Source organism: Bacillus sp. NTK071 (genome assembly GCF_017303315.1).
In the GTDB taxonomy this organism is placed as follows: domain Bacteria; phylum Bacillota; class Bacilli; order Bacillales; family Guptibacillaceae; genus Guptibacillus.
Genome location: NZ_JAFKOI010000014.1, coordinates 1 through 57,671, shown reverse-complemented (window position 1 = coordinate 57,671; position 57,671 = coordinate 1). Strand labels below are relative to the sequence as shown.

The following is a 57,671-nucleotide window of genomic DNA, read 5'->3' as shown; positions in this document are numbered from 1 at the left end:
ATCTCTTTCTGTTAACTCGCGTACACGATCGAGCGACTCCATTTTACTATTAGAAAAATTATCAACTACGACAATATCAGATCCGTGATTCAGAAGCTGCACACACGTATGACTTCCGATGTATCCTGCTCCACCTGTTACCAAAATAGCCATATCCATTCCCCCATTCACTAATCGAACAACAAAAAATCTCTTCTCATCATACCATAAATATCCTTATTTTGATTACAACAATTAAACAAAACCGCCCTACACGAGGACGGTTTACAATCGAACTAAATACCAATCAGAAAGAAGCAACTACTCTAAAAAAGGATCCAGGACTTTTTACGTTTCTCTTTCTCTTCGCCGCTAGCTGATTCAGCAGCAGCGAGTCCTTCTTGTTTCTTAATACCCTCTTCTTTAAAACGGCGTTTCTCTTCTTTCGACCATGATTTGTACTCTTTAATGAATGCCTCATATTGCGGCATAACTTCTTTCATTGGACCATATTCACGAATCGTTCCATGCTCAAGCCACAATGCCTTATTACAGAATTTCTTCATCTGTCCGTTCGAATGACTGACGAAGAAGATGGTTTTGCCTCGCTTTTTAAACTCATCCATTTTCACAAGGCACTTATCAGCGAATGTTTTATCGCCAACCGATAGTGCCTCATCCACGATAAGTACATCCGGATCTACACTAATGGATATAGAGAATCCAAGACGAGATTTCATTCCGCTTGAATACTTCTTTACCGGCATATCGATAAATTTACCAATATCCGCAAATTCAATAATGTCAGGCTTCATCTCTTCAATCTTATTTTTCTTATAACCCATCATAAGAAGCTTTAGCTCAATGTTCTCACGGCCCGTAAGTTCTTTGTTCAAACCGGCAGATACCGCAATGAGTGAGACATCGCCTTTCACATCAATTTCACCACTTGTTGGAGGTGTAATGTTTGCGACAAGATTGGAGAACGTTGATTTACCTGATCCGTTTACGCCGATAATGCCAACAACGTCACCTTCACCAGCTTCAAAAGTTAAATCACGAATCGCATAGAAATCTTCCCCATAGCCTCCAGGTAAAATAATATCCTTTAGCTTATCGGAATTCTGTCTGTGCATTTTATATTTTTTGGTAATACCGTTTAGTTTTACTGAATAACTCATAAACGACAGTCCTTATTAGATATAGTCTACGAAATGACTTTTGAACTTCATATGAAGGTATGAACCAACCATCAATAATAACAGGACAACCACCCAATAATAGAGGGTGTATTGAAGCGTTTGATGAACCCAACCCATCCCTAGAAGTGCATCTCTGTAGCCTTCCACTATATAATATAGCGGATTTAGTTTCATTCCTACCTGAATAAAATCTGGCAGGGAATCAATTGTCCATAGAATTGGAGTTAAATAAAGAAACATACGAATAAACGACTGCAACATTTTATGCACATCTCGTACAATCGTCGATAGCGTCGACGTAATGAGCGAGATAGCAAAGATTAAGATAATTAGTGCAAACATATAATAGGGCAACTGAATGAGGTGCCAGGACAAGCCCTGACCCGTTACCAATATCGCCGCAAAATAAATACCGAGTAAAATCAAATGCTGATAAAAGACCGACATGATCACAAAGCTTGGAATGGTGCTCATTGGGAAATTCATCTTCGAAACCATCGACAGTCTCGTGTAAATGGATTTAGATCCTTGAATAACAGCTGGATTAAAAAAGAACCACACGACAAGTCCTGCCGACATCCACAAAACAAAAGGAATTCCATCTACAGGGTTCCCGTTTCGAATTCCAAATCCAAAGACAAACCAGTAAATACTCATTTGAAACAATGGATTAAGAATTTCCCAAACCATGCCTAGATAGTTATTATTATTTGTACTTTTTACCTGATAAACCGATAGACGATTAATCAGGTAAAAATTGCTAACCTGCTCTTTTAAAACTGCCATCATCGAATTCATGCTTATTTTGCCTCACTAACAAAAATTTGGTCAACAACCTTTTTGGTAGCAGACCCTCCTTCGAGGTAACAATACGTATCATAGAAATCATTGTACTTCTCCTCGAATGCGCCAAACCCTTCGTTCTCAAACGTTTGGATGGCTTTCAAAACTTCTGCAGAGGTTGTAACCACTGGTCCCGGCGCTTCCATTTCAAGATCAAAATAGAATCCACGTAATTTGTCTCGATAAGATGCCAAATCATAAGCGAAGAAAATGATTGGCCGTCTTAGATTCGCAAAATCGAAGAATACAGATGAATAATCCGTAATGAGTACATCTGACATTAAATACAGATCATTTACATCAACGCCGACAGAGAAATCATACGCAAATCCTTCATAACGCGAGAGATCAAATTGTTCTGCGATTAAATAATGCATCCGTAAGACAACAACATACTCATCGCCTATTTCGCGTTTTAGCATGTCTAGATCAAGCTTCAGCTCATGCTTATACTTCCCTGCTTGATAGAATTCATCATCTCGCCATGTTGGCGCGTATAACACAACCTTTTTCTTAACAGGTATGCCATAGATCTGTTTTAGTGAATCAATTTTGTCCTGCGCGTTATCCAAATGAAGGCGATCATTACGTGGATAACCTGACTCAATCATGTTTTTCTTAAAGCCAAACGCGCGCTCAAAAATGTCACTTGAATATCGATTCGGTGAAATAAGGTAGTCCCACTTGGCAGCTTCCTTATAGAAGTTATCTTTATAAGAAAGCGTATTGGTTCCAGGCATATAGACTTCATCCATATCTCCCGCAAGCTTTTTAAGCGGTGTACCATGCCACGTTTGAACGTATACAGTATGAGCTGGCTTTGGAATCCAAAGCGACATTCGACTGTTCGTCACCCAGTACTTAGCACGTGCCATGAGATAGAACCATCTAAGTGAAAAGCGCCTTACTGTTGGTATACCCCTTTTACGAAAGAATTCAGCATGGCCTTCCTCAACACTCCAGATCATTTCATAATCATAATCATGTTCAACAAGGTATTCGTAGATTGCCCTTGGATTACAGCTGAACTGTTTACCCGAAAAGCTCTCAAAAATAACGAGACGCTTATTTGCTGGGAAACGCCCAAGTGCCACAAACAGCAGTCGACTGAACGTTTTCATCAAAGGGTAGATTTTCAACATTTTTAATAGCTTTTTCATGAACTTGACACCTTACTCTCAACAAATAGTTGATGCTCAAATTGCTGTCTTGAAAAACAGGATAATGCCATATCGCCTTAACCAGCGGCAGTATCCTGTTCTAGCGTTATCCAACTTTACAATTAAGCCTTTTCTGGTTCAAACACTCTATTAATGACTTTCTTAGCTGCATGTCCATCATCAAGATGACAATACTTATCATAAAAAGCATTGAATTTGCTTTCATAGTCATTCTCAATTTGTCCGATGTTCTCAACCGCATCGAGCACAGCATCAGACGTTTTCAGTAATGGACCTGGGGCTTCATTCTCGAAGTCCATATAGAATCCGCGTAGTGAATCACGATACTTAGCAATATCATAGGTGAAAAATAGGATCGGACGACGCAAGTTTGCGAAATCAAAGAACACAGATGAATAGTCGGTAATTAACACATCAGATAGTAAATAAAGCTCTGCAATATCTCCATAATCAGATAAGTTATAAACGAAATCGTCCAGTCCAGTTGTATCAATATGATCTGCAACTAAATAATGCATCCGTAAACCAATAACATACTCATCACCAAGTCGCTCCTGCATTTTCATGAGATCAAGCTTAATTTCAAACTTGTACTTCCCTTTACCATGAAACTCGTCATCACGCCAAGTTGGCGCATATAAAATGACTTTTTTATCTAACGGTATCCCTATGCTAGCCTTAATTTCCTGTTGGCGACGTGCTTTTTCCACATCATCAAGATAAAGAATATCATTTCTTGGGTATCCTACATCAAGCATTTCATTACCAAACTTGAAAGCTCTTCTGAAAATGTTCGTCGAATAATCATTCGGCGAAACAAGATAATCCCATTTCTGCGATTCTTTATAGAAATTCCGCTTATATTTCTCCGTTGTTGTACCAGGCATGCGCACTTCTTTCATGTCAGCTGCAAGCTTCTTTAATGGTGTACCATGCCACGTTTGTAAATAAACCATTTCCGGCCGCTTAATTGCAAAGTTTGGCATTCTTGCATTTGATACCCAGTATTTCGCTGTAGCTAAATGATAGTAATAAGCCGGACTTAAGCGACGCACTTGTTTCGGGTTACCCGGTATGTCTTTCTTCTTTTTATCATATACCCACAAGTAATCATATTTCTGATCACTCTTTACTAACTCCTCGTAGATATAGCGAGGACTATCTGAATAGCCTTTACCACCGAAACTTTCAAAAAGAACCTTTCGCTGTTTTATTGGCATTTTAATAAGAAAAGATCGATAGACCTGACGCATAAGGAGATGCTTCTTCCTAAATGCTCTGCGCCATTCTCGTAATCTTCTTCGGAATTCCATCGATTTTAGAACAGCTTCCTTATTCCCTTTTTGGATCAAACGATGCTCTCTTCGCTCAATGATATTCCTTCGCTTTATTCTTCCTGGCGCAACAAGCGCGAGACTATTTTTCAATGAAGTGAAATGGTCGAATAAAACGTTTGGTTCCCTTGCTGCTTTATTCGTAATACTTTTAGAATAGTAATTTAATAAAAGGAGATCGAGATAGCGACTGATGCTTTTCGTTTCCCCATAAGACAACTTCATTTTGTGATACATATAGAATAAATCCGGTAGCTTCTCTTCTACGGCATGAAGCATTAGGGTAGGATGATCGATCGGATCATAGCACTCCCCTTTTAGATAAGTTGGAAGTCCAGTTATCATTGGAATCATCTCGGTATTCATAATCGCAGGTATAGAAAAAGAAAGATCAGTGTAGAACGTTGCTTGCTCATCAAATTGAAGACTATGTTCCTCTACATAGTCTTTACGAATAAGCAAATTAACTGAACTTCTTCTGCGAAGTGCTTTTACCTTCCTACCACCACGTAGCTCACGTAGATTATAGGAATCTTCTCCGATGTCGAGTGGAAGTTCCACCTTCCCACCTTTAAAAATCGAGCCACCAATCAAAGGATATTCTCCAATGTGCTGATTCAAGATCTCTAGGGTATATGGGGCAAGATAATCGTCACCGTCCACAAAATAGATATATTCTCCCGTGGCATGTCCAATCCCAATATTGCGAGCTTTCGCTACGCCAACATTTGAATCGAGATAGTGAATCTTTAACCTCGGGTCATTGTATCGCTGAATGATTTCTCCGCTTTCATCAGTTGACGCGTCATCAATCAGGATGATTTCAAGATTCCTGTACGTCTGGTTTAGCAAAGAAGCTAGACACTTTTCAATATAATCTTCTTTATTATAAACGGTTAAAATTACGCTAATTTGTCCCATAACAATTCCTAGCACCCCAAATAATTATTATCTACTGCCAGACCATTTAGCCGTTGGATACAAGCAGTTCTTTTTTAATCTTAGTAGTTGAAATTCCTGCAGTACGTGGTAGATAAATAACTTCACAATGGTCCTTTAGGAAGTCAAATTTCCCTTCCCAGTCATCACCCATTACGAAGATATCTACATCATGATTCTTCACATCGTCTACTTTTTGTTCCCAATGCTCTTCAGGTATTACTTCATCAACATATCGAATCGCTTCTAGAATCACTTTGCGATTCTCATAGCTATGGTACGCTTTTTTATTCTTGAGTTCATTAAATTCATCTGTTGAAATAGCTACAACTAAATAGTCGCCAAGATCCTTAGCTCTCTTTAATAAATTAATATGTCCCCAATGCAATAAATCAAACGTACCGTAAGTCAAAACCTTCTTCATTTCGACCCCTCCAGTTATTTTGTTTAAATATTTCTTCACGAGACACGAATTAACAGTAAATTTACAATTTTAAATAACACTTAACATCACATTGAATGCTTTTGATTTATAATGGAACTGTACAGAAGTACTAGTTTCGATCAAATGAACGTGATGTAATGAAAACGCGTAGACCTGTCTTAACAACAAGCATCGCTAAGAAAAACATCACATAATAAAGCAATACATCATTTCCGGTTGTTTGCTCAATAATGGCAATAATGACAATGGCAACGAAGAAACCCGGTAAACCAAGAAGAACAGCGACAACATCGAAGAAGAACGAGCCATCTCGAATCGAATTAACTGGATCCTGAGTGGTTGATTGCGACATTGTTAAGTTCGTTAACTGATAAGCAATAGGCACAAGCAGTGCCATAATAATTGCCACAAAGGTCACGTAAACAAGTGTCATTTCAAGTATAGTAACATCAAGCAGACCACTTTCCCTTAATACTGTTAAAACCATTGATAGGAATACGGGTAGAGCTGCAGCTTGAATAATAATATCGATATAGTAGCCTTTTGATGATGTTTGTTTCGTTATTCTTGCTAGTTCTCCATCAACACAGTCGAATAAATAGCCTATATTATAGAACAACGCCGCGAACACAATCGACATTGGTGTAGCCATAACGAGTGACAAGCCAGATAGTAAAATAAAGATGACACTCATCCAACTTACTGTATTTGGCTTTAAACGTAGCTTACAAAATAGTAGTGTAATATAAATTGAGATTCTGCGTAACACATACCATGACCATAGATCTTCTTTATAGCTTAATGATTGAGACTGCTTTCGATAAGAAAGAATCGTCTCATTATCAAGAAACGTGGTCGGTAGTAATTCTTGCCCATTTTTCATGCCCGGTTTTCACCTTCCAGTATTGTTTGCTAAAGTATCCGCCCACAAGTCCAAGACCTCTAGTAAAGTGAAGCAGGAAGAACTGCATCACGGTCGGAACATACGCACGGAAACCATGTTTTTCGATGACGCCAAGCGCCGAAACACCAATCATCATCAGATATACAGCTGAAAGGGTAAGCAAACTGATTAGGAAAGCATCGTTAAACAATGCTCCAACTCCAAGAGCAGTTCCAGTCATGAATGCCATCAACGGTGCGAGTTGTCGGAACCTCATCACACCTCGAGTACCACTTGACGCAATAATACCCCATTTTCCATCAGCATATGATTTTTGCACAAATGCTTTCAGGCTGTCTCTCGCAAAGTAAGTGGAAGCAATGTCACTTGATAAGTAAAATTGTCCACCTTGATTTCTAACCCTCGCATGAAACTCTATATCTTCACTTCTTCTTAAGTTTTCGTTAAACAAGCCGACTTTTTGGAACACTTCACGTTTATACGCACCATAAGGCACCGTATCAACTTGTCCCTCCCATTTACTCGAGCTTGACGTAATGCGGAACATTGAATTCCCCACGCCCATTGGATGTGAATACACATATGCATTAATGGTACCCCAGAAACCTTTCCCTTCCGTTCGTATGACACCACCAACACAATCCATATTAGGCTTGCGTTGAATCAAATCATAATAACTTTGTAGAAAGTTGGTTGGGATCATCGTATGGCCATCAACTCTTAGAATATAATGACCTTTTGCATTTTGTATAGCTAAATTCCATCCTGTTGGCAGAGTTTCTTTTGGATTATCAAATAATCGTATTTTTCCCGGGTTCTTTTGGCTGACATCTTCTACAATATCCTTCGTTCGATCAGAAGACATTCCATCAACTACTAGAATTTCATATGAATCTTGAGGAAACTCCTGCTGCAAGACACCGTCAAGCAACTTACGAATATACCTCTCTTCATTCTTCACGACGAGAAGCACGGAAAAGAACAATTCTTTCATTTCTTTTCATCCCTTCACAACTTCGCCTTATCTCACTATTTATCTATGAGACTATTTTTAGATAAACCTTTTCAATCTAATATTTAAGTATACAGGAAATCCACTTATTAATCATTGTAAAATTTAGGGAAAAACGAGCTTTTCACTGTCAAATCTGTGAACATTTTCTCTTTCTCCAATTCCTTTTGCGGTTCACCTATCGAGTTGAAGATAAGACGAATTAATTGACAACTAAGCTAATCATTGAACTACGACACTCTTCGTATTCAATCTCTTTTTATGGCCTTAAAGTGAAACTAATTGAAAATCTTCCTTTAAGAGCACACTAGTGTTAAACGTCGTACTTCTAACATTACCTTTACCCTATTTGCATAACTAAAAACACAAAACGTCAGCTGCTCACCTATTTGTTAGAATAATCAGAAAAATAATCGCGTGAATTCACAACCGCTTCAATGATTTGCTAGTGTAACGTTTGTGGTACCGAATTTAATTATCTTTAATGATAACATTGTAAGATATAGAAGGAAACCGCCACTCCCTGTCGAAAAATTTCTTATTGGGACTTTTCCAGCAAAAATTAGACCTTTATTTCATAAGCGAATAGGCCCTATGCTTCTTGTGTCCATTATGAAAAAGCAGGAAAAAAGCCTTGAAATATGTTAATATTAGTAAGCACTTATTACGATACAAATTATTTAGTTACTGGGAGGATTCAACATGAGAGTTAGGAAGGCGATCATACCTGCTGCTGGTCTGGGAACTAGGTTCTTACCAGCAACTAAAGCACAACCTAAAGAGATGCTACCAATCGTGGACAAGCCAACGATTCAATATATTGTAGAAGAAGCTGTTGCAGCTGGAATCGAAGACATTATCATTGTAAGCGGACGTGGTAAGCGTGCCATCGAAGATCACTTTGATAAATCATACGAGCTTGAAGAAACGCTAATTAAGAAGCAAAAGAATGACATGTTAAAAGAAGTACAACAAATCTCTAACCTTGCGAACATTCACTACATTCGCCAGAAAGAGCCAAAAGGACTTGGACATGCCATCAACTGTGCAAGCCGTTTTATTGGTAATGAACCTTTCGCTGTTCTTCTCGGAGATGATATCGTCAAATCAGAACAGCCTTGTATCGGCCAACTAATGGATAGCTACAATCGCTATCGCACTTCAATCGTAGGTGTTCAGCAAGTCGCAGATGAAGCTGTTTCAAAATACGGCATTATCTCTCCAAAAGGTGAGCAAATCGATAATGGCATCATTCCGATTAAATCACTTGTTGAGAAACCTTCCCTAGAAGAAGCACCTTCTAACTATGCCATTCTAGGACGTTATATTTTAACGCCAGAAATCTTCTCTATTCTTGAGGATCTCCCTAAAGGAGCTGGTGGTGAAGTTCAACTAACTGACGCGATTAAAGTGCTAAATGAGCAGCAAGCTGTTTTCGCACATGAATTCGAAGGAGAACGTTATGATGTTGGCGATAAATTCGGCTTTATTAAAGCAACAGTTGACTTCGCTCTTAACCGTCCAGATCTACAAAAAGAAGTAATGGATTACCTTAAACAAGTTGTTGACCATGAGTTAACAAAACAATAAATGAAAACCGCATTCCTCCTTAATAGGTGGCCATGCGGTTTTTCTTTTACTTTATTTTCTCGAGCTGCTTCTCCGAAAACTCGCCAACCAAAGGTAGCTTATACTGATGACCCTGATACGCTTTTACCATCAATACGATCCATATAATCATACTTAACGGTGGCAAGAGGAGAGATGATGCAATGGTTCCAATGACAGGAATGACACTTAGTACAAGGCTAACAACGAATAGCGAACCGAACACGACGATCGATTGCATAGCATGAAAGCGCACAAACCTGTTTTCCTTTTCAATAAGAAGGAAAAGAATACCAGTAATGAATCCAAGAGTGTAGGTCAACAGTCCTGCAATGTTCTCTTCCATCCCGCTGGACGTTTTGCGAGGTGTTTGACTCTGTTTCCCTGCTTCCACTATTCCCCCTCCTTTATTCTGTTAATTCTGAATAGTTATTAATTTATTCTATCAAAAGCAGGAATACCATGGTAGTATACGAAAGTATAGTACTTATACGTTTATTTGTAATATTATGCATCGGAGAGTGATAGATATATGCTTCCAGAACCTTCAATAAACGACGGATCTACCAAGTCTTTTCCATTCAACCTGACGAGAGAAAAAGAGCTAGCTATTTTCTCCGAACTACTTGATCGTAATGGAAGTGGTATTCTATCAATATTCGGTCAACCTGGCACAGGAAAAAGTGAATTGATTATACATTATCATCGAGAAGCGACTAGAAAAGAAGTGGTTTTTTACCTAGTAAATGCACAGTATTCAAGAGCGGAACCAGCTGCATTTCTGCAAGCATTACTTGCACAGATGGGTGCTTCAAATCCATACGTCTCAACACTTGAAGCCATTACGATGCACATTCAACACCTTGAGCAACAGGGGAAAAAGTTTGTCATTGCCATTGACTCTTATGAGCGTTTCGAAACGCTTGATGAGTGGTTTAGACAGTCGTTTCTCCCTTCGTTACCATCGACAACCATCCTCATTTTTTGTGGACGAAAGCCGTTGAATGATTCCTGGCGAGCGTCTATCTGGTACCCTTTTATCCTCTCTATCGAGTTAAATGGATTTAGTATTGGGCAGTTTGATTCTGCCTTTCAAACACTAACACCAGATTTGATCAAAAAAGCCTGGCAGTTCTCAACAGGAAATCCGTATGCCCTCTCCCTTTGCGTTCAAAAGCTTCAAGAAACAAGCGAATGGAACTCGAATGACGAACAGTCTATTTATCGTACGGTGGTCAAGGAGTGGCTAAGTGAATTAGAAGATGACCGACTCCTACCATATATTGAAGCTGCCTCAATTGGTCGATACATCCAACAAGAAAAAATTGAAGTGATGCTCGATTATCCAATGTCTCGTCATGATTTCGAAGCGCTCGTTTCGCTTTCCTTTTTCGAAGAGACAGAATCTGGTTGGAAACTTAATGCTCTTTTTCAAAGAGCTATGAGAGATGATCTTCAACGTAGAAAACCAGCTTATTATCATCAGCTCTGGAAGCGAGCACTTATGTATTGTCGTACATTCTTCGATCATGACAGACTAATGGATTCATCAGAAATTAGCGAGTTTTTCTATTTGCTTGGTGAACCAATGATGCAAGCCGCTCCGTTTGATCCTGAATCCCTTTCGACTTACAGTTTGTCCTCTGCAAGTGAGAAAGATTGGCCACATATAGAACCTTATTTAGCAGAACGCTCTCTCACGAAGGACAATCAAGAGTACGCCTTTTTGACGAAAGAAATGATCGAAGCAATTGGTATACAACACGTTAAATTGCTCCGTAACCGTGAAGGAGATGTAACCGGAATGGCTTTTCTCATTCCGATTCAATCGACAACACTTCCAAATTTAAAAAGAAGTCCTGTCACACGAAGTTATTTCAAAAGACTACCTCCTGTTGAAGAAAAACGGATTATGGCTGTAACCAAACCATCTGGTTGGGTTATTCGTTATCTTGGTGTAACAGATAGCGAACGAAGCGAGGATCGAAAAGCGCTTCTTTATCACCTTCTCCCACTAGTTCTAACTGAAGGTATTCTTGTAGCGTCAACACCACTCACATTCTATCAAAAGTTATTAGAGCAATTTCGCTTCAAGGAAGTTCCCGAGGCAAAGCATTTTGACTATGGACCATCACGACCATCAAAAACTTACGAACTGGATTTAAGAAATTCGCGCCTGCCCCTTTATCTCGAATCCTTCGCTAAAGCGATCGGCGTTAATTTAACAGAAACGCCACTAGATCATTACGGCTTCACACCAAGGGAAAAAGAAGTCGTAACACTCGTTATCCAAGGCTATTCAAACGCAAAACTCGCTGATGAACTCTCTCTCAGCGAAGTGACCATCAAAAAGCACCTGAGCCGAATTTATGAGAAAACAGGCGTTAAGAACCGAACTCAGCTGACGAGGGTGATCATTGGGGGTCAGGTGCGTACCTGACCCCCACTACATTAATGAGGTGAAGCATTTTAATGAAGGAAACCGTTATTTATTTAGTTCGCCATGCTCATTCGACGTATACACCGGATGAATATGGAAGAGAACTTTCACAGAAAGGGCGTGAAGACCAAAAGCGACTGACAAACGTAATGAAAAACGTAAAAATAGACGCCGTGCTCTCAAGTCCGTATATGCGAGCTATCCAAACTGTGGAGGGTCTTGCCGAGAACAATGGGCTAGAAATACAGCTCATTGAAGAATTTAAAGAGAGAGTCCTATCACAAGAGCCAGTGGACAATTTTGATAATGCAATTGAAGCTGTTTGGCGTGATGAAGCATTTCATTTACCTGGTGGCGAATCGAATGAAAGAGCTCGTCTAAGAGGCGTTCAGGCTTGTAAAGAAGTGTTACATACGCATAGAGGAAAAAGCGTTGCAATCGGCACTCATGGTAACCTTATGGTATTGATTATGAGCTATTTTAACAATCAGTATGATGTTACTTTCTGGAGAGAGCTTGATATGCCTGACGTTTACCGGTTAACGTTTGAGGGCGAGGAATTACTGGAGGTTAATCGTGTTTGGAGACGAACGAACCAAAAGGAAGGCGACTGAGCATCTTAGCTCATCGCCTTCCTTTTTCTATGTTAAACAAACGTTTGATTAACGATTGATGAGTATGAAAAGACTCTATCATTCAAACAGTCCTTCTTCTCTCAACTTCTCTTCTACGTTTGCAGAAACATTTCGATTGCCTGCATTCTCAGGCCCTCTTCCATAGAACTGTTCACTACAATGCGACTGAGTTAAATAGTAAGCACTATATAAGAGACGCTGTTCCTTAACGGTAATACCGCTGTTAGGAAATAGATACGTACAGTTTTGTTCAATTTGGGTTCGCTTATCTTTTTGATCCACGTAATAAAACTCATCTGTCACTGCCCCATATTCCATGTCTTCCGTAGAAGTTAAATACATACCATCCTCATGATAGGGGATGACAGTATACCCCTTCTCCTTTTTTAATTTAGGAGCTCCATCAACGTTATAAATGACAATTAACTGACCTTCATATCCCTCAGGGACGAGATGAATCGTATCCGTCTTTTCATGTTGAACAGTAGGCTCTGACGCACACGAAGCAGTACCAACAACTACTAGAATCCACACAAGCAGCAGCCTCACCCATTTCATATACTTCTCCCCCAGTATTGTCGATGTCCCTTTCCTTTTCGACGGTCATATCCCCTCTTCCTTCTTTGCGCGACTTACGTGGGTCGCGTGTTCGCGGGATTCGCGGGTGCCTGTCACCGCCCGTTTTTTGGAGAATGCTGTCGAAGTGTAAATAGTCTTATGTAAGCTCCATCTTAGGACTGAGTTGAAAACCAATCCTGTGGCTGGTTTATTTTGGTTAAGTTCCGCGTACACTGAAAGTAACAACAGAAAGGAAAGGAGGTCACAACCATGGAGAATCTTTATGTGTTAGAACAAGAAATTATCAACCGCCGCTAATCAAATCACCATGAATAGAAGGAGATTACGCAATGACTCTAGCCAAACCCAAACAATACTATCACGACTAAACCCCTGGATATCGATTACGATAATCAGGGGTTTTCTTTACTACATCAGAAATAGAAAGCGAACCAAAAAAAGCCTGCTTCTTTAGCGAAACAGGCTCAGTCAATTACTTAAACAGCTATATCTTTTTCAACAGCATGTGAATCGTTAAATTTATCATGATTCAACTTCCCAAGAATCCGCGAGGTAAGTGTACCTGATGTCATCGCACCGTTCACATTGAGCGCCGTACGTCCCATATCGATAAGTGGCTCAACTGAAATGAGAAGTCCTGCTAAGTAGACCGGTAAGTTCATAGACGAGAGAACGATAAGTGCTGCGAATGTTGCACCCCCGCCAACTCCTGCCACACCGAATGAACTAATACCAACAATAAGAACAAGCTGAATTAAGAATCCAGGACTAAGCGGATCAATGCCTACTGTTGGGGCAATCATGACAGCAAGCATTGCAGGATAGATTCCCGCACACCCATTTTGACCAATGGTGGCTCCAAAGGAAGCAGACATGTTCGCTGTCCCTTCGTCAACGCCAAGACTATTTTTCTGGGCAGAAATGTTTAACGGAATTGTACCTGCACTAGATCGCGACGTGAAGGCAAATGTAAGAACAGGCAGAACTTTTTTCAAATAAGTTAAGGGATTTAAACCACCTGTTGCAATCAAGATCAAATGAATAATAAACATAACAAGTAACGCTAAATAAGAAGCTAGAACAAACTTCCCTAACTCAAGAATACCGCCAACATTGGTCTGAGCGACAGTCGTTGCCATCAAGCCCATGATGCCAAACGGAGTGAGACGAAGCACAAGCGTGACAATACGCATCACGATCGCATAGACAGCATTCACACCTTTTGTGAAAACAGCAGCTTGCTCAGGATTCTTTCTTCGCACACCAAGCGCAGCAATTCCCACAATTGCTGAGAAAATCACAACCGCGATCGTTGAAGTTGGACGAGCACCCGTCATATCTTCGAATGGATTAGCAGGGATAAAAGCTAGAATCTTATCAGGCGTACTCATATCCTGAACACTACCAAGCGTTTCTTCAAGATAACTTCCGCGATCTTGCTCCGCCTGACCTGCTTCAATTTGCTCAGCATTTAAATCGAAAACGAGCGAGCTTCCAACACCAACCATCGCTGCGACCATCGCTGTCGAAACAAGAATTCCAATTATCCAACCCGACATCTTTCCAAGCTCTGATGTCTTCTCAAGGTTCGTAATGGATTGAATGATTGAAACCATGACAAGTGGGATGACAATCATCATGAGCAAACGAACATATCCGCTTCCAACAATGCTATACCAATCCGATGTTTGGCTTACAATCTCTGAACTAGCTCCGAATACGACTTGCAAGTAAACACCTAGCGCCACACCGAACCCTAATCCGGCAAAAACACGCTTACTAAAAGATACATGCTTTTTCTGCATCTTAATTAATACACCAATAAGAATAAGTAAAATGGCAATATTCACAATCACTAAAAATGTGTTCATGCTGTTTCCCCCTTTGTTTATTCACTGTCAAAACTAAACATTACAATTCACATGAGTTTAGTCGGCATTAATCTAAAATACTACCATATTGTGGTGCTGTCAAGCGGGAAAGCGAGCGGTGGTGCCTGTCACCACCCGCTTTTTGTCGAAAGAGGGGAAGTCTAAGAATAGCATCTGGATCAGCATCACAATCGCCTTTTTGATCAGCTTAACGTAACTTTCAATGCTTCTAATGCAACAATCGCTTCAATCACATCCTTCTTCCTAACAGCTGAAGAAGCAGGAAAGTGAATCGACTCTCCTTCTCTCGTCGCGTAGTCTGCGATCACATGGCTTACTCTCTCTACATTTATTGCTTCAACCCCAATCGATTCTAATGAAATCGGCAAACCAATTTCTTTATAGAAATCTAATAAGCCTCTCACCTCTTCCCACTCTCCTTCAAGCACAAGCTGCACAAGAATGCCATATGCTACTTTTTCACCATGAAGGAAGGTGTGCGCTTCCTGAACGTAAGTTAGCCCATTATGAATCGAGTGCGCGCCAGCAATGCGACCGTATCGATCACCGAGACCACCGACCATTCCTCCGGATAAAAGATTTGTTTCAATCACACGAATAAACGCATCACTCAATCGACCATTCTGTTGATCTTCAACAGCCGTTTCACCATCCTTAACAAGAACTTCTCGACAGCTTTTTGCCACCTCATACGCTAACTGAACAGGAACAGGAGTTGACGGAAGCCCTTCAATTAGCGCTCTAGCTTCATACCATTTGGCAAGCGTATCACCAATTCCAGCTCTCAAATATGCGACTGGTGAATGCAAAAGAATTTCAGGCTCTACAAGAACAAGATATGTACTTCTTGGAAAAATAGTATATGTAACAAATTTACCTTCATCTGTATATTTCACACTAAGAGGCGTCGTAGCTGCACAAGTGGAGGCGAGTGTTGGAACGAGACCAACATCCTTATTGATTTCGTTACCGACTGCTTTTGCCACATCTAGCACTTTTCCGCCACCCACACCTAAGATAAAATCTGCACTGTGAATGGTCGCTAATTCAGCCTGCCTTGCAATTTCTGTTTCCGAACATTCCCCGCTATATGTTGAATAAGCTACCTGATAGGCAGACAGATCCGGGAAGTAGTCCCGAGCAGCCTCCCAGGATTGTTTGCCTGAAATCACAAATACGTTCGCAAATCCCCCTTCATGAAGAAGACGGGGTAAGTTCTGAAGGACACCGGCACGACACTCATAAAGACCTGGCGTTGCTCTTACTTGTATAGGTTCCATTGCTAACTCCTCCTTTCTTTAATCCTTTTTCAACCGAGCTGAGAGAACATTTCCAAACGATTGGAGCCCTTGAACGAGAACAATTAAGAGAAATACCGTGACGTACATCACATCTACTTCGTACCGCAAGTGACCATATCGATAAGCAAGGTCCCCAAGACCACCAGCGCCGACAAGTCCAGCCATTGCCGTTGCTCCAATCAATCCGATGGTTGCAATCGTTAAACCAAGCACAATCGATGAACGAGATTCTCTTACAAGAACATGCCAGATGATATGTCGGGTTTTCACACCCATTGCTTCATAGGCTTCAACGACACCTCGGTCCACTTCAAGTAGCGCCGACTCCATCAACCTTGCAATATAAGGCGCCGTAAAGACAACAAGTGGCACAATAACACCTTTAACTCCAATAGTTGTGCCAGCAATCATTTTCGTAAAAGGTAAGATGAAAAATAATAGAATAATAAATGGAATCGACCTGATTACGTTAATGACCGCATTCAATAAACGAAACAGAAATTTATTCTCGAGTGCTTTTTCTGGTCGTGTTAAAACAAGCAATACGCCTAGCGGAAGGCCAATTAATACCGAGATTAAGAGTGAGATCCCAACCATTTGAAAAGTTTCAATAATCGCTTCCCATATATCTGCACCCCAGAGATCAATGAACTCCGAAACGTTAGCTGACATGTGCTTTCACCTCCTGAACATATCCTTCTACAACGACACCATTTTCTTCTAGAAAATCGACAGCACGAGCCGTTTCTTCCGCTTCCCCATCCAAGTGAACAACAAGCCTACCAAACGGCTGATCTTTCAGCTGCGTAATATTCCCGGCTAATATAGACGGATACACGTCGAATTTCTTGCTAACAAGCGCAAGAGCAGGACTGCCGGAGCTCTCCCCAATAAACGAAAGATTTACGATTTGACCTCGTTCTTTCAAACGTGAGACAAGTGACTCTGGTAGCTCATCCTGGAATAACGACTGTACGAATCGTTTTGCTGTCGTGGTTCTAGGCTTACTGAAAATATCTACTACCCTGCCTTGCTCAATGACTTTCCCATTCTCCATCACAGCCACTTCATGACAGATTTTTTGGACAACGTGCATTTCATGAGTAATGAGCAAAATTGTGATTCCAAAATCTCGATTAATTTGTTCTAACAACGCAAGAATGGATTCTGTCGTATCTGGGTCGAGCGCACTAGTTGCTTCATCGCACAAAAGCACTTCAGGCTCATGCGCAAGAGCGCGCGCAATGGCAACGCGCTGCTTCTGTCCTCCTGAAAGCTCTGAAGGATAGGCCTCACGCTTATCAGATAACCCGACGATCTCTAAATATTTATCCACTCGCGCTTCAATTTCTTTTTTCGGAACTCCGGTCAACTTAAGTGGAACAGAGATATTTTGATAAACGGTACCAGTTTTCAATAGATTAAAGGATTGGAAAATCATCCCGATTCGCTGTCTTGTTTTTCGAAGCTTTCCAGTAGACAAAGAAGTGAGATCAACGTCATTAATAAACACTTTTCCATCCGTCGGTCGCTCCAGCAGATTTACCATCCGGACGAGCGTGCTTTTACCAGCACCACTATATCCGATGACACCATAGATACTCCCTTTTTCAACCTGAATGGAAACATCATCAACTGCCTTCGTTATCGTTTCACCGCTTTTATACGTTTTCGTTATGTTTTCTAACCGGATCATCTCACCCACTCCTCTTCCAAATTACCAAGATGCAACAACAGAGCCGTTAAATTCGTCCTGGATAAATTGTTTCACTTCATCTGATTGATAGTAGTCCACTAGCTTCTGAATCCGTTCATCATCTTTGTTCTCCGTTTGTGTCGCAATTACGTTCACCCATGGTGAATCCTCTGGCTCCATTTCTAGCGAATCTTCCTTTGGTACTCGACCACTTTCCATCGCAAAGTTCGTGTTAATGGCCGCAATCGCAAGCTCGCCAAGCTGTCTAGGAATCTGAGAAGCTTCTAATGGAACAAACTCGAGATGATAAGGATTTTTTTCAATATCTTTAATTGTCGCTTTCACTCCAACGCCTTCTTTTAACTCAATAATGCCAGCTTGCTCAAACAGCATAAGCGCTCTCGGTTCACCGGTTGAATGGTTTGGTAACCCGACTTTGTCTCCTTCCTGCAATTCATCAAGACTTTCATATTGATCGGAATAAATGCCCATTGGAAAATTAATTGTCGTTGCTACTTTTGAAAGCTCTAATCCACGCTCTTTTACAAAGTCATTTAAATACGGCTCATGTTGAAAAACATTCGCATCGAGTTCTCCTTCATCTAATGCAGTGTTCGGCATCACATAGTCATTGAACGCAATGACTTCTATTTCAAACCCATCTTCAGCTGCCACTTCCTTTACTTTGTTCATCACATCTTCATGCGGACCAGCTGTTACCCCGACCTTAAGTGGCCCATCTTCTGCATCCCCAGAAGCCTCATTTCCTGAGCAACCTGCTAAAATAACCAAAATAAGTGCACCCAATAAGTATAACGATTTCTTCATCTCTCAATCTCCTCTCGAATCATCTAGTAATGTAAAGCGTTTGAGCACTAAAATATAAAAACATAACAATCCCTTTTGCCTCCAATATCCCCTCCCAATAAAAAAACTCCCTCTGTAAAGTACAGAGAGAGTTGTGTGATTTCATCATAATCAGCAGCGCTGAACTCCCTCTCATCTTTCAAACGATTGCTCGTTTGCTGGAATTAGCACCTTTCTCACGAACTGAGATGGTTGCCGGGCGTCATAGGGCCAGTCCCTCTGCCACTCTAGATAAGAGTTTTCAATATTATTTAACTATTTTTAATAGTATAGTATCTTTCACGAAAAGCGTCAAGCCGAGAAATAGTGCCTGTCACCACCCGCTATTTGTCGAAAAATGTATTATTCTCTTTCACCTAAATGATTATCAAACCAACCTGCTAGATGTTTTAACCTTTCAACTCGTAGCTCTGGATGACCGCTTCGTGATAAATTATGATCTGAATCTGGGAACCGAACGAATCTGGTTTTCTTCCCACGATGCTTTAACGCCACATACAATTGCTCCCCTTGTTCAATCGGGCAGCGGTAATCATTTTCGCTATGCAGAATTAGAAGAGGTGTTTGAATCTGATCGACGTACTTCAGAGGCGAATGATGCCATAATTTCTCAGGATTCTCATCCAAATCACTTCCTACTTCCCACTTTGTGAAAAAGTAGCCAATGTCGCTAACGCCGTAAAAGCTTTGCCAGTTTGAAATGGATCGTTGTGTAACAGCTGCTTTAAAACGATCCGTCTTCCCCACAACCCAATTCGTCATAAAGCCGCCGTAGCTTCCCCCTGTCACAAAAAGTCTCTCTTCATCAATAAAGGAATACGCCTTTATCGTAGCATCAACGCCTGCCATCAGATCCTCATAATCACCACCGCCATAATCCCCACGGCATCCATTCACGAACTCTTGCCCATACCCTTGACTTCCACGTGGATTGGTATATATAACAACATATCCTTTAGCGGCAAGAAGCTGAAATTCATGCATATATGAATTACCATACATCATATGTGGCCCACCATGAATCTCAAGAACCATAGGATACTTCATATCTTCCTTAAAATCGACTGGTTTCATGAGCCATCCTTGAATCTCCAAACCATCTTTGCCCGTGTATGTAAACATTTCTGGTATAGAGAGTTCATAGCTTTGAAGAACTTCAGCATTTGAAGTAGAAATACGCTGTTCCTTCACTCGATCACCGCTAAATGTGAGCGTAGAAATATCGCCAACATTCTCAGGATCACTAATCGCAACAGCCGCCTCGTTCACGCTCGCCACATAGTGAAAAGCGTAGTGGTGCCTGTCACCACCCGATATTTGTCGAACCGTGGAATCTACATCAGCATAGTAAATTCCTGTGTTCCCTTTTTCACTTGCAAGGAAATAGACACCTGTCCCTTCGCTATTCCACATCGCACCAGATGAAGCTCCTCCCCAGTGCATATCTGAAATTAAGACATCCGTACACTCTAGATCAACCGCATCTGTTAAGCATTTAAACTTCTTTGAATCGAGATCAATTGTCCAGATCTTATTTAGCGTTGCTCCTTCATGCTCAAAAAAATGACCAATAAAGGAAAGGCACTTTCCATCAGGAGACCATTTTGGCGCAAGAAAGCTTCCGCCCTTTTCGTTCAACAGCTCAGCTTCACACTCATCCTTCAATCGCTTGATGAACAAATCCGTCTGCATATAAGAGCCTTCCTCTTCATAACGACTCCTAGCAAAAACGACTGCTGTTCCATCAGGTGACCAACTAGGATTCGAATGATTAAACGGAGCATCTGTCAACGCCTCTATCTTCCCAGACCCTGTCGTTACTTCAACATGCATAATCTGCGTATGCTTACCATCGAGAAACCCTTTCCCATCCGCTTTATAATGCAAATCATCCACAACAAGAGGCTTCCTCACATCGTCCTTATCGTCTTCTCCATCCTTACTTAGCACAAGAAGCGCCGACCCATCCGGTTTCCACACAGGTTCTACAGCTCCATTTGGTAGCTCTGTTAGCTGTCGTGCCTCGCCGCCTACAGTTGAAATGAGCCAAATTTGATTCTTTCCAGATCGATCAGAAACAAACGCAAGTGTCTTTCCATCCGGTGACCAGCGTGGAGATTGATCTTTACACTTCCCAGCCCCTGAAGTAAAGTCACTCTCAATTCCTGTAGCACGGTTCACAAGTACAAGATTAGAAGCATACTCTTTTTCCTCTGTAATCACTTTCTTAACATACACAACATAGCATCCATCTGGTGACAGCTGTGGATCCCCAACAAACGTGAGGTCATACAGCGACTCTTCATTTATCATTGCTTGATCTATACTCATATCTACTTCCATTGCTTACACTTCCTTTCATCAGTTCTACTTCCCTTACATAGATTGAATTCCTGCAACAGAAAATTGTTTAGTAGTCTTTTGAAATGTAGCGATTCATTTATCACCTCACCAAAAAGTGAGTTATTCCCTTTTATCCAAAATATTCAATAAAAGAGAGAGGGATAAGAATGTACGTTCTTGTTTCGCCCATTATTTCCTGAACTCCCGCTCACTTTCATAGCAATTTCACATCGTTTTTATGCAATACATCTCAAAACGGTATTTGAATCATCTCATTGTGAGATGTATAATGAAATTAATAAATTGAAAGCGGTCACTTAACTTGTCCTACCGCTTAAAATACCAGGGAGGATTTACAATGAGCCAGCAAGCACGAAACCAATTTATTGAACTTTTGTGCGACAAAACGACAATGAACAGGGAAGATGTTCTAAGGATGTCTGATGCGGAAGTAGAATATTTTCACTGGCTCTACTTTGATGAATCACCAGCGGACCTGATGTAACTTATATGAACATTCACATCCCCTGCAGGAGCTTTCCTGCAGGGGATGTTTTGGTATAACGTCTTCGCCGAGAAAACAGTTGCCTATTAAAGCGGTCAGGTGGGTTACCGGTACCTCCCCTCATTTTTCACTCCTTCTCCATTCCCTCCATCACCTCAACAAAGTTCCCATCTTTTCTTTCGAGCATTTCTCTCGCTTCATCCACTCCTACTTTCAGCAATATCATAATCACTGCCATGCGTGCATCACCTTCCGCTAGCTCGCTATAACGCATAGCCTCACGTTCTGAAACCCCAGTCAACTCCTGAATAATCGAAACCGTCCGCTTCCGCAACTTCTCATTCGAAGCCTGCACATTCACCATCAAATTTTTATACACTTTTCCAAGCTTAATCATCGATGCAGTTGTTATCATGTTCAAAACCATCTTTTGTGCAGTACCCGCTTTTAATCTAGTGGATCCTGTCACAACTTCAGCTCCTACTGGCAACTCGATCGCATAGGTCACAAATTTTGATAGCTCTGATTTCCTATTACATGCGATTCCAGCAGTCGGCACGCCCAACTGATTCGCTGCTTCAATAGCTCCAAGAACATAAGGCGTTCGACCACTTGAAGCAATACCAATCACCATATCATTTGAGTTTACGTGCTTTCGAACATCCTCTGCTCCTGTTTCCTTACTATCTTCAGCGCCTTCAATAGGATACCGAAGCGCACGATCACCGCCAGCAATAATGCCATTTACAAGGTCTGCTGCAACGCCGAATGTCGGAGGACATTCGGAAGCATCCAACACACCAAGACGCCCGCTCGTGCCAGCTCCGAAATAAAATAGTTTGCCGCCATTTTTCATCACCGCTACAGCGCAATCGATTACACGCTCAATTTGAGGCAATGCTCCTTTTACAATGACGGGTACGCTATGGTCTTCTTCATTCATCAGCTCGATGATCTCGAGTGTCGTAAACTGATGAAGGCGTTCCGATTTCATATTTCTCGTTTCAGTATTAGTATAATTATCTTTCATCTCCATCTCTCCACTCCATTAGCTGCCGTGAGACGACAGTAAATTTTCTTTCTGTTGATCTGTTATCGTTCCACCTCGGGGAAACAGCAAGGCACAGATACAAGCACCAGCTGCTGGGGAGAGAGCTGGATAACAAACCTCGCCCACCAACTTGTTCTCATTTCTCACATCCACAAAGCTTCTCCTGAAAAAATCAGATTGAAAGAGACCACCACAAACGACGAGTTTATCGTCCCCCCCTTCAATCGCCTTCGTTAAGTCATTCAACTGAGACAGTGCTTTATTCACAATCATCATCGCTGATCGGTTCTTCTTTTCAGCAAGCAAAATCACGACTTGCGCGATTGAAGCGATTTTCATACGAGGGTAGGGATCTTCATAAATGGACGTTATCAATTCGGGAACATTTGTAAGCTTTAGAAAAGAAAGCACCTCTGTTACAAACGTCTCATCCCGCTTTTCCCTTCCATCATGCATCGAGGCCACCATACGAAGCGCCTGTCGCCCAATATCATAGCCGCTGCCTTCATCACCAAATAAAAATCCCCATCCACCTATGCGTCGATTCTCACCTCCGCTAATTGAATAGGCAATCGATCCTGTCCCCGCAATTAAAACGGTACCTTCCATCGTAAACGTGCCACTTGCTAACGCTCCATAAGCATCGTTTTTCACTACGATAAAACCAGTCACCGGAAGCGTTTCTTTCATCCACTTCTTCCATCTCACTTGATCCTCTTCTCGATCTCCACCCGCAGTGGATACAAATATCCCTTCAAGCACTCCACCTTGTAACCTATTAGTTAATTCCAACACGACATGCTGAATCGCTGATCGCACGTCCACTTCCTTGCGAGATTTCAGATTCGTAGATCCTGCCGTACTTTTCGCGACTATCATACCATCAGCATCGCACAAGAGCCCGACTGTTTTCGTTCCACCGCCGTCTATTCCGATGTAGTACTTTCTATTTGATTGCACCTTGTGTTAGTCCCTCCATAAATTGTTTGGAAGCAATGAAAAAGAGAACAATCATTGGAAGTGACGCAAGCGTGAGTCCCGCAAATAGTGCTCCCCAGTCTGCAGAGTATTCACCAAAAAGTGAAAGCATCCCAACTGGTATCGTTTTTTTCAAATCGTCCGTTATGAAGATAAGTGGGAAGAAGAAATCGTTCCACGACTGAATGAATTGAATAATCATCACCGTTCCGAGCGCTGGCCTCATAAGTGGCAGAACGACATTCCATAGAATACGAAGGTTGCCTGCCCCGTCAATTCGAGCGGCTTCTTCAAGCTCCCTCGGCATCGTTCGGAAGAAGCCAGTTAGAATAAGAATGGAGAGAGGAATGCCTGTAGCCACATACATAAAAATAAGCGACCAGAGAGAGTTCAATAGATTCAAGTCCTTCATAAGAATGAAGAGTGGCACGATCCCTAGCTTGATCGGTAGCATCATCCCCATCAGAAAGAAAAAGAAAATCGCGTTGTTCCATACATAAGTAAAACGAGCGATGTAAAAAGCCGCAAGTGATGATGTGATAAGAATAAGTAAAACAGATACGACACTGACAAACACGCTGTTCATGAAATACGTTGTAAATGGAATGATTTCAAGCAGGTTTCGATACGTATCAAGGTTGAACGTCTTCGGTAAAGCTAGCGGACTCGTGAAAATTTCAGCACTTGTTTTAAATGAAGAGAGAATCATTAATAGAATCGGATAGATGCTGATTGAAGCGACCAGGAAAGCAAATACATAGTAAAACGGTCTCGTCCATATTGTGTGATTCATAGAAACTCCCCCCTTACATGTCCACTTGTTTTTTCTGCATGTATCGTAAATAGAGTGCGGTAAAAAATGAAATAAAGATAAACAGCACAACCGCGAGCGCTGATCCTAATCCAACAGCTGTTGTTGAACCACCAGCTGATCCCCCAAATGCTAGGCGATAGAAATAAATCGCGAGGGTATCTGTTGAATGATAAGGTTCTCCCTGTGATCCCTGCATCGCATATACAAGTTCAAACGCTTCAAATGACTGTATAAACGTAAGAACCGTCATAATCATGAAGGAAGGGACCATTAATGGAAGAATAATTTTTCGAATCATCGGCAGTCCGTCTGCCCCATCGAGCTTCCCTGCTTCAAATAACTCTTTCGGGATTGACTGTAAACCAGCAAGGAAAATAAGGACGCCGAACCCAATGCCATACCAACAGTTTACGAGAATAATCGAAATGAGAGCCGTATCAGGATCACCTAGCCACGCTTTCTGCAATTGCTCGAGCCCGAGCTTTTCTAGAATTACATTTAGCGCCCCGTAGTTCGGATTCAGAATAAGCTTCCATAGAAAACCAACCACAATCACCGACAATAGCCGAGGCAAAAAGTATGCGATCTTCAGGAATTCAGAGCCTCTAACTTTTTTATAAATAATATAAGCAAGAATAAAAGCGAGACCATTCTGGAAAATCATCTGTAGCACAAAATATAGAATGTTGTGACCGAAGGCATTCCAGAACAAACCTGAAAAAGGTTCAAGCGTAAACAGATCTTTAAAGTTCTTTAATCCAACAAACTCCCCACGCACGATCCCTTTCCAATCAAAGAAACTATATGTAAGTGCTGCAAACAATGGATATACGACGAAAGTTCCATAAATAAGCAAGGCGGGAATAGGGAAAAGGTGGATGGTCCACCTTTTCCAGTTCCTCTGTTTTTTTATTTTAACGACTGAATCTGAATTCATGGCTGGTTTCATATTCTCCGCCCCTTAATTACTGTAGTGGTTCATACCATGACTTCGCGCTTTCCTGTACAGCGTTCGCTACTTCTTCTGGTGTACGTTCACCTAGGTACATTCCCTGAAGCTCGGTTTCAATCGTAGCTTTTGTTGATGGATTACCACCTGCGAAATGAACGAGCATCATGTATGGTGTCGACTGTTCTTCTACCGCTTTACTAAGCGAATTGACAAGCTCATCTTCAGACTCGATTCCAGGAATCGCACTGATCATTTTAAACTCCTCCGTGAACATTGTGCCGAACTCTTCTGTTGTCATAAACTGAAGAAATTTCTTCGCAGCTTCTTTATGCTCGGAACTAGCATTGATTGCATATGAACCATCCACCCATGTTGTGATTGTTGGCTCTTTACCAACTGCGGACGGCATTGGGAAGAAGCCAAGCTCTAGTTCTGGATTCATTTCACGAAGCACTTCAATTTCCCAGCTACCAAGTGGGAACATCGCAGCGTCACCTGTAAAGAACATGGTTCGAATATCTTCCATTCCTAGACCTTTATAGTTATCAGGGAAGAACTGTTTGATTTCGTCCATTGCATCAATCGAGCTCTGAAACTCATCACTTGTAAAATCTGTTTCTCCAGCTGTGATGTTATCCACGAATTCATTCCCACCGTAATGCGCAGGCCCAATAATGCCGTGTGAAAGGGACAACAACCAGCCTTCTTTCGTTCCTAGTGAAATAGGGGTAATCCTTTCATCTTTAATCTTTTTGCTCAGCGTTATAAACTCATCCCACGTTTGTGGTTCTTCTAGTCCAAGATCATCGAAAATCTTCTTATTGTAGAACATTTGCGTTGTACTAATATTCAGTGGCACGCCATACTGCTTGTCATCCGATCCTTTTGAAGCGGCGAGCGTTTCCTCAGGATACTGATCAAGTCCTTCTAGATCAAGCGGTTCAAGATACCCTGCATCAGCAAGCTCAATACCTGGTGTGTAAGGACGAAGATGAATAATATCAGGACCTTCTCCACTTTGAAGTGCAGTATTAAGAATCGTATTGTACTCCGTATTCTTCGATGGTTTAAATTCCACGTTAATATCCGGGTTCTCTTCATTAAACTTGTCGATTACCTTTTGATAGCTTCCTTTATCTTCCGTTCGCCAGCTGCCAATGGTTAGCGTAACTTCTCCCTCTGAATCTCCTGAATTGCCACCACTTTGTGAGCTACATGCGGACAACACTAGAATAAAAGCTAGAAAACCAACAAACGTTAACGCTTTCATTTTCTTCAAAACGTTTCCCCCTTAGTTAATGTAGTTGATATCAATGAATGAAGATGAGGCCTGATCTGTTTCATATTGTGATGCCTTCCGTAATGAACTATATTCGTTAAGAAGGTCACAATAAGTTCTTCCTTTGGATCAATCCAGAGACTTGTTCCTGTAAATCCCGTGTGGCCGAAGCTTCCTTCTGACCACCTCCTTCCACATGAGAGTGGCGCTCCATGTCCACTCCATACTTCAAATCCAAGACCTCTGTTCCCTACCACATGAGTCCTTGCACGTTTTATGACTGCATCTGATAGTACATCCTGGCTCGCAGGATAAAGAAAAGAATGACCAAACTTCGCAACATCACTTGCGGTCGAAAAGAGACCCGCACTTCCGCTCGCTCCACCAAGAAGGAGCGCTTTCTCATCATGAACTTCTCCTTGAATGTAATGATTGTGATACCATTCTGTTGAAGCAATATGATCAATCGTAGAAGGATTGAACCCTGTTTCCGTCAGTCCCCACGGCTTATATAAATGGGTGTCGGTGAACGTAGGAAGATTCATTCCGCTTATCTTTTCAATCACTTTTCCTAGTAAAATCATGCCGATATCACTGTACTGCACCTTTTTACCTGGCTCTGATACGAGTCTTGATTGAATGATTTCTTGAAGGATATCCCTTTGAACATCCCGCATAACGGGAGGTTCAAGGTCTGCCGGAAGTCCTGCTGTATGCGTAAGAGCGTGCCAAATGGTAACGTCTGGATGCTGATAGTCTTTGAGGTAGGTTTGTATGGACTGATCAAGTTCAAGTGATGTATGCTCGAGCATCCATAGAATGGAAGGAAGGGTTGCCATCACTTTTGTTAGCGAGGCAAGGTCAAACTTTGTCGTTGTGGTAACGGGACATTCATGTTGATAGCGGTCGATATAATGACCATAAGCCTGGTGAAAAACAGTCTTTCTATGATGCTGTACATGTAGAACGGCTCCTGGTAGTTCTTTCTGATCGACTAGCTTTTGGAGATATGTATCGACATCAAACATGCTTTTTAACATCCTCAACAGCTTTGCGCGTTCGTTCAAGCGCCGCGACGCTTTCGTCATAATTGCGACTTGTTAGGCCAACGTATAAAATATCAATAACGTTTAGCTGAGAAATACGGGAGCTCATCGCGCCGCTTCGAATGCTTTTCTCAAGCGAGCTTGTGAAAAGCTTAATGTCAGCCAGATCTGAGACGGGATTTGCACCGTACTTTGTTAACGTTAACACTTTAGCACCGTTATCTTTCGCGATTTGGAGCGATTCAATAATGTCTTTCGTCTGACCTGAATAAGAGATGCCAAACACAACATCCTGCTCACCGAGGTTTGCGCTAATGGTGCCCTGCGTATCATAATCAACAGCCGCTTCACACCAGCGATTAATGCGTGAGAGCTTCTGTTTAAAATCCTGCGCAATTAAGCCTGATGCACCGATACCGTAAAGCGCGATTTTTCTTGCCTGATCGAGTGCTTCAATGGCTTTCTCGACCTCATCTTTCGATAGAACGGAAATTGTGTCGTTAATCGATTGAATGTTGTTGTTTGATACATTTGCGATGAACGAATCCACTGTTCCATCAATCGAAATTTCCTGATAAGACTTGTTCGAATACTTTGTCGCAAGATCGCCTGCAATCCGAAGCTTTAATTCTTGAAATCCCTTGTAACTAAGGGTGCGTGCCAGACGAATGATCGTGGCTTCGCTCACCTCTGTCCTTTGGGAAAGCTTCTGAATAGACAGGTTAATCACTTCTTCTGGAAAATCGATGATATACTCTGCGACTTTTCGTTCTGACGGTTTTAAAGAAGTGATGGATTCCTGAATGCTAATTAATCCTCCGTTCACATGCCACCCCCCTTTCTTGAATTTTCTAATAATTTATTCTAGTGTATCAAGTTTTATTTATTAAATAAATACTTTCCCTGAAGTTTTGTTACATTTTTATAAAGAGCTTTTTGTATACTTTTGTTATAAAGCGGGTGATTTGCGCTCCAGGATGCTCGCTTTCCGCGGGGCGGGCGGTGAGCCTCCTCGTCGCTTACGCTCCTGTGGGGTCTCACCTGTCCCGCTAGTCCCGCAGGAGTCGAGCATCCTTCCGCTCCAATCAACTAAGTGAGGTTCTCTATAGAAAAATCTTTTAAAAGCTTTTAGAAAAGAGCTTTTATAAATAAAGCACCTGCGACATGTCGTCACAAGTGCTCTTTCCGTACGGTTAATAAAGCAAGTAATCTTCTCTCACTTCGTTAAAGTCTGTTAAATCGTCCTGCCATTGTTGTTCCATTTCTTCAACGCTTTTACCATCTTCAATTGCTTGACGAATCCAGCCGTTACCGACGAGTAGGTCAAAGAATGAGACGCCTGCGCTATTTTCTGCGCGGAATTCAAAGTCGTTTGGATAGAGATCGTGAATGGTTTTGACGAGACTTAATCCAGTTTTCACTGGTTTGTACGCTTCTTTGTCCGTCACATGAAGTTGAACACCGTGTGTTAATTTACCCGCATGCTTTGAGAAAGAAGGCGTAAACGATGCTGCTCTGAAATCAACGCCAGGAAGTTCAAGGCGATTAAGTTCTTTTGCAAGTTCGGTGGAATTGATGAATGGAGCACCGATCAATTCAAAAGGTTTCGTGGTTCCGCGTCCTTCTGAAACGTTCGTTCCTTCAATTAATGCCGCCCCTGGATAGACAAGCGCTGTATCAAGCGTTGGCATATTAGGAGATGGAAGGACCCACTCGGGTGGCGTGTCATCGTAATACATATCACGCTTCCACTTATCCATTTCAACAACCGTTAAATCAGCACCAATCTCAAATTCTTTATTAAAAAGCATCGCAAGTTCTCCAACCGTCATGCCATGACGAAGTGGAATCTCATATTTTCCTACGAAAGACGAGTATTCATCGTCAAGAACAGGTCCTTCAACCGCTTCACCGCCAAGAGGATTCGGGCGATCAAGAACGATAAACTCAATGTCATTTTCCTTAGCCGCTTCCATCGCATAAGCCATCGTATAAATGTACGTGTAGAAGCGCGTTCCAACATCTTGGATATCGAAGAGAAGAACATCAATGCCTTCTAACATCTCTGGTGTTGGTTTTTTGGTAGATCCATAGAGACTATATACAGGAAGTCCTGTTTCTTCATCAATATAATACTCCACATATTCACCAGCCTGAGCACTCCCGCGCACGCCATGTTCAGGACCATAAAGTGCTTTAAGATCAACGTCTGGATCGTTATGAAGTAAATCAACAATACTCGTTAGATTTTGATCAACCCCTGTTGGATTTGTAATCAGTCCAACACTCTTCCCTTCAATCAAGGCTTTTTGTTCATCTAAAAGGACTTCAACACCAAGCTTGAATTTATTCTTATGCTTATGATGACCATAAGCGTTACCATTTCCTTTGTTATCAGCAAGCGCTACGGACAATGAAGACAGCATGAGAATCGACGTTAACTGCATAACCAACCACTTTTTCATCGTATTCCTCCCCGTTTATATGTTGAACTTAGTACGTTAACCCATGACCAAAGTGATAAAGCACATCGTCATTTTCCCCGGGTATTGTAACTGGAAGCTTACCAGAAGGTACATTTTCACCAAAAATTGTTGCAGCCGTTGCCTCAAAGCTCGCTGTTCTAAATCCATATTGGGCAATGTAGCTATCCACATTCGGATACGCCATGATGTCGTATGGATTGCGGATGCCGACTGCGATTACTGGAGCATCTGTTACGTTCAGAATATTTTCGACCATCTTCATTTGAGGATGATTCGGTGATCGCGTGCCGACGCTGTAAGTATATGTTCCGATGATAATTTTATCGGCTGAAGCGAGCGTTTCCCGCTGTTCATCCGTTAGTTCATACGTTGAATTCACCGAAATAACAGAAGAGTTATCATGCTGAGATGTAACGGCATCACCCAGTGAATCGACAAAGCTTCTGCCGACGACAACAACGTGCTCGTCGCTACCTTCATCAAGTGGGAGAACACTGTCGTTCTTTACAAGCGTAATCGATTTATTTGCTGCTTCCTGTTCAACAGCTTTATGCTCCTCGGATCCAACTACCTTAAGCGCACCTTCTATTTGATCGTTTACATTAGCTGGATGTTCCGATTTAATAATGCCTCGCTTTACTTTTAGCGTAAGGATGCGTTCAACGGAAGCTTCAATTCGTTCTTCAGAAATCTCACCTGTTTCGACTGCATCAAGCAAGCCATGAGCTACTTCAGGAAGACCAACAGGCATCAATACAATATCTGTCCCAGCTTTTACAGCACGAATCGCTGCATCCACAGAACCGAAGTGATCCTGGATGGCGTTCATATTCATCGCATCTGTTGTAATGACGCCCTCATATCCCATTTCTTCTCGCATTAGCTCTGTGAGCACTTTGTGAGATAAGGTTGCTGGAAGCGAAATTTCAGTTCCATCCTTTTTCGAAATCACTTTTGTATCATCGATTTTCGGGAAAGTGACGTGAGCTGTCATAATGGCGTCAATTCCAGCATCCATCGCCTGCTGGAATGGATAGAGCTCGACTTTCTTAAGACGTTCTTTATCATGTGGTACCTCTGGAAGACCAAGATGGGAATCGACCGCTGTGTCACCATGACCAGGGAAGTGTTTGGCAGTTGCTGCTACGCCTGTTTCCTGAAGCCCTTTCGTGTAAGCAATCCCGAGATCAGCCACAAGCTCAGGATCTTCTCCAAACGAGCGAACTCCGATTACAGGGTTATCCGGATTGTTGTTCACATCCATATCTGGCGCGAAGTTCATGTTCAATCCGAGTGATTCAAGCTCTTCTCCAATCGCATGCCCCACATCATGTGCTAAGCTTTCTGATCGCGTTGCACCAAGTGCCATGTTCCCAGGCATATCCGTTCCAGACTGAAGACGCGTTACAATTCCGCCTTCTTGATCAATTGTCATTAGCATGCCGTATTTTTCAGAAGCCTTCTGATAATCGGATACGAGCTTCGTTGTTTGTTCAGTCGTCACAACGTTCTCTCTAAATAAAATAACGCCACCAAGATGGTATTCTTTGATTTGCGCTTCGATTTCAGGAAGCATTTCAGTCACATTTTTACCATTCCAGTTCCGGTAATCTGGCATCAGCATTTGACCGACTTTCTCTTCAATCGTCATCCCATCGATTGCGTTTTGGATGATACCGTATTGCTTGCCTTTTTGTTTAATGAGTCTAGCTTTTGACGCTTTTTTGGAAGACTTGTCTACTTTGTAGTCAAGAGCAATTCGATCGGAGTGTGAGCCATCAGAAACGCTGATAAACGTACGACCACGCTTACCTGTTAGCATAACTTTTCCGTCTTCATCAACTTTCGCCACATTCTTGTTGGATGATTTCCAGGTTAGATATTGCTCTGTTTTCATAAAATGACCGTCATCATAGAGATGTAAGGCATTTAATGTAATTGTGTTTCCGTCAAATTCCGGACTTGCTTCAGGTACATTTTCCATTAGTATTAAATCCGAGGCATTCCTTTCTTCTGCAGACGCTTTCCCCGGCAGCATTCCTTGCGAGAAAACCATTAGTAACGCAAGAAAGCATACGATCATTCGTTTACACCGTACTCCCATTTCTACCCCTCCTGATATTGAAAATTAATATGAGCGTTGCATCCATTTGTCACTTTTCAGATTAAGATCGGTTCCGTTCAATTTCACGTGATCAACATACCACCCGCGTTTGTTAACAGAACCGTCCGTGATGTAGGTAAAACGAATGGCTGTCGTTCCTGCTGGAATAAAGACTTCTTCTTGCTCCCAGTCCAGGCTACTTCCAGTAAGGGTTGTGACTTCATTCCACTCACTGCCATTTGCTGTGACCTCAACTGATCCTATATCATAGCCTTCCTCTATCCGGTACCATGTATTAAAAGTTAAGGTAGTATTTTCCGTAACATCAACTTCAGCAGTAAGGTGCTTCGACTGCTTATCACCATATCCGGCAAACCAAGGCTTCGCTTTTTTATCCATGGCAACCGGGATCGCGTCAGCTACTTTTCTCGCAAACTCCCGGCGTGTTGGAGAAGTTGATACTGTGTTACGCGTTGGGTGCACACGGTTTGTTAAGAGAATCGCAATCGTTTGGTTTGTTGGGCTAACAACTATGGACGTCCCCGTGTAACCAGTATGTCCAAGCGTTGTGCTCTCAGAAAGTGCGTCCATAAACCATCCTTGTTGAAGCTCCCAGCCAAGGCCGTGATCATCACCTGGAAATTCAGGGATACGGTTTTCAGTCAACAGTTTAACCGTTTCAGGTTGGAGGATACGCGTACCGCCATAGCGGCCTTCCATGAGGAACATATGCGCAAACTTCGCTAAATCTGAAGCAGTAGAGAATACTCCTGCATGACCTGCTACTCCTTCAAGTGACCAGGCATTTTCGTCATGAACCTCACCCCAGACAAGACCTCGTTTCGTCCACGGCTGATATTCGGTTGCGGCAATTCTTTCTTTTAATGTGGAAGGTGGATTGTACATCGTATCGTTCATTTTGAGAGGCTGTGTGATTTCTTGTTTTACATATTCATCGAGTCGCATACCAGATAAACGCTCAACAAGGGCACCGAGTGTGATCATGTTAAGATCGCTGTATGTATACTCAGTCCCTGGCTCAGATTGTAGTGGGTATTCGAAAACATACTGAAGTCGATCTTCTCGGCTGCCTTCAATCGTATAAAGTGGAATCCACGGCTTGAATCCAGATGTATGTGTCATGAGCTGTTCAATGGTAACGCTTTCTTTACCGTTCGCAGCAAATTCAGGAATGTAGGTTGAAACAGGGTCATCAAGCTGAAACTTTCCTTCTTCATATAATTTCATAGCAGCGGTTGTTGTGAAGAGCTTACTTATCGAGGCAAGATCAAATATCGTATCCTTACTCATAGGAATTGGGCTGTTCATTTCAGTGAATTCATCATCTGTGTATTGTGCTGAATAACCGTAGGCTTCCTCTTTCACAATGTGACCCCTTCGAGCGACGAAGGCTACCGCACCTGGCATCACTTTTTCGTTAATGGCATTTTGTAGGAAGTGGTCCATTTCCTGTAGAGGTTCCTTCCGTATACCAGCACCTTTGATTGACCCTTTGTGAAGAACCGGTGATGTAGGACCAGGGTTATCCCATGAAGAATTCGGATGCTTATTGGTAGAATGTAAATGATTTTGATGAATGGGTTCCTTGCCTTCCTTTTCAATTGTCGGACCTGGAGCAGCTAATCCGGACGGAGCTAATAAAGTCGCTCCAAGTACAGTTGAAAGTAACAACGACAGCGATTTCCTTCTCATAATGCCCTCCTTCTTCCTTATACTTGTGCCAAACGCAAAGTCTCCTTTCACAATAATTTACAGAATATTCTTTCTAAATTGTAACTCGATCCAATATAGTCGTCTATACCACTATTGTCACGTATAGAGAGAAACCCACACGATTTTCACATCCTTCTACCTATGTCTTAGGAATGATTTTGAAGTATTATGATCTTTAATGTATTTGATGTGTGAAGCATTGTTTCAAAAAGTAGACGATAAGTCATTAAACAAACGTTTGATTAAGGGAGGATTAAAGTGGTTGAGAGGAGAGATGAAGAAAAGTAGAAATGCAAAGGAAGGCAAATCAAAAGGGGGTCTGGCACGTGCCTGACCCCCTTCCCCTCATTCGACACTCTTCGACCCAAACCGGGTGGTGCCTGTCACTCGCGTTTTTTCTTTTTAGCCCACGGCTTCTGCGAGCAGGTCTATGAGGTGAACCGCTCTTACTTTGCCTTCAAGCCCTTCTCGTTGAATGCCAAGCTTCATTTGAAGCAGACAGCCAGGGTTTGTTGTGACGATGATGGCAGCTTCCGTTTCTTTCGCCTTCTTCATCTTCACATCTAGAATGTCCATGGCGTCATCGTAGTGAACGATATTGTAAATGCCTGCTGATCCGCAGCACCTTTCGTAACCGTTCATTTCATGGTAGTGAATGTCTGAAATTTGCTTCAGTAATTGAAGTGGCTCATCAGTAACTCGCTGGACATGCGTTAAGTGGCAAGAAGCCTGGTACGTGACAGTCGCATCCACTTTCCTATTGAAAGATAAACCATCTAGCTCAACGAGAACCTGACTAATATCTCTTGTTTTCGCTACAAAGCGTTTAGCTCGTTCTTCCCACTCTGAATCGCCTTCGAATAAGTGATGATACTCGACTAACATCGCCCCACATCCACCGGCGTTATTCACGATATATTCCACATCTTCTTCCTCGAAAGCTTCAATATTGCGTTTCGCTAGTTCGATCGCATCTGCCTTTTTTCCAGCGTGAGCATGAAGTGCACCGCAGCAGGTCTGAGCGTCAGGAACCACAACATCCGCTCCCGCTTTCTTTAGCAGCTTTAGCGTATTCCGATTCGTTTGGTGAAAAACGCTATCCATCACACAGCCGTATACAAAACCGACTTTTACCTTGCCAGATTGAGACAGCTTTCGGTACTCCTTTTTTGTCTGTCTTCTTTCTGCTGGTGAGGCGAGTCGAGGAAGAACGGCTTCGAATTGATCAAGGTGTAGCGGCATGCATTTCGTTATGCCCGCTTTTTGTGCTATCCCTTGAAGACCTGTTTTTCGATAAAGCCAGGATAAATCCCCAACTCCGTCCATCCACTTCTTTGAAGGGAAAATCGTCTTAAAAATGAGGTTCTCAGTGATTTTCTTTTTACGACTTTTCTGCTCATTTTCTTCAAGAACTTCCTTAGCACCCTCAAGAATTTTTCCATATTCGACGTTCGTTGGACACACCGTTACACAAGCCCTACAACCAAGACACTTTTCGATAGGCTCACGCATTTCTTCGATTGTGATCTTATCTTCACCAAGCATTTTCACTAGATTAATGCGGCCACGAGGAGAATGCGCTTCTTTCCCCATCGTTTCATACGTTGGACAAGCTGGCAGACAGTAGCCACATTGGACGCAATCGAAGGTCTTATCGTAGTTTAACCTCTCCTGTAGCGCTTTCATATTACCCATCGCGTAACACCAACTTCTCCCCTTCTTCAGGAAAAATCTTACCTGGATTCAGCACGTTATTGGGATCCCATGCTGTTTTAATTCGCTTCATGAAATCAAGTCCAACCTCACCAAGCTCCATTTCCATGAATGACGACTTCATCGTGCCAATGCCATGCTCTCCAGATAGTGTTCCCCCAAGTTCAATGGCCGCCCGAAAAATCGCTCCCACTGCCTTTTCCACTCGAATCATTTCTTCTTCATCGCGTTTGTCACAGATAATATTAGGGTGGAGATTTCCATCACCGGCATGTCCAAAAACGACCAGTGTTAGGTTGTACTCCTCACGAATCTCCTTAAGCTTCTGAAACATGTCAGGAATTTTACTACGCGGAACGGTTGCATCCTCAGATACTTTCGTCGGTTTCACTCTTACGATTGCAGGTGAAACGAGCTTTCGTGCCTGCCAGAGGTTGGCTTCTTCATTTTTGTCTTGAGCAATGTTCACCGATATTGCCCCTGCATCCAGACAAATTTGCTCCGCGTTTTGCATCTCATCTTCAATAGCCACTGGGTGACCATCTAATTCTAGTAAAATAATCGCTTCTGCATCAGTCGGTAATCCGAGTGGTTTGTAGTCTTCTACCGCTTGAATGGAGCCCTGATCCATCACTTCCATTTTAGATGGAAGAATGCCTGAAGTCAGGACCCGCGAGATCGCTTTTCCAGAAGAAACAAGATCGTCAAAAACGGCCATCATCGTTTTCGTAGCGGCAGTTTTCGGCAGCAACTTAAGCGTTGCCTCTGTTATAATTCCGAGCGTACCTTCTGATCCAACAATCAGCTTCGTTAAATCATAGCCCGTCACATTCTTAATCGTGCGACCGCCTGTACGAATGATTTCTCCCTCTGGGGTCACAACTTCTAGTCCGATCACATAATCTTTCGTCATGCCGTACTTTAACCCACGAGGTCCCCCAGAATTCTCAGCAAGATTCCCACCAATCGTTGAAACATGAGCACTACTCGGATCTGGTGGATACATTAGCCCGTGCTCCATCGCTGCTTCATTAATAGTAGCAGTCAAAACACCAGGAGACACAACCGCGACCATATCATCAGCGTAGATGTCGAGCCTATCATTCCACTGAGAAAGATCAAGAACAATGCCTCCTTTAACCGGGAGCGGACCGCCACTAAGTGACGTCCCCTGCCCCCTTGGATATACTGGGATCTTCGACATGTTGGCAAGCTTCATGAGTTGAGATACTTCCTCTGCAGATCTCGGCTGGACAACTACTTCCGGTAGATACAATCCGAAAGAAGCATCATAGCTATAGCTGTAGAGGTCAGATCGATCGACTAGAATGCGATCTCGATCAACGATATCCGATATGACTTGAATGAGTTCTTCTCCTCTCATTACCTAGCACGACCTTTCGTTAAGTAGATTAATAGTATTCTGTTCCCTGCTTATAGAAAAGTAAAAGCTACTAAGTGTCCCGGGAGCGCAGACAATTAGTAGCTTTTTGTTTGTGAGGGGGGTCATGTGAGGGGGGTCAGGTACGTCACCGGTACCGCACCTGACCCCTATTTAAACGCACCAATAAGCAGCGCCCAGAACTTATCGAAATCAAGGCTATGCGCAAACTTTACATTCGCCTCTCTTCCTGTCACATTCAGCCGATCAACGCAGGTTGTGCCGTATGTATACTCACCATTCGTTTCAATATCAACTCGAACATTATCAAACTCAAAGATCGATTCATCTATTAAATAAGCAATCGTACATGCGTCATGAATTGGAGCACCTTCAAACCCGAAAACTTCTTTATACGTTTTCGTAAAATAAACGAGAAGATCCCTAACAAATGCTGAGACGCCACTTTCAAGAGAGTCAATCTTCTCAAGAATGGATGGGGTAGTAATTGCCTGATGAGTGACATCAAGCCCAAACATCGTTATAGGAACCCCACAATTAAAGACAATATCCGCTGCCTCGGCATCAACATAAATATTAAATTCTGCAGTAGGTGTCCAGTTTCCAAAAGTACCGCCACCCATCAACACAATCTCCTTGATTTTCTCAACGATAGCAGGTTCCTTTTGGATCGCAAGCGCAATATTCGTGAGCGGTCCTGTTGGTACGAGCGTCATCTCTCCATCGGAGTCCATCACTTTTTCAATAATAAAATCGACAGCGTGTTGGTCAATCGCTGTTTTCTTTGGCACTTCAGGAAGGTGCGGTCCGTCTAATCCAGAATCACCGTGGATGTCGGGAGCAAATTCGCGTGTTTTCACAAGAGGCTGCTCAGCTCCCCGAGCAACCGGTACATCTAAACCTATCAACTCACATACTTTCAACGCATTAAGCGTGGTCTTCTCAACTTCTACATTACCCGCTACCGTTGTAATGCCTTCAATCTGGATCCGATCACTTGACGCTGCGAGAATAATTGAAATCGCATCATCATGACCAGGATCACAGTCTAATATCACTTTTCTCATTTTGCATACCTCCTAGGGTAGGGGTCAGACCCCTCTCTGACCCCACCTCTTTTCTACAACTCAATTAACTCCTTCTTCCGCTCTCGAAACACCGTCCAATTCTTAAATCCAATCTCCTTCAACGTCGCACGGACTTCTTCAAACTCTTCCCCAACCCGTGACGGCCAGTGGGCATCAGATCCGAATGTTACCCCAACTCCATAGTGACAAGCCATTTCGAGCATGTCATTCGCCGGATACCACCCGCCGCAGTCTTTGTTCTTGCCTGACGTATTAATCTCAATCGTTGCTTCCAGTTCGCCAAGGCGCTTCAACGCTTTCTCCACTTCTGGAGTATGTACATTTGTAAAATCAGGATAATACCCTTTCATCGCATCAATATGTCCGAGTATATCAAACACGCCGCTTTCAGCAGACTCTACAATGAGTTTGTAGTAATGTTCTTTCTCCTTTCGAACATCTTCCTCTGTTACGTTCTCCCATCTTCTTTTATCAAAAATGTTGGATTCGTTACTGAAGTGCACAGAACCGATAATGTAATCAAAAGGATACTGATCGTAAATACTTTTATACAATGGATAATGGTCTCTAAAAAAGTCCGACTCAACGCCAAGAAGCACCTCTATTTTAGCTCGATACTTTTCCTTTAGCTTCAACACTTCCTCTACATAAGAGGAAAACTCACTCTTTGCCATTGCGATCCCTGGCAAGGCCATATCTTTCTCACTCGCAAAGAAAGGCGAGTGGTCAGAGATCCCAATCATCTGTAAATCATTTTTGATCGCAGCTTGAATATAATCTTCAATTGTATCCTTAGCATGGCCGCAGCGTTCATGGTGCGTATGGTAATCGAATTTCATAGAATCGCTCCTTAATAGGTGGAAGTTTTTGTTATGGTTATCCTATCATAAAAAAAGAGCCCCAAACTGAGGCCTAACTTAATTTTACAGAGAATTCGTATTTCAATAGTCATTCGACAAATACTGACTGGATGTAGCACAAACCGGGTGGTGCCTGTCACCCGCGAATTATTTAGACTTTGTTAACTTTTCTACGATAAATGCCCTACTCATACACTATTACTTATATACCAATCTAATTTGCAATCTCCTTATAAACCGCATCATTCTACTCATTTCATTGTCACATCAAATCTATTACCCTATAAAGGACTAAGCAGATTGTAAATCTCTTTTTACATAAGTAGTCTATACTTCTACTCGAAAGACGAATTGAAAGGATGATGACAATGATACGTGGAATGAAGATAGCATTTCTATCGATCAGCATGTTACTAATCGGGAATATGTTTGCTGGAGGTATTGCCTCTGCAGATGCGAAGGAAAATAAGCCAGGCATGAATACTAATAAACTAGCAAATGTCGCCCATCGTGGGGCATCCGGACATGCACCTGAGCATACAATCCCATCTTACAAACTTGGCGATAAAATGAAAGGCGACTACATTGAAATTGACCTTCAAATGACAAAAGACGGTAAATTGATTGCAATGCATGACGAAGCTGTTGACCGTACTACAAACGGAACAGGTCTTGTGAAAGACTATACGCTTGAAGAGATTAAACAACTTGATGCAGGTAGCTGGTTCAATGAAATGTACCCTGAGAAGGCCAAAAAGTCTTATGAAGGACTTCAAGTACCAACACTAGAAGAAGTAATTCAGACGTTTGGTAAAGACGCTCGCTATTACATTGAAACAAAATCTCCTGAAGTATACCCTGGCATGGAAAAAGAACTACTTCGTGTACTTGAAAAATATAACCTAACAGGCGTAAACGAACGCTCAAGCAAAGTGTTGATTCAATCGTTCAGTAAAGAAAGTCTACTAAAAATGCAAGATCTGAATCCGAATCTCCCATTGGTTCAATTAATTTCTTATAAGGAACAAGCTACGATGTCAGATGAGGAATTGAATGAATTAACTGAGTACGCAGTTGGTGTTGGAATGTCATACACGAAAATCGATGAAGCTTATGTACAAAAAGTGAGAAGTGCTGGATTGCTTATTCACCCATACACTGTAAATGAAAAAGAAGATATGGAACGCCTATTAGACTGGGGCGTAACAGGAATGTTTACTAACTATCCTGATCGTTTGAATGAAGTACTAAAAGGTAAATAAGATAATGGGAAAAGCCCGAAAATGAGATATGATCTCACTTTCGGGCTTTTATACTTATTTCTTACAAACCGGATATACGTGTAGAGAATTCTTACCAACCGTATTGCATGAGAAGCTCAAGAATGGACGAATTTTTATTTTTTACCGCTAATTCGAAAGCCTGCTCACTTTCTTCTAGCGATAATGGTACAGCACCAGCTACTAGTAATGCCTCAACAAGTTCTTCACGCTCTTGATTGATTGCTTCAAAAAGGAGTGCCTTCCCCTTAAAATGGACGTTAGCATCTCCACCTCTTGCTAACAAAAGAGAAACAAGCTCTGATGATTTGCCCTCTTTCACGGCCACAACAAGTGCACTATCCTCCCCACTATCAACTGCAAAATTCGGATTTGCTCCTGCGTCTAGAAGCATTGTCATAAGAGCTTCATTTTCTTCCATAATGGCGTAATTAAGTAACGTGGACTTCGCGCCATTAAATTCAGTTTCTAGGTTAGGGTTATATCCGTTTTAGTAAGATTTTAATGAGGTCTAAGTTCTCCTCCTGAACTGCCTTAACTAGCATATTCTCATTTCCCACCTCAAAATGAGCTCCCATTTTGAGCAACAGATCAATGATATCGTAGCTTTTATTATTAGCTGCAATTTCAAGGAGACGTTCATTCTCTCCATTTAAATGAACATTAACACCAGCTTGAAGAAGCCATTCAACTAATTGACGATCCTGTTTCATGACTGCATAAGTAATAGGGGTCACGCCTTCTTCATTTTTCGTGTCAACATCTAGGCCGAGTGAGAGAAGACGGGTCATTTCTTTACGATCTGTAGGTTCTATATTTTCTTTATATATAAGCTCCCATAACTTCTCAGCATGACCACCGAGTTCACCCTCCACAACAGCTGATTCTTCAGCAGCACGAGCTTCTATTATTGGGTCAGAAATGGGTTCATTTGAATCTATACCGCTACAACCAACGGCAACTAGAAATGATATAACAAACAACATTTTATTGTTCATCTTCATCCTCCAAATCATGATCCTCTCCTACTAATCAGGACTTTTATACTATTATACCTTGTAATGACCAATTAGAAAGCATTTTAAATTTGTCTTCCCACCGGCATGGGACAACTTATGGTTTCATACACTTCTAGTAGTCAAGCTTCAAGGAGGAAGGGACCTTGTCGCACTTTAAAACAAGACGTCAGCATGGAGGTGGCACTAAAGTGATTGTCATCCTCTGTGTGTTACTATTGCTAGCTGGAGCGATCACCTTCTTCATTCTCCAACAGCCGAAATCCAAAGCCACAGCAACGGTAAAGGAATTTTACTTATATGAACAAAGCGGTGATTTCAAGAAATCCTGGCAGCTCTTTCACACAGAAATGAAAAACCGGTTCTCTGATGAACAATACAGCCAGCTTCGTTCACAGCTCATTACACAAGATATTGGCTCTACTTCTTTCACCTATAAAGTTGGAAAAGTGAAAACTAAGAAAAACTGGAGATCAGGTGTAAATGGCGTCATTATGAAGAAAGTGTACGTGATGAAGGTCACTCAAAACTTTCATAATCAGTTTGGGAACTTTGCACTCGTTCAGGAAGTATTTGTCGTGAAAGAAGATGGAGAATATAAAGTGGTATGGGATTATCAGTAGGATGAAGTTAAACAAACGTTTGATTAAGGGGAGACGCCGATCCATTTGGTGTCTTTTCTTTAGGTTAATTTATAATTGAACTTCATCAAACGCTACACTCCTCTTAGCGTTCACAAAATTACAATAGCCTTTACGCTTCTTTTTAAAAGTCCCCGGGTACCCTTCTACCAATGGATATAAATTCATATATGGCATCATTTTGCTTTGCCTTGAATAATAAAATCGATAGCTTGACCACGGGTAGTCTTCTGGACGGAGAACGAGGTTTGCTTTCACTGGGTTTAGGTGGATATACCGACTAACCTCTAGCATGTTGGCTGATGAATTTAACGGCTCATCAAAATAACGCTTCTCAAAAACATGACCTGTTAACTCATACCGCGCATTAAAATATGTAGCATATCGTTTATTAACTAATGACATGATCTTGGATATGGGATGTTCTTTTGAGCGAAGTTGAAGATGAAAGTGATTGTTCATTAAACAGTAAGCGGATAATTCAAAGGAATGTGTATCGTAGACTTGCTGAAGGATATATAAGAAGGTTCGATAGTCTTGTTGATCTTTAAAAAGCAGATCTTTGCGGTTCCCTCGGCTAACGATGTGGTAAAAGTGATTCGGAAGCCATAACCGTGTTTTTCTTACCATAGGAAAGCGTGCTGGGATTCATCTAGCGATTTTATTATTCGACATTGTCGGTAATCTACCATATATCTTCCTCCTTTTTTCAAAATTCTACTCTTTCTCCAAGAATAATTCCCCTAACCCACCACCGTCAACAACTTCCTCTCGACACTTTTCTACCACATTCTCCATGAATCGGGTGGTGCCTGTCACCCGCTGTTTCGTAACATTGAAATCAAATTGTAATTTATTACCCAAATTAATCCATAAATGTGGTAGCATGGTTAACGATTAGTCTTAAAGGGGGATAAAATTGAAAAAAGTTTACTTATTTGGGTTAATAATGCTAGCTATTGTTGGTAGTTTAGTAGGATTCGGATTTAATGAAGAAGGAAGTTTGGGGTCTAAATACCTATCATCAAAAGATAGCAGTGCTAGTGTAGACGCTGCTGACTCCTCTGATAAAGAACGGAATGAAGATAGTGAAAGCCTCCAGCTCGAATCCCAACTCAGAGAACAAGAACTGGCAAAAGAAGCGAAAATTGCTGCAGCTGATGAAGTACCTGTTTTAACTTATCACCACATTGTTGCAGAAGAAGATCTAAAAGATCGACATTATAAAGAGGACGGTAGTCTCGTAAACACAGTCGTTGTTTTAAAAGAATTCGAGAAACAGATGAAGTGGTTAAACGAGAATGACTATTTCACACTAACACTTGATGAATTCCAACAGTACATAGAAGGTCAGACTCCTGTGCCTAAGAATAGTGTCTTAATTACTTTCGACGATGGTTACAAAAATAATTACATAGAAGCTTATCCCGTTCTTAAACAGTATGGATATACAGCGGTTGAGTTTGTAATTACAGGCTTAACTAAGAACGAGACCGTTCCTTATAGTTCAGAAAACAATCAATATTTAAGCCATGATGAAATTAAAGATGCAAGTGATGTTTTCGAATTTGGCAGTCATACAAATACCTTTCATAACTCCGAAGAAGACGGAACAGCTTACCTCGTATCCAAAACACTTCCTGAGATACAAAAAGACATCCAGACTAGTATTAATTTAATAGGTAATACGAATGCACTCGCCTATCCTTATGGTGCATATGATGATGAAACAATGGAAGCAATTGATGATCTTGGAGTGGAAATGGCCTTCACTGTACAAGCAGGTAATGCCAAACCAGGTGATGACACATTGCAAATTAAACGTAATTCAGTAAGACCCAATCATTCAATTAATGATTTCGTAGAGATAGTTAGCGTTAGATAGAGAGAAATGATATTCGACATATTTCGGGTGGTGCCAGGCGCCACCCGATTCAGGGGGATCAATATATTTTGAAGAAAAAGTATCTTTTTATTGCACTAGTATTTTTATGTATGAATCTATTTATTCTATCGGTCAACACGGCTGATGCTGCTTCACTTCATGTAGATCGACTGGCAGGAGAAACGCGCCTACATACAGCCATTGAAATAGCAAACAAAGGATGGCCAGATGGTGTTGATAACAAAGAAAGAGCCGTTATCCTTGCTCGTGCAGACAAACCTGCCGATGCTCTTTCAGCAGCAGGGTTATCTGGAGTAAAAGACGCTCCAATTCTACTTTCCTACCCCTCTAAGCTGCATGAGGTCGTACTTGATGAACTCTCTCGTTTAGGGACTGCTAAAGTCTATGTCCTTGGAGGAACTAGCGCCATTTCTGAAAATGTCGTAACTCAATTAAAGGACGCTAACTTTGATGTGGAACGAATCGAAGGCAAAAATCGCTTTGAAACAGCTGTTGAAATCAATCGTGAAGCTGGCCTAGAGCAAAGTAAACATGCTTATCTAGTAAACGGTGTAACAGTTGCGGATGCACTATCAGCATCCAGTTCTTCAGCTATTAACCAGACACCAATCTACTTAGCAACAAAAGACACTATACCGGCAGAACTACCTAAGACCATTAAAGAAATAACAATTGTGGGCGGGAGTGCCGTCGTTAGTACAAGTCTTGAAAATGAACTTAAAAACAGAAAGGTTATCGTGAATAGAATTGCGGGATCAAATCGGTTTGAAACGAATCTCGAACTGATTAAAACTACTGAAAACCCCAATAAGAACATCCTATTTGTAAGAGGAATATCTTCTAAACTTGAAGCGGAAGATTATCCAGATGCTGTAACAGCAGGTGGCCTTGCTCAGAGGATGAATGCAACTGTTTTTCTTCTTCATCCGAAGGGAAGCAATCAGGATAAAGCAGTTAAGAACTACCTTAAACAACAAAACTATAATGCCTATATCCTCGGTGGCCTTAATGCAGTACCGGATACTCCTCTTAGCAAAATTGGAATCCAGATCCCAGACTATGCAGAGGAAGTACCTGTACTAACCTATCATCATGTTCTTGAGAAACAGGATCTAAGAGATTATCATTATGTCGCTACAGGAAACTTGAATAATATGATTACTCTCCTCGACCAGTTTGAAAAACAGATGAATCTACTAGATGAAAAAGGATATCAAACAATTACTTTAAAAGAATTCGAATCTTTTATAAAGGGCGTAAAGCACGTTCCTGAGAACAGCGTCCTCCTAACCTTCGACGATGGACAAAAGAATAATTATATCCACGCTTATCCCGTTCTTAAAAAACATGGCTTCACGGCTGTCGAATTTCTAGTTACTTCACGTGTAGAAGAAGAAACAGTTCCTTTTAACACCGATACAAACCAGTATTTTAGCTGGGATGAGGTTAATGACGGAAGTGATGTTTATGAATATGGAAGTCACACACACAGTTACCATTCAAGAGAGAATGGTACGCGTCTTCCATACCTTCTTTCCAAGTCAAAAGATGAGATTAAAAAGGATATTCAAAAAAGCATCGACTTAATTGGTAAAAGCACTAATGCATTTGCATACCCGTATGGAGCTTACAACTCTACCTCCATTCAGATATTAAAGGAACTAAACATCGACATGGCCTTTACTGTTAAACACGGTAACGTTAAACCAGGTGATAATCTCCTAGAGATTAAACGACAGTCGATTAGACCTTATCATTCGATAAAAGATTTTGAGCGAATAATTGAAGTGAATTAAGTTCAAAATGATTGAAAAGAGCCAGAATTGAGGAAAATCCCTCTATTCTGGCTCTTTTCTTATTTCTCTAAACTCCATCGTTCGACATAAACCGAGTTAAACCGGGTGGTGCCTGTCACTCGCGAACTCGCGAACTCAAACCTTATTAGGTGCCTCTTTCCCATCTAGTACGCTCATCAAATTCGTGGCTGCAACCTCTGCCATTTTCATTCTCGTCTTAATGCTAGCACTACCGATATGCGGTAATGTAACCAAATTCGGTAGAGTTAACAGAGGATGATCCACAGAAACAGGTTCCTCCGCAAAAACATCCAACCCGGCTGCCCAGATCTCTTTATTCCTAAGAGCGTCGTAGAGTGCCTCCTCGTTTACAATTCCCCCTCTCGCGGTATTAATTAGTACAGCACTTTCTTTCATGAGCGCAAGCTGTTCACGTCCAATCATATTTTCTGTTTCAGCTGTGAAAGGCGTTAACACACAAATAAAATCAGCCTCCCTCAATAACTCATCTAGTTCGACATACTGAAGCTCTAACTTCTCTTCCGCTTCATGGTTTCGACTGCGATTATGATAAATCACATTCATATCGAATCCTCTTGCTCTCTTCGCAACAGCTTCCCCAATTCTTCCTAATCCAATAATTCCTAATGTAGCACCGTGGATGTCCTGTCCGGTAAGCTGCATCGGTGACCACGTTTTCCATTTCCCTTCACGCAAATAATCAGATGCTTCCGGAAGTCGTCGAGCTGCTGCCATCATTAATGCAAATGTTAAATCAGCTGTTGTTTCAGTAAGCACTCCTGGTGTATTTGTAACCGTAATCCCTCTAGCTTTTGCCTCATCAACATCAATATTGTTATAACCAACAGCCATATTAGCAACGACCTTAAGATTATGAGCCTTCTCAAGTAAAGCCTGATCGATCTGCTCCGTTAGCAAACAGAAAAGTCCATCAACATGCTCGACTTCTTCTTCAAGAACTTCTCTTGGCACAGGAACTTCTTCCTCATGCCACATCCTCACTTCATATTCCCCTCGAATTCTATCGACAATTTCATCCGGTAATTTTCTAGTTATATAAATTTTTGACTTCACTTTCTTCACACTCCTTAAATAATAATCGCTTTATCTACACCTTTCACTCATCGTCTCGCTTTTCCTTCTCTCACTTTAGACATTACCCGGGAAATTTCGGACGTCCTTCTCTCTTTACGCCATTTTTGTCTGAAAATTGTGTTAACATGAAGAAAACGAGGTGAACCATGATACAGGACTACCGCTTTTCACACCGTCTTCGCGTTCGTTATTCCGAAATTGATGGCCAAAAAATCGTTTTTAATGCTCACTATTCTACTTACATCGACATCGCAACAACTGAGTATTTCCGAACCATGCTTGGTGACCATCTTATCGAATTAGCTGAAACTCACACCTTTGATCCAGTCCTTAAGAAAATCACAATCGAATTTATAAAGCCCGCTAAGCTAGATGATTTCCTCGACATACACTGTCGCGTTGTTAAACTCGGCACCTCTAGTTTTCAGCTTAAGCACATGATAACGAGAGGTGATGAGACTCTTGTGGAAGCTGAGGTCATTCAGGTAAATTATGATACAGCATCTGGAAAAGCCATACCCATTCCTGATGACCTTAAGAAAAATATCCTCCTTTTCGAAAACCAGTCCGCTCATTAAGTTAATTAAGCGTTTCATTAAAAAAGCTGGTGTGCTTTACATGGCACACCAACTCCTTTTCAATTCACCCAATACTCGTATACTCTTCCGCCATTTGAACGCTTTTTGGCTGTGTAAAGCCCGAAATTACGATCACAATAACCACATTACATAATAAGCCAAGGATACCTGCGTGAATCCCAAATGGTGTACTCGATGCGACGAGTTGAAAATAGTAGTTCACAAACGTCCCGATGATCAGTCCAACAATAACAGCAGGTGCTGTAATCCGCTTTGAGTACAGAGCACCATAGACGCCTGGAGCAAACTGAACGATCGAACCGTAAGCTCCGAGCAGTAGGGCGATTAACCCTTGCCCACCAAATACCGTAATAAAATAAGCAAGTCCACCTATAACAAAAACACCAACGCGCATTAGGAGAAGCGTTGTTTTATTCGATAAATCGGTTTTCACGTTTTTAATAACGCCATCTGTAAATTCAAGTGACGCACTATGCGTAATCGCATCAGCAGAAGACATAGCTGCGGCTAGCGCACCTGCACCAACCAGCCCATACACCCAGCCAGGCATGCTTAGCACTGCTGTTATTAAGTATGGAAGAATTTCATCTGGTGAACCAATCGCTGATGCGTCGACGACATTTGCAGCTGCAAATCCGACCAATAAAAGTGGAACAAGAAACAGCGCGAATACTGGATAAACAAGCACTGTTTTCTTAATGGTTCTAGCATTGGATGCGTAAGACTTCGAGAACAAGTGTGGCCACATCAAGAAGCCGATGACCGAAACAAGGATTGTTGTTGTGTATGTCGTTGGTGACATCGTTGACCCAACGCTGCCGATTTCAAGAAAGCCAGGCTTTGCTTCAACAAGGTCAGTAAACATCCCTGAAACACTACTATGAAGCTGATTAACGATCGCAATCCCAACAACCCAGGAAATTACGATCATCAGGATACCTTGAAACACATCAGACCAAGCAGCGGCTCGCAAACCGCCCGTCGCTACATAAACAACTACAATACCATAGGAAACCAGTGCACCAAGCCAGAAAGGGATGCGCCCTTCTGTCATGATATTAAATATGTAGGCCATCCCCTTCATCTGCGTCGCAAGGTATTGAATGGAAGCAAGGACAGCAATGAGCCCGATTAGAATCGGAAGCACTCGACTGTTGTACCTCTTTTTCAAAAAACCTGACACCGTATAGATATTATATTTCCGGCCGATCTTTCCAATTTTCGGCCCAATAATGTACCACGGAAGAATAGCAAAAGCCGTGTATGTAAGGATGTAGAGAGCGGGTGCGCCCTTGGAATAAGCCCAGCCTGGTGCTCCAAGAAAGGAAAACGCGCTGAAAACTGCGCCACCCATTAAGAACCACATGACGAAAAGTCCTAATTTCCCACCAGCGACTGCAAATTCATCAAGTGAACTTTTATCCTGATTTCTCCCTGCCAGAACACCGATGACCAGTGCAATGACGAGGTAGGCGATCATAATAATCATTGCAATTTGCCAAGCAGCCATTTAATTTGCCTCCTCTTCATCTTTATCTGGATCCAATCGATACAGAATCAACACGATGAGGAACGTGACAATGATCCATGAAATGACCCATAAGAAGGAAAATGGAAGTCCCATCACAATTGGCGTGCTTCGATTTCCTATTGAAAATAGCGGAAAGATTAATAGAAAAAGTGGAACCATTAATGAGAAACAATAAATTGTTGTGAATTTCTTTTTACTCACGTAACACCCTCCTTTTGTTTCGAATAAACACTATCTCCATCGATTATCGTGAGATCGACCGTTAGCTCTTTCAACCGCTCTGGGTCACAAGTTAAAATGGATTCATTCAACACAACAAGATCAGCGACTTTCCCCTTTTCGATACTTCCTTTGTCGTTTTCTTCAAAGCTGGCATACGCGCCCGCCCACGTATATGCTCTAATCGCATCCCGAACGGAGATTTCCTGTCCACTTCCAATCACTTCGCCTGTTTTACTACGTCGAGTCACTGCAGCATAAATTCCTAGCAGTGGATTCATATCCGTTATCGGACTATCAGAACCAATCGCAAATGGTATTCCTTGTTCTACGAAATCGTTTAAAGGAAAGATTAGCTGGGTTCTCTCACCATAATCATGAACATAGCCATCACCGAACTCATACAGAAAGGCTGGATTTGGGATCGGTACAATCCTTGAATGTCTCATTCTCAATAAAAGATCTTTCGGAGTCATGGCCGCATGTTCAATCCGATGCCGATGATCGTCTACTGGAGAATTCTCCAACCCGCATTCGATCGTTTCAATCATCATCTCAACCGCTCTATCACCAATGGCATGGGCAGTGATTTGCCAGCCAAGTTCATGAGCTATTCTAAGTGATCGATTGAGCTCCTCCTGATTTAAATAAAGAATGCCCGAATCATTTGGATTGCTTGAATAAGGCTCACGCGTTCTAGCAGTTGGTCCGCTACTACTTCCGTCGATAAACACTTTGGCAGGACCAATTTTGAACCACTCATTGCCGAGTCCTGTCATCATGCCACTCTCAATTCCCTTTTTCACCATTTCACTTGATTCGTGAAGCGATCCGTAAAGAGCATAAACGCGTTGTTTCACCGCTTTTGATAAGACGCTTTGATGGAGTGACCGAATATGGGAAGGTCCATACCCCCCTGCATCATGAACGCTTGTTATTCCCATTTTCAAAAAGTCGTCCGAAGCAAGCGCTAACCCCTTCCGAATCTCCTCTTCTGAATACATCGCATGCATAAACAAGTTCATATGTGCAGATTCAAGCAATACACCCGTAAGCTCCCCATCATTCCGAACATATCTCCCACCAGCGGGGTCAGCGGAATCGTTAGAAAGACCAGCTAGATCAAGGGCCATGCTATTCACACATGATATGTGACCACACGTACGAACAACGATGATCGGATGTGCTGTCGAGACCTGATCAAGATCCCACTTTGTCAGATGTCGGCCAAGTTGATTCTGATTGTAACCCCAGCCACGTATCCATTCTCCTTCAGCTGTTTTGTCAGCTTGCACCTTCAGTTTACTCAGAATGTCATCGATTCCAGTCACATCCTTGCAGTTCACACCAAGTTTATTCGTCCCATACAGTTCAAGATGTGCATGAGCATCAATAAAACCAGGCAGGAGGCTTCTTCCCTTCAAATCGATCACTTTTGTATCTTTGTCAGCAAACGCCATAACCTCATCGGTTGAACCTGTCATGAGGATGCGACTACCACTTATCGCAGCCCCCTCCTGAATAGAGAAAGCTTCATCAACCGTTACAACCTCTCCATTTACAAACACGATTTCCGCTTGCAAAGTATCACTCCTTCTCATCCTGAGCAATTCGTAACGCAGTCTGGTAAAGCAACTGAACGCCCTTCTCGATATCATCCATTTCTGCAAACTCAAGTGGATTATGGCTAATTCCTTTTTCACAGCGAACGAAAATCATTCCATAATCACTGATGTATGACATAAATAACGCATCATGAAATGGACCACTCATTAAAACTGGTGACTCAAGACCAAGCGCCTTGTCTTCCGCTTTCATGATGTTCTTAATCCAATCTGCGCAGTACCTCGGCTCGCTTCTCGTATCTTCACTGATTGTGTGAGTCAAATTGTAAGAAGAAGTTGTCTCCTCAATAACCGTATACAGCTTTTCCTCAAGCTTCGTACGATGTTCAAGGTCGATGTCACGCAAATCAATCGTGAACTCCACTCTTTCAGGAATAATGTTTCGCGAATTCGGAAAAACCTGTACGCTTCCAACAGTACCGACAGTCGTATCCTTACCTTCTTCTTTAATAAGGCGATCAAATTTTGAAATGATTTCACTCGCCCCGATCATCGCATCTTTTCGTAAGTGCATCGGAACCGAACCCGCATGCCCCGCAAAGCCTTCTAATGTAACCGTTAGCCAGATGGGTCCTGAAATCCCGGACACGATCCCGACAGGTTTATTCTTTGACTCAAGAACTGGCCCCTGTTCAATATGGAGCTCTAGGAAAGCTTCAATCTCTCCTTTTTTATAAACGGGGCTTTCGGTAAGATCAGGCTCCACACCAAATTCTTTCAGAGCATCTTTTCTTGTTACACCGTTCTTATCTTTTCTCTCAAGCTCGCCTTCTTCAAGCAAACCTGCGAGTGCACGCACACCGAAAACGCCTTTGTTAAAGCGCGACCCTTCTTCATCCGAAAAGCAGATCACTTCGATCGTACGCTTTGGTGTAATTCCGTTATCTTTCATTGTATGTACTACTTCGATGGCACCAAGTGCACCTGCTGTACCATCGAAGCGACCGCCATATGGCTGAGAATCGATATGGGAGCCGAGCATGAGAATCGGTTTGTCTTTCTCAGTCCCCTCCACTCTTCCTATTAAATTACCGAAACCATCGATTTTTGTATTGAGTCCCGCTTCTTCCATCCAGCTCTTCACAACATTCACTGCTTCGCGGTCCTCTTTTGAATGAGCAAGACGACAAACACCCGTCTCACCGATCTTTCCGATTTCAGCCAGTTCCTCGAGGTGCTTCTGTAAACGCGTTCGATTAATCCCCATATCTATCACCCTTTTCACTGTTTTCTTCACTATAGCAAAGCCTTTTACATCTCACATTGTACAAAGTGTCATTTATTGACTGAACATTATATATATTTCGTCTATTTAACTCAGTACCTGTCTAAGCCCATTAACTTTCGTTCGACATAATAACCGAAAAACCGGGTGGTGCCTGTCACCCGCGAATGATCTGCGAATGAAATCCCCCCAATAGTACAAGCAATCTTCATCCTTGTTGAATACGATATAGCAAACACTTAAAAGGAGGTTTCTCTTCTTGCCAATTTATGATACTGGCGCAATTGATAACAAAAGAACTCCCCGCACTACACGTCTATCTGTTCGTGTAACCAACAGTGGTCACTATTTCGCTACTGTAGGTATCCAGGTCTATAAAATCGTGAATTCAGGAGCAGGTTTTGGTAATCGAACATTTACTGCTATCAACTTAGTGGGATTGAGCTCTATTGATTCACCGAATAGCACTTTTACAATTGATGATCTTCCTGCAGACTTTGACACATTTGGTGTGCGAGTTATTACGAGTGAACTTGGTGGGAATAACATTGCCATTTCAATTACTGAGACAAAAAGTAACAATACCCAGTCAACAACATATACAACTGGCAATATGACGGTGGTTGATGAGTTGTTGTTTGTCTATGTAACAAATTTCGGAGGCAATTCCGTAACTGTATATGACACAGGTACGAATACGGTAGTGAAGGAAATACCAGTAGGCCTTAATCCTATTTATCCAGCATTTACTCCCGATGGGACTAAGGCATATATTACGATGAACGGAGATAATTCAGTAACAGTTGTTGATACCGCGACGAATTCAGTAATTAAAACATTTCCAGTGGGTAATGCACCTTTAGCTGCAGCCATTACACCTGATGCCACAAAAGGTTACGTAGCGAACTCTGGCGAGAACACAATCACCCTTTTTAGCACAGCTACCAATACCCCAATCGGTTCTCCGATCATTGTAGGGGATAGTCCATCTGGCTTAACCATTTCTCCAGACGGAAAAAGAGTATACGTTACTCTTCAGTCCGAAAATGCCGTTGCAATTGTGGATACCGCTACAAACACTGTTGAAGATAAACTAATTGTTGGAACAAATCCTTCTTTCATTGACTTGTCTCCAGATGGGACAAGGGGGTACGTGACGAATGAACTTGATAATACCGTTTCAATCATTGATACAACGCAAAATACAGTCCTAGATACCACCATTCCTGTTGGGGTTAAGCCAATCGGCATCATTGTTAGCCCGGATGGCTCACGAGCGTACGTTGGAAGTGAAACTGACGGAACTGTTACGGTTATCAATCTAATTACAAATACCATTATGGGTACACCAATACCAGTCGGACCTAATCCCGTCATAGTAGCTATAACGCCTGATGGTTCCAAAGTTTATGTTCCAAGTATCGGTAACAACACGATTACTGTAATCGATACAACGACAAATACAGTCACCGCGACGTTACCGGCCGGTCTAAATCCTAGCGTTATTACCATTACTCCTATACTGCTTTTTTAGATTTCCATCACATATAAAAAGAAAGGTGCTGAAGTGTATTGCCTGTTTTTGATACTGGAGTCATCGATAATCGAGCCAATCCTAAGACACGTAAAATAACCATATCAGTCTCTAACACTGGTCGAAGTTCAGCTCTCGTAAGTATTCAGGTTTATCGCGTAACAACTGGATTTTCATCCCGTCAGCTCTATCGATTAAATCTTGTTAGTCTAAATCCACAATCCTTACCTAACAACACGTTTCAATTAGAAAATGTCCCCGTGGAAACCAATTTCGGCGTTCGTGTACTTACAAGTGGGATCGGGGAAAATGATATCACTGTGTCTATTGTCCAGAAAGCTTCAAACAACGGAACAATAGCTTCAAGAACGGAAGGGGATATGTTAGAAATTAACGAGCTACTCTATGCTTATGTAGCTAACCTCACCGGAAATACGGTATCCGTTTTCGAAACAGGAACAAATACACAAGTGACCACGATTCCAGTAGGAACGACTCCTGCAATTATTGCGATTAGACCTGACGGAACGAAAGCATATGTAACAAACAACGGAAGTAGTTCAGTTTCTGTTATAGATACGACGACGAATACGGTAACGGATACGATACCTGTTGGTACGAACCCAGTAGGGATTGCCCTTACGCCAGACGCCCAGCGTGCTTATGTTGCTAACCAATCAAGTAACGATGTAACAGTGATCAATACTGTAAACAACTCAGTCATCGGAAACGCCATTCCTGTAGGCAAAAGTCCAGTCGGTGTAACCATCTCGCCAGATGGCTCTAAAGCGTATGTTCCACTGCAAGAAGATGATGCTGTGGCAATCATTAATACGCAAACGAATACCTTTGAATCAACCATTCCAGTTGGCACAGGACCAAACTTTATTGCTATTACACAACAAGGTGATCGAGCCTTTGTTACGAACCAAGTCGATAACACCGTATCGATTATTGATCTTGAAACGAAAGAGGTTACGGAGAACATGCCTGTTGGCCTGGGTCCTGTAGGTATCTGTATAACACCTGATGGTAGTAAGGTCTATATCGCAAACGAGAACAGCAATGATGTCTCCGTCATAAATGTAAAGACAAATACAGTATTAACGTCTAGCATCCCGATCGGACAAGCACCAGTTATCGCAACCGCTTCCCCAAATTCAAAACGAGTTTACGTAACGAACAATGAAGATAGTACCGTATCAATTATCGACACCTCCTCCGATACCGTCATTGGAACACTACCTACGAATTTCGGTCCTGGCGGAGTCACAATCACTCCGATTTTATTGTTCTAATCGCCTTCGACAAAATCTCACAAAAACCGGGTGGTGCCTGTCACCCGCGGTTCCGACCCGCGGTTCCGTGAGCGCGCGAGCTGCATCTTGTCATGAGCACCCTTATTGCATATAATAAAACTAGATCACATAAAGTAAAAAAAGAACGCCGGTGCATAAGCACCAGCGTCCATACAGCTGCTCCGCATGAAGAGCGGCGGCTCAAAAGGCATAAAGAAAAAGTAACTCACCTTAAACCTTGGCCGGGGCAGGGTGGGTTACTTCTTTTTATTACTAGAAACCGTAATAATTGTGACCACGAGAGAAGCAAAGCTAATCATTAAAACAAGCGCCTCAAATGTGCTCATCATTATAGGCAGCACCCCCTTTCATCAACGGGGTACCGCCGCCCACCCTGCATTGCAGCTGATACTAATCATCTTATCATAGAAGACAACTATATTTAGATAGACCTTTTACCTAAGTTGGTCTCGTCTCAAAAGGCAAGAAACGAAATTCACATCAAAAAAAGCTTGAAGAGAAGGCAAGTGCCCGCTTCTTCAAGCCTTTTTCAATTACAATGGACGATCATCAAAATCATAGTCTGCTGGCTTCGGCGCAACTCTCGCATGCTCCAAAGCAGGTGTGTCTGGTCGTGCAATCTGATAGACGGAAGCTCCTACGATTTCCGCGACATTTTGGAGTTTCTCTTTGCTTATTTTATCAATCGTATCATCAGGAGAATGGTACCACGGCTCAAGAGGCGCATGAATGAACAAAGCTGACGGAATTCCTTTTAGGAAGAACGGAACATGATCGCTTCGCCCTAGCTGTCCATAATCGACAGCTCCAGAAATTCTCGCACCTGCAGAAGCACCAAGATCTGTTACGAAATTCTTGTTTCCGTCTGGAGTAAACATGATTAGATCGCCTGCGTCACGGCTCCCTACCATATCCATTTGAAAATGAGCAATCGTGTTTTGAAGCTCTTCATCTGATAGTGAGTCCGCATAGTGGTAAGAGCCGACTAACCCTTTTTCTTCCGCTCCAAACGTCACGAATCGAAGCTCTGTATCAGTAGGGGTTTTGGCCATTATTCTCGCTAGCTCAAGTGTTGCCGCAACTCCTGAAGCATCATCGTTTGCCCCGGGTCCATTAGGAACTGAATCGTGGTGCGCTCCCACTGAAACAATCTGTCCATTGTCCTTGTTCGGATGAGGTTCTTTCTTCGCAATTACGTTATAGGACGTTTTATCAACTGGACCTGCATTCTCCACGCTTACACTTGCTTGAACATCTTCAGTCTGTAGCCTTTCAACAAGACCAAGTCCCGCTTCCCTTGTAATGGCCACAGCCGGAATGTCCTGCCCTTCATAAGCGTATCCAAAATCGTTACCAGACCGCCCTTCGCCATTAAACATGATCACACCGATAGCACCTTTATCATAGACGTTTTGAATCTTCTCATAGAAACTAAAAGAACCACGCTCAATTAAAGCAATCTTTCCTGCGACTTCATCACCTACTTCACTTGCAGATGCAAGTCCAACATAAACAAGTGACCCTGTTACACTATCGTTGATTGATCCTTGAAACGAACGAACATCACCAGAGAACACTTCATCATTAAACGTAAGGCTTGAAGTTCCCCCATCCCATTCTTGAATCGTGAATGGCTGCAATTCAGTCTGATAGCCATAGCTCTCAAACTCGCTCTTTATGTACTGAACCGCCTTAAACTCACCTTCCGTACCCGCTGCTCGAGGTTGTTTAGATAGTAAATCAATGTTGTTATACATGTTGTCCGCACTGATTTTCTTAATCACTTTGTTATCAAATGCGTGATCCGATTGTTCATTAGGCGCAGGTTTCGCTGCATCAACCGAGAAAGACATCGGACTTAGAGCCAGACCTGTAGCCAAAGCTACTGTAAGCGTTTTCTTATACAAACAAATTACCTCCTAAAGAGTTAAATTACTATCCTAATTATTCCATTAATTGAATGTTTAGTAAATAATCCGAATACATCTAAAGAGGAATCAAATCACAAAAATCGGACTATTAGCCCATAAGAAAGAGAGCTAAAACAAGCATTTCCGGTCGAAAATTGTATATTTTCGTAGAAGAAATGAGTATTCTCGGTCATTTTAGAATTGTTTGCACTTTTTATTATTGAATACTGCACTATCATCCATAAAAAACGATATTACGTTAGTAAAGCCTCTAAAAAGAGCCCTTCGTAATCGAAGGACTCTTTAGTGCTACTAAAATTTCCCAAATCTCATTCGACAAAAAACGGGTGGTGACAGTGGTTGACCCCCTTATAATGGACACATGAGGTATCATAAAGATACGAGACAAGTGAGTCTAAGGGGGAAAAAGGTAATGGCGAGAAAACCACATTCTACATTTGAATTAAGAAAAAGAGCTGTTGATCAAGTTCTAAAAGAAAACAAGCCTGTCAGAGTGGTGGCAGAAGAAATTGGTTATAACCCAGATTCGATCTATAACTGGCTCCACCGCTATAAAAAACGTGGAGAAGATGGATTAAAGGACTCATCTAAAACGATGAGATCTAAAGTGGAAGATCAGGGCAGTTTAGCTGACGCCAAACGGATTAAAGAATTGGAGAAAAAACTGAAAGAAAAAGAGTTGGAGAATGAGATTCTAAAAAAGTTCCAGGCCTTTCTCAAA

General features: G+C 42.0%; 50 protein-coding genes, 2 pseudogenes and 1 riboswitch (1 of these 53 running past the window's edge). Of the genes and pseudogenes, 12 read left to right on the top strand and 40 right to left on the bottom strand.

Translation table 11 applies throughout. From position 1 onward, the window contains the following. The 8 genes and pseudogenes from galE to JI666_RS17040 all read right to left on the bottom strand — a co-directional run. Positions 1 to 153 carry the start of a UDP-glucose 4-epimerase GalE gene (gene galE, locus JI666_RS17075; RefSeq protein WP_206894089.1) on the bottom strand. It extends 888 nt beyond the left edge of the window, so 153 of the gene's 1,041 nt are visible here — the first part of the coding sequence; its start codon is at positions 151 to 153; its stop codon lies beyond the left edge, outside the window. A gap of 206 nt (positions 154 to 359) precedes the next feature. After that, positions 360 to 1,160, bottom strand: a pseudogene (tagH, locus tag JI666_RS17070) (teichoic acids export ABC transporter ATP-binding subunit TagH); the annotation flags it as partial. Positions 1,161 to 1,175: 15 nt separating this feature from the next. After that, positions 1,176 to 1,979 (bottom strand): ABC transporter permease, encoded by an 804-nt coding sequence (locus tag JI666_RS17065; RefSeq protein ID WP_206894079.1) that lies wholly within the window; start codon positions 1,977 to 1,979, stop codon positions 1,176 to 1,178. 2 nt (positions 1,980 to 1,981) lie between these two features. Beyond that, a complete protein-coding gene (locus JI666_RS17060) occupies positions 1,982 to 3,184 on the bottom strand; it encodes a CDP-glycerol glycerophosphotransferase family protein (RefSeq protein WP_414635153.1) in 1,203 nt (400 codons plus the stop codon). Positions 3,185 to 3,306: 122 nt separating this feature from the next. Then, the gene (locus JI666_RS17055) at positions 3,307 to 5,460 is read right to left on the bottom strand and encodes a bifunctional glycosyltransferase/CDP-glycerol:glycerophosphate glycerophosphotransferase (RefSeq protein WP_206894076.1); all 2,154 of its coding nucleotides are present in this window, start codon (positions 5,458 to 5,460) and stop codon (positions 3,307 to 3,309) included. Between the two features lie 46 nt (positions 5,461 to 5,506). Beyond that, positions 5,507 to 5,902, bottom strand: a complete 396-nt coding sequence (gene tagD, locus JI666_RS17050) for a glycerol-3-phosphate cytidylyltransferase (RefSeq protein WP_206894074.1) — start codon at positions 5,900 to 5,902, stop codon at positions 5,507 to 5,509. Between the two features lie 130 nt (positions 5,903 to 6,032). Next, positions 6,033 to 6,806, bottom strand: a complete 774-nt coding sequence (locus JI666_RS17045; RefSeq protein ID WP_206894072.1) for a CDP-alcohol phosphatidyltransferase family protein — start codon at positions 6,804 to 6,806, stop codon at positions 6,033 to 6,035. Next, positions 6,766 to 7,821, bottom strand: a complete 1,056-nt coding sequence (locus JI666_RS17040) for a glycosyltransferase family 2 protein (protein WP_286170916.1) — start codon at positions 7,819 to 7,821, stop codon at positions 6,766 to 6,768. The genes JI666_RS17045 and JI666_RS17040 overlap by 41 nt, the downstream gene beginning before the upstream one ends. Before the next feature lie 720 nt (positions 7,822 to 8,541). Between JI666_RS17040 and galU the strand changes: the two genes are divergently transcribed. Beyond that, a complete protein-coding gene (galU, locus tag JI666_RS17035) occupies positions 8,542 to 9,429 on the top strand; it encodes a UTP--glucose-1-phosphate uridylyltransferase GalU (protein WP_206894070.1) in 888 nt (295 codons plus the stop codon). A 46-nt stretch (positions 9,430 to 9,475) separates the two neighbouring features. On the opposite strand, the gene JI666_RS17030 is transcribed toward galU, so the two are convergent. Continuing rightward, entirely contained in the window at positions 9,476 to 9,841 is a 366-nt protein-coding gene (locus JI666_RS17030) for a DUF4870 domain-containing protein (protein ID WP_349769352.1), read from the bottom strand. A gap of 138 nt (positions 9,842 to 9,979) precedes the next feature. On the opposite strand from JI666_RS17030, the gene JI666_RS17025 reads away from it, so the two are divergent. Beyond that, positions 9,980 to 11,887: a LuxR C-terminal-related transcriptional regulator gene (locus tag JI666_RS17025; RefSeq protein ID WP_206894067.1), complete on the top strand. Its 1,908-nt coding sequence runs from the start codon at positions 9,980 to 9,982 to the stop codon at positions 11,885 to 11,887. Positions 11,888 to 11,919: 32 nt separating this feature from the next. Next, positions 11,920 to 12,501, top strand: coding sequence for a histidine phosphatase family protein (locus JI666_RS17020; RefSeq protein WP_206894066.1), 582 nt, complete (start codon positions 11,920 to 11,922; stop codon positions 12,499 to 12,501). 78 nt (positions 12,502 to 12,579) lie between these two features. On the opposite strand, the gene JI666_RS17015 is transcribed toward JI666_RS17020, so the two are convergent. The 7 genes from JI666_RS17015 to JI666_RS16985 all read right to left on the bottom strand — a co-directional run bounded on the left by JI666_RS17015 (position 12,580) and on the right by JI666_RS16985 (position 21,200). After that, a complete protein-coding gene (locus JI666_RS17015) occupies positions 12,580 to 13,080 on the bottom strand; it encodes a DUF6843 domain-containing protein (RefSeq protein ID WP_206894065.1) in 501 nt (166 codons plus the stop codon). Between the two features lie 497 nt (positions 13,081 to 13,577). Continuing rightward, positions 13,578 to 14,972, bottom strand: coding sequence for an L-cystine transporter (locus JI666_RS17010; RefSeq protein WP_206894064.1), 1,395 nt, complete (start codon positions 14,970 to 14,972; stop codon positions 13,578 to 13,580). Between the two features lie 203 nt (positions 14,973 to 15,175). After that, positions 15,176 to 16,273, bottom strand: a complete 1,098-nt coding sequence (locus JI666_RS17005) for an iron-containing alcohol dehydrogenase family protein (RefSeq protein ID WP_206894063.1) — start codon at positions 16,271 to 16,273, stop codon at positions 15,176 to 15,178. Between the two features lie 18 nt (positions 16,274 to 16,291). Beyond that, entirely contained in the window at positions 16,292 to 16,966 is a 675-nt protein-coding gene (locus JI666_RS17000) for a methionine ABC transporter permease (protein WP_136946967.1), read from the bottom strand. Then, complete coding sequence (locus JI666_RS16995) at positions 16,956 to 17,990, bottom strand: methionine ABC transporter ATP-binding protein (RefSeq protein ID WP_206894062.1); 1,035 nt, start codon at positions 17,988 to 17,990, stop codon at positions 16,956 to 16,958. Before JI666_RS16995 ends, JI666_RS17000 begins: the two co-directional genes overlap by 11 nt. A gap of 21 nt (positions 17,991 to 18,011) precedes the next feature. Further along, positions 18,012 to 18,818, bottom strand: coding sequence for a MetQ/NlpA family ABC transporter substrate-binding protein (locus JI666_RS16990; RefSeq protein ID WP_206894061.1), 807 nt, complete (start codon positions 18,816 to 18,818; stop codon positions 18,012 to 18,014). Between the two features lie 168 nt (positions 18,819 to 18,986). Further along, positions 18,987 to 19,095, bottom strand: a riboswitch (SAM riboswitch). 104 nt (positions 19,096 to 19,199) lie between these two features. Continuing rightward, positions 19,200 to 21,200 carry a S9 family peptidase gene (locus JI666_RS16985; protein ID WP_206894059.1) on the bottom strand — a complete coding sequence of 667 codons (2,001 nt, stop codon included), beginning with the start codon at positions 21,198 to 21,200 and terminating at the stop codon, positions 19,200 to 19,202. 358 nt (positions 21,201 to 21,558) lie between these two features. Here JI666_RS16985 and JI666_RS16980 point away from each other — a divergent pair, with 358 nt between their 5' ends. Then, entirely contained in the window at positions 21,559 to 21,705 is a 147-nt protein-coding gene (locus JI666_RS16980; protein WP_206894056.1) for a BH0509 family protein, read from the top strand. A 127-nt stretch (positions 21,706 to 21,832) separates the two neighbouring features. Here JI666_RS16980 and murQ read toward each other — a convergent pair whose 3' ends face one another. The 14 genes from murQ to JI666_RS16910 form a co-directional block, all read right to left on the bottom strand. Next, on the bottom strand, positions 21,833 to 22,735 hold the full coding sequence (gene murQ, locus JI666_RS16975; protein ID WP_206894055.1) for an N-acetylmuramic acid 6-phosphate etherase: 903 nt from the start codon (positions 22,733 to 22,735) through the stop codon (positions 21,833 to 21,835). An 18-nt stretch (positions 22,736 to 22,753) separates the two neighbouring features. Next, entirely contained in the window at positions 22,754 to 23,716 is a 963-nt protein-coding gene (locus JI666_RS16970; RefSeq protein WP_206894051.1) for an N-acetylglucosamine kinase, read from the bottom strand. Continuing rightward, positions 23,703 to 24,527 (bottom strand): carbohydrate ABC transporter permease, encoded by an 825-nt coding sequence (locus JI666_RS16965; protein WP_206894049.1) that lies wholly within the window; start codon positions 24,525 to 24,527, stop codon positions 23,703 to 23,705. Before JI666_RS16965 ends, JI666_RS16970 begins: the two co-directional genes overlap by 14 nt. A gap of 13 nt (positions 24,528 to 24,540) precedes the next feature. Next, a complete protein-coding gene (locus JI666_RS16960) occupies positions 24,541 to 25,497 on the bottom strand; it encodes a carbohydrate ABC transporter permease (protein ID WP_206894048.1) in 957 nt (318 codons plus the stop codon). Positions 25,498 to 25,513: 16 nt separating this feature from the next. Then, positions 25,514 to 26,770: an ABC transporter substrate-binding protein gene (locus tag JI666_RS16955; RefSeq protein ID WP_206894158.1), complete on the bottom strand. Its 1,257-nt coding sequence runs from the start codon at positions 26,768 to 26,770 to the stop codon at positions 25,514 to 25,516. A gap of 5 nt (positions 26,771 to 26,775) precedes the next feature. Continuing rightward, positions 26,776 to 27,807 (bottom strand): serine hydrolase domain-containing protein, encoded by a 1,032-nt coding sequence (locus JI666_RS16950; protein ID WP_206894047.1) that lies wholly within the window; start codon positions 27,805 to 27,807, stop codon positions 26,776 to 26,778. Beyond that, positions 27,800 to 28,651, bottom strand: coding sequence for a MurR/RpiR family transcriptional regulator (locus JI666_RS16945; protein ID WP_206894046.1), 852 nt, complete (start codon positions 28,649 to 28,651; stop codon positions 27,800 to 27,802). Before JI666_RS16945 ends, JI666_RS16950 begins: the two co-directional genes overlap by 8 nt. A gap of 367 nt (positions 28,652 to 29,018) precedes the next feature. After that, the gene (locus JI666_RS16940) at positions 29,019 to 30,290 is read right to left on the bottom strand and encodes an exo-beta-N-acetylmuramidase NamZ family protein (RefSeq protein ID WP_206894045.1); all 1,272 of its coding nucleotides are present in this window, start codon (positions 30,288 to 30,290) and stop codon (positions 29,019 to 29,021) included. Positions 30,291 to 30,318: 28 nt separating this feature from the next. After that, complete coding sequence (locus JI666_RS16935) at positions 30,319 to 32,415, bottom strand: glycoside hydrolase family 3 N-terminal domain-containing protein (protein WP_206894044.1); 2,097 nt, start codon at positions 32,413 to 32,415, stop codon at positions 30,319 to 30,321. Positions 32,416 to 32,439: 24 nt separating this feature from the next. Then, a complete protein-coding gene (locus JI666_RS16930) occupies positions 32,440 to 34,128 on the bottom strand; it encodes a serine hydrolase domain-containing protein (RefSeq protein WP_206894043.1) in 1,689 nt (562 codons plus the stop codon). A gap of 423 nt (positions 34,129 to 34,551) precedes the next feature. Continuing rightward, complete coding sequence (locus JI666_RS16925) at positions 34,552 to 35,844, bottom strand: (Fe-S)-binding protein (protein ID WP_206894041.1); 1,293 nt, start codon at positions 35,842 to 35,844, stop codon at positions 34,552 to 34,554. Continuing rightward, the gene (locus tag JI666_RS16920; RefSeq protein ID WP_206894039.1) at positions 35,837 to 37,246 is read right to left on the bottom strand and encodes an FAD-binding oxidoreductase; all 1,410 of its coding nucleotides are present in this window, start codon (positions 37,244 to 37,246) and stop codon (positions 35,837 to 35,839) included. The genes JI666_RS16925 and JI666_RS16920 overlap by 8 nt, the downstream gene beginning before the upstream one ends. Positions 37,247 to 37,413: 167 nt before the next feature. Next, positions 37,414 to 38,331: a nucleoside hydrolase gene (locus tag JI666_RS16915; protein WP_206894036.1), complete on the bottom strand. Its 918-nt coding sequence runs from the start codon at positions 38,329 to 38,331 to the stop codon at positions 37,414 to 37,416. Between the two features lie 53 nt (positions 38,332 to 38,384). Beyond that, entirely contained in the window at positions 38,385 to 39,191 is an 807-nt protein-coding gene (locus tag JI666_RS16910) for a histidinol-phosphatase (protein ID WP_206894034.1), read from the bottom strand. Positions 39,192 to 39,580: 389 nt separating this feature from the next. Here JI666_RS16910 and JI666_RS16905 point away from each other — a divergent pair, with 389 nt between their 5' ends. Then, positions 39,581 to 40,474, top strand: coding sequence for a glycerophosphodiester phosphodiesterase (locus JI666_RS16905; RefSeq protein ID WP_414635152.1), 894 nt, complete (start codon positions 39,581 to 39,583; stop codon positions 40,472 to 40,474). A gap of 91 nt (positions 40,475 to 40,565) precedes the next feature. Here JI666_RS16905 and JI666_RS16900 read toward each other — a convergent pair. Together JI666_RS16900 and JI666_RS16895 are read right to left on the bottom strand one after the other, a co-directional pair. Further along, positions 40,566 to 40,919, bottom strand: a pseudogene (locus JI666_RS16900) (ankyrin repeat domain-containing protein); the annotation flags it as partial. Positions 40,920 to 40,971: 52 nt separating this feature from the next. Next, a complete protein-coding gene (locus JI666_RS16895) occupies positions 40,972 to 41,490 on the bottom strand; it encodes an ankyrin repeat domain-containing protein (protein WP_206894028.1) in 519 nt (172 codons plus the stop codon). A 164-nt stretch (positions 41,491 to 41,654) separates the two neighbouring features. Between JI666_RS16895 and JI666_RS16890 the strand changes: the two genes are divergently transcribed. Then, a complete protein-coding gene (locus JI666_RS16890) occupies positions 41,655 to 42,131 on the top strand; it encodes a hypothetical protein (protein WP_206894026.1) in 477 nt (158 codons plus the stop codon). A gap of 69 nt (positions 42,132 to 42,200) precedes the next feature. Here the strand turns inward: JI666_RS16890 and JI666_RS16885 are convergent, their stop codons facing one another. Next, positions 42,201 to 42,779, bottom strand: coding sequence for a transposase (locus JI666_RS16885; RefSeq protein ID WP_206894024.1), 579 nt, complete (start codon positions 42,777 to 42,779; stop codon positions 42,201 to 42,203). A gap of 289 nt (positions 42,780 to 43,068) precedes the next feature. Here JI666_RS16885 and JI666_RS16880 point away from each other — a divergent pair, with 289 nt between their 5' ends. Both JI666_RS16880 and JI666_RS16875 read left to right on the top strand, forming a co-directional pair. After that, positions 43,069 to 44,034 carry a polysaccharide deacetylase family protein gene (locus tag JI666_RS16880; RefSeq protein WP_206894022.1) on the top strand — a complete coding sequence of 322 codons (966 nt, stop codon included), beginning with the start codon at positions 43,069 to 43,071 and terminating at the stop codon, positions 44,032 to 44,034. Between the two features lie 68 nt (positions 44,035 to 44,102). Then, entirely contained in the window at positions 44,103 to 45,851 is a 1,749-nt protein-coding gene (locus JI666_RS16875) for a cell wall-binding repeat-containing protein (protein ID WP_206894020.1), read from the top strand. A gap of 135 nt (positions 45,852 to 45,986) precedes the next feature. On the opposite strand, the gene JI666_RS16870 is transcribed toward JI666_RS16875, so the two are convergent. Further along, positions 45,987 to 46,946, bottom strand: a complete 960-nt coding sequence (locus JI666_RS16870; RefSeq protein WP_206894017.1) for a 2-hydroxyacid dehydrogenase — start codon at positions 46,944 to 46,946, stop codon at positions 45,987 to 45,989. Between the two features lie 167 nt (positions 46,947 to 47,113). Between JI666_RS16870 and JI666_RS16865 the strand changes: the two genes are divergently transcribed. After that, positions 47,114 to 47,545: an acyl-CoA thioesterase gene (locus tag JI666_RS16865; RefSeq protein ID WP_206894015.1), complete on the top strand. Its 432-nt coding sequence runs from the start codon at positions 47,114 to 47,116 to the stop codon at positions 47,543 to 47,545. 64 nt (positions 47,546 to 47,609) lie between these two features. Here the strand turns inward: JI666_RS16865 and JI666_RS16860 are convergent, their stop codons facing one another. Genes JI666_RS16860 through JI666_RS16845 form a run of 4 tightly spaced genes read right to left on the bottom strand, consistent with a single transcriptional unit; the run spans position 47,610 to position 52,148 of the window. After that, complete coding sequence (locus JI666_RS16860) at positions 47,610 to 49,076, bottom strand: sodium:solute symporter family protein (protein WP_206894012.1); 1,467 nt, start codon at positions 49,074 to 49,076, stop codon at positions 47,610 to 47,612. Beyond that, positions 49,077 to 49,298: a DUF3311 domain-containing protein gene (locus JI666_RS16855; protein ID WP_206894011.1), complete on the bottom strand. Its 222-nt coding sequence runs from the start codon at positions 49,296 to 49,298 to the stop codon at positions 49,077 to 49,079. Beyond that, on the bottom strand, positions 49,295 to 50,899 hold the full coding sequence (locus JI666_RS16850) for an amidohydrolase (RefSeq protein ID WP_206894010.1): 1,605 nt from the start codon (positions 50,897 to 50,899) through the stop codon (positions 49,295 to 49,297). Before JI666_RS16850 ends, JI666_RS16855 begins: the two co-directional genes overlap by 4 nt. Before the next feature lie 4 nt (positions 50,900 to 50,903). Continuing rightward, positions 50,904 to 52,148 carry a M20 family metallo-hydrolase gene (locus JI666_RS16845; protein ID WP_206894009.1) on the bottom strand — a complete coding sequence of 415 codons (1,245 nt, stop codon included), beginning with the start codon at positions 52,146 to 52,148 and terminating at the stop codon, positions 50,904 to 50,906. A 277-nt stretch (positions 52,149 to 52,425) separates the two neighbouring features. On the opposite strand from JI666_RS16845, the gene JI666_RS16840 reads away from it, so the two are divergent. Both JI666_RS16840 and JI666_RS16835 read left to right on the top strand, forming a co-directional pair. Beyond that, positions 52,426 to 53,700 (top strand): beta-propeller fold lactonase family protein, encoded by a 1,275-nt coding sequence (locus tag JI666_RS16840; protein WP_206894008.1) that lies wholly within the window; start codon positions 52,426 to 52,428, stop codon positions 53,698 to 53,700. A 38-nt stretch (positions 53,701 to 53,738) separates the two neighbouring features. Continuing rightward, on the top strand, positions 53,739 to 54,998 hold the full coding sequence (locus JI666_RS16835; RefSeq protein WP_206894004.1) for a YVTN family beta-propeller repeat protein: 1,260 nt from the start codon (positions 53,739 to 53,741) through the stop codon (positions 54,996 to 54,998). Between the two features lie 257 nt (positions 54,999 to 55,255). Here JI666_RS16835 and JI666_RS21820 read toward each other — a convergent pair whose 3' ends face one another. Both JI666_RS21820 and JI666_RS16830 read right to left on the bottom strand, forming a co-directional pair. Then, positions 55,256 to 55,348, bottom strand: a complete 93-nt coding sequence (locus JI666_RS21820) for a putative holin-like toxin (RefSeq protein WP_224594651.1) — start codon at positions 55,346 to 55,348, stop codon at positions 55,256 to 55,258. 204 nt (positions 55,349 to 55,552) lie between these two features. Beyond that, positions 55,553 to 56,926 carry a M28 family peptidase gene (locus JI666_RS16830; protein ID WP_286170913.1) on the bottom strand — a complete coding sequence of 458 codons (1,374 nt, stop codon included), beginning with the start codon at positions 56,924 to 56,926 and terminating at the stop codon, positions 55,553 to 55,555. A gap of 436 nt (positions 56,927 to 57,362) precedes the next feature. On the opposite strand from JI666_RS16830, the gene JI666_RS16825 reads away from it, so the two are divergent. Further along, positions 57,363 to 57,671: helix-turn-helix domain-containing protein (locus JI666_RS16825; protein WP_206894001.1), on the top strand; the 309-nt coding region annotated here is incomplete at its 3' end.

Bases quoted from the DNA above. Each gene is read 5' to 3' on its own strand.
- JI666_RS17065 (WP_206894079.1), bottom strand. From the start codon at position 1,979: ATGAATTCGATGATGGCAGTTTTAAAAGAGCAGGTTAGCAATTTTTAC.
- JI666_RS17060 (WP_414635153.1), bottom strand. From the start codon at position 3,184: ATGAAAAAGCTATTAAAAATGTTGAAAATCTACCCTTTGATGAAAACG.
- JI666_RS17055 (WP_206894076.1), bottom strand. From the start codon at position 5,460: ATGGGACAAATTAGCGTAATTTTAACCGTTTATAATAAAGAAGATTAT.
- tagD (WP_206894074.1), bottom strand. From the start codon at position 5,902: ATGAAGAAGGTTTTGACTTACGGTACGTTTGATTTATTGCATTGGGGA.
- JI666_RS17045 (WP_206894072.1), bottom strand. From the start codon at position 6,806: ATGAAAAATGGGCAAGAATTACTACCGACCACGTTTCTTGATAATGAG.
- JI666_RS17040 (WP_286170916.1), bottom strand. From the start codon at position 7,821: ATGAAAGAATTGTTCTTTTCCGTGCTTCTCGTCGTGAAGAATGAAGAG.
- galU (WP_206894070.1), top strand. From the start codon at position 8,542: ATGAGAGTTAGGAAGGCGATCATACCTGCTGCTGGTCTGGGAACTAGG.
- JI666_RS17025 (WP_206894067.1), top strand. From the start codon at position 9,980: ATGCTTCCAGAACCTTCAATAAACGACGGATCTACCAAGTCTTTTCCA.
- JI666_RS17020 (WP_206894066.1), top strand. From the start codon at position 11,920: ATGAAGGAAACCGTTATTTATTTAGTTCGCCATGCTCATTCGACGTAT.
- JI666_RS17015 (WP_206894065.1), bottom strand. From the start codon at position 13,080: ATGAAATGGGTGAGGCTGCTGCTTGTGTGGATTCTAGTAGTTGTTGGT.
- JI666_RS17010 (WP_206894064.1), bottom strand. From the start codon at position 14,972: ATGAACACATTTTTAGTGATTGTGAATATTGCCATTTTACTTATTCTT.
- JI666_RS17005 (WP_206894063.1), bottom strand. From the start codon at position 16,273: ATGGAACCTATACAAGTAAGAGCAACGCCAGGTCTTTATGAGTGTCGT.
- JI666_RS17000 (WP_136946967.1), bottom strand. From the start codon at position 16,966: ATGTCAGCTAACGTTTCGGAGTTCATTGATCTCTGGGGTGCAGATATA.
- JI666_RS16995 (WP_206894062.1), bottom strand. From the start codon at position 17,990: ATGATCCGGTTAGAAAACATAACGAAAACGTATAAAAGCGGTGAAACG.
- JI666_RS16990 (WP_206894061.1), bottom strand. From the start codon at position 18,818: ATGAAGAAATCGTTATACTTATTGGGTGCACTTATTTTGGTTATTTTA.
- JI666_RS16985 (WP_206894059.1), bottom strand. From the start codon at position 21,200: ATGGAAGTAGATATGAGTATAGATCAAGCAATGATAAATGAAGAGTCG.
- JI666_RS16980 (WP_206894056.1), top strand. From the start codon at position 21,559: ATGAGCCAGCAAGCACGAAACCAATTTATTGAACTTTTGTGCGACAAA.
- murQ (WP_206894055.1), bottom strand. From the start codon at position 22,735: ATGAAAGATAATTATACTAATACTGAAACGAGAAATATGAAATCGGAA.
- JI666_RS16965 (WP_206894049.1), bottom strand. From the start codon at position 24,527: ATGAATCACACAATATGGACGAGACCGTTTTACTATGTATTTGCTTTC.
- JI666_RS16960 (WP_206894048.1), bottom strand. From the start codon at position 25,497: ATGAAACCAGCCATGAATTCAGATTCAGTCGTTAAAATAAAAAAACAG.
- JI666_RS16955 (WP_206894158.1), bottom strand. From the start codon at position 26,770: ATGAAAGCGTTAACGTTTGTTGGTTTTCTAGCTTTTATTCTAGTGTTG.
- JI666_RS16950 (WP_206894047.1), bottom strand. From the start codon at position 27,807: ATGTTTGATGTCGATACATATCTCCAAAAGCTAGTCGATCAGAAAGAA.
- JI666_RS16940 (WP_206894045.1), bottom strand. From the start codon at position 30,290: ATGAAAAAGTGGTTGGTTATGCAGTTAACGTCGATTCTCATGCTGTCT.
- JI666_RS16935 (WP_206894044.1), bottom strand. From the start codon at position 32,415: ATGGGAGTACGGTGTAAACGAATGATCGTATGCTTTCTTGCGTTACTA.
- JI666_RS16930 (WP_206894043.1), bottom strand. From the start codon at position 34,128: ATGAGAAGGAAATCGCTGTCGTTGTTACTTTCAACTGTACTTGGAGCG.
- JI666_RS16925 (WP_206894041.1), bottom strand. From the start codon at position 35,844: ATGGGTAATATGAAAGCGCTACAGGAGAGGTTAAACTACGATAAGACC.
- JI666_RS16920 (WP_206894039.1), bottom strand. From the start codon at position 37,246: ATGAGAGGAGAAGAACTCATTCAAGTCATATCGGATATCGTTGATCGA.
- JI666_RS16915 (WP_206894036.1), bottom strand. From the start codon at position 38,331: ATGAGAAAAGTGATATTAGACTGTGATCCTGGTCATGATGATGCGATT.
- JI666_RS16910 (WP_206894034.1), bottom strand. From the start codon at position 39,191: ATGAAATTCGATTACCATACGCACCATGAACGCTGCGGCCATGCTAAG.
- JI666_RS16905 (WP_414635152.1), top strand. From the start codon at position 39,581: ATGATACGTGGAATGAAGATAGCATTTCTATCGATCAGCATGTTACTA.
- JI666_RS16895 (WP_206894028.1), bottom strand. From the start codon at position 41,490: ATGAACAATAAAATGTTGTTTGTTATATCATTTCTAGTTGCCGTTGGT.
- JI666_RS16885 (WP_206894024.1), bottom strand. From the start codon at position 42,779: ATGGTAAGAAAAACACGGTTATGGCTTCCGAATCACTTTTACCACATC.
- JI666_RS16865 (WP_206894015.1), top strand. From the start codon at position 47,114: ATGATACAGGACTACCGCTTTTCACACCGTCTTCGCGTTCGTTATTCC.
- JI666_RS16860 (WP_206894012.1), bottom strand. From the start codon at position 49,076: ATGGCTGCTTGGCAAATTGCAATGATTATTATGATCGCCTACCTCGTC.
- JI666_RS16845 (WP_206894009.1), bottom strand. From the start codon at position 52,148: ATGGGGATTAATCGAACGCGTTTACAGAAGCACCTCGAGGAACTGGCT.
- JI666_RS21820 (WP_224594651.1), bottom strand. From the start codon at position 55,348: ATGATGAGCACATTTGAGGCGCTTGTTTTAATGATTAGCTTTGCTTCT.